Origin of the sequence: Paracerasibacillus soli, from assembly GCF_042432965.1 — a bacterium.
Taxonomy (GTDB): domain Bacteria; phylum Bacillota; class Bacilli; order Bacillales; family Amphibacillaceae; genus Paracerasibacillus; species Paracerasibacillus soli.
The window spans coordinates 242,904-300,574 of record NZ_JBHLWL010000022.1 but is presented as its reverse complement, the minus strand read 5'-3'; the positions used below and the strand labels follow the sequence as shown (position 1 = coordinate 300,574).

Annotated in this window: 69 protein-coding genes, 1 pseudogene and 2 other annotated features; all 70 genes and pseudogenes read right to left on the bottom strand. The window is 38.0% G+C overall.

All coding sequences use genetic code 11. The features are described from left to right. Nucleotides 1–482: 482 nt before the first annotated feature. Entirely contained in the window at nt 483–851 is a 369-nt protein-coding gene (locus ACFFIS_RS08130) for a hypothetical protein (protein WP_320380932.1), read from the bottom strand. Nucleotides 852–1,017: 166 nt separating this feature from the next. Then, the gene (locus tag ACFFIS_RS08125) at nt 1,018–1,530 is read right to left on the bottom strand and encodes a GNAT family N-acetyltransferase (protein WP_390186916.1); all 513 of its coding nucleotides are present in this window, start codon (nt 1,528–1,530) and stop codon (nt 1,018–1,020) included. A 412-nt stretch (nt 1,531–1,942) separates the two neighbouring features. Continuing rightward, nucleotides 1,943–2,740 (bottom strand): alpha/beta fold hydrolase, encoded by a 798-nt coding sequence (locus ACFFIS_RS08120; protein ID WP_320380931.1) that lies wholly within the window; start codon nt 2,738–2,740, stop codon nt 1,943–1,945. Between the two features lie 150 nt (nt 2,741–2,890). After that, entirely contained in the window at nt 2,891–3,163 is a 273-nt protein-coding gene (locus ACFFIS_RS08115) for a DUF6262 family protein (RefSeq protein ID WP_320381528.1), read from the bottom strand. Between the two features lie 410 nt (nt 3,164–3,573). Continuing rightward, on the bottom strand, nt 3,574–3,966 hold the full coding sequence (rpsI, locus tag ACFFIS_RS08110) for a 30S ribosomal protein S9 (protein ID WP_320380930.1): 393 nt from the start codon (nt 3,964–3,966) through the stop codon (nt 3,574–3,576). A gap of 22 nt (nt 3,967–3,988) precedes the next feature. Next, nucleotides 3,989–4,426, bottom strand: a complete 438-nt coding sequence (rplM, locus tag ACFFIS_RS08105) for a 50S ribosomal protein L13 (RefSeq protein ID WP_390186914.1) — start codon at nt 4,424–4,426, stop codon at nt 3,989–3,991. Nucleotides 4,427–4,729: 303 nt separating this feature from the next. After that, the gene (gene truA, locus ACFFIS_RS08100) at nt 4,730–5,476 is read right to left on the bottom strand and encodes a tRNA pseudouridine(38-40) synthase TruA (RefSeq protein WP_320380929.1); all 747 of its coding nucleotides are present in this window, start codon (nt 5,474–5,476) and stop codon (nt 4,730–4,732) included. A 21-nt stretch (nt 5,477–5,497) separates the two neighbouring features. Continuing rightward, nucleotides 5,498–6,292, bottom strand: a complete 795-nt coding sequence (locus ACFFIS_RS08095) for an energy-coupling factor transporter transmembrane component T family protein (protein WP_390186912.1) — start codon at nt 6,290–6,292, stop codon at nt 5,498–5,500. Further along, a complete protein-coding gene (locus ACFFIS_RS08090) occupies nt 6,289–7,158 on the bottom strand; it encodes an energy-coupling factor ABC transporter ATP-binding protein (RefSeq protein WP_390186911.1) in 870 nt (289 codons plus the stop codon). Before ACFFIS_RS08090 ends, ACFFIS_RS08095 begins: the two co-directional genes overlap by 4 nt. Then, on the bottom strand, nt 7,134–7,973 hold the full coding sequence (locus ACFFIS_RS08085) for an energy-coupling factor ABC transporter ATP-binding protein (protein WP_320380928.1): 840 nt from the start codon (nt 7,971–7,973) through the stop codon (nt 7,134–7,136). The genes ACFFIS_RS08090 and ACFFIS_RS08085 overlap by 25 nt, the downstream gene beginning before the upstream one ends. 304 nt (nt 7,974–8,277) lie before the next feature. Beyond that, the gene (gene rplQ, locus ACFFIS_RS08080; RefSeq protein WP_320380927.1) at nt 8,278–8,628 is read right to left on the bottom strand and encodes a 50S ribosomal protein L17; all 351 of its coding nucleotides are present in this window, start codon (nt 8,626–8,628) and stop codon (nt 8,278–8,280) included. A 44-nt stretch (nt 8,629–8,672) separates the two neighbouring features. Continuing rightward, nucleotides 8,673–9,617 (bottom strand): DNA-directed RNA polymerase subunit alpha, encoded by a 945-nt coding sequence (locus ACFFIS_RS08075; RefSeq protein WP_390186908.1) that lies wholly within the window; start codon nt 9,615–9,617, stop codon nt 8,673–8,675. 276 nt (nt 9,618–9,893) lie between these two features. Beyond that, nucleotides 9,894–10,286 carry a 30S ribosomal protein S11 gene (rpsK, locus tag ACFFIS_RS08070; protein ID WP_320380926.1) on the bottom strand — a complete coding sequence of 131 codons (393 nt, stop codon included), beginning with the start codon at nt 10,284–10,286 and terminating at the stop codon, nt 9,894–9,896. A gap of 25 nt (nt 10,287–10,311) precedes the next feature. Further along, the gene (gene rpsM, locus ACFFIS_RS08065; RefSeq protein ID WP_320380925.1) at nt 10,312–10,677 is read right to left on the bottom strand and encodes a 30S ribosomal protein S13; all 366 of its coding nucleotides are present in this window, start codon (nt 10,675–10,677) and stop codon (nt 10,312–10,314) included. A 23-nt stretch (nt 10,678–10,700) separates the two neighbouring features. Then, a complete protein-coding gene (rpmJ, locus tag ACFFIS_RS08060; protein ID WP_010095733.1) occupies nt 10,701–10,814 on the bottom strand; it encodes a 50S ribosomal protein L36 in 114 nt (37 codons plus the stop codon). A 35-nt stretch (nt 10,815–10,849) separates the two neighbouring features. Further along, nucleotides 10,850–11,068 (bottom strand): translation initiation factor IF-1, encoded by a 219-nt coding sequence (infA, locus tag ACFFIS_RS08055; RefSeq protein ID WP_320380924.1) that lies wholly within the window; start codon nt 11,066–11,068, stop codon nt 10,850–10,852. Next, a pseudogene (locus ACFFIS_RS08050) lies at nt 11,046–11,380 on the bottom strand (KOW domain-containing RNA-binding protein). The gene infA and the pseudogene ACFFIS_RS08050 overlap by 23 nt, the downstream one beginning before the upstream one ends. 198 nt (nt 11,381–11,578) lie before the next feature. After that, a complete protein-coding gene (locus ACFFIS_RS08045) occupies nt 11,579–12,223 on the bottom strand; it encodes an adenylate kinase (RefSeq protein ID WP_390186905.1) in 645 nt (214 codons plus the stop codon). 34 nt (nt 12,224–12,257) lie between these two features. Beyond that, nucleotides 12,258–13,547 carry a preprotein translocase subunit SecY gene (gene secY, locus ACFFIS_RS08040; protein WP_390186903.1) on the bottom strand — a complete coding sequence of 430 codons (1,290 nt, stop codon included), beginning with the start codon at nt 13,545–13,547 and terminating at the stop codon, nt 12,258–12,260. After that, nucleotides 13,547–13,987 (bottom strand): 50S ribosomal protein L15, encoded by a 441-nt coding sequence (gene rplO / locus ACFFIS_RS08035; protein ID WP_320380923.1) that lies wholly within the window; start codon nt 13,985–13,987, stop codon nt 13,547–13,549. The genes secY and rplO overlap by 1 nt, the downstream gene beginning before the upstream one ends. Before the next feature lie 31 nt (nt 13,988–14,018). Continuing rightward, entirely contained in the window at nt 14,019–14,201 is a 183-nt protein-coding gene (gene rpmD / locus ACFFIS_RS08030; protein ID WP_320380922.1) for a 50S ribosomal protein L30, read from the bottom strand. 13 nt (nt 14,202–14,214) lie between these two features. After that, on the bottom strand, nt 14,215–14,721 hold the full coding sequence (gene rpsE, locus ACFFIS_RS08025; protein WP_320380921.1) for a 30S ribosomal protein S5: 507 nt from the start codon (nt 14,719–14,721) through the stop codon (nt 14,215–14,217). Nucleotides 14,722–14,744: 23 nt separating this feature from the next. Then, the gene (gene rplR / locus ACFFIS_RS08020) at nt 14,745–15,107 is read right to left on the bottom strand and encodes a 50S ribosomal protein L18 (protein WP_320380920.1); all 363 of its coding nucleotides are present in this window, start codon (nt 15,105–15,107) and stop codon (nt 14,745–14,747) included. Nucleotides 15,108–15,138: 31 nt separating this feature from the next. After that, complete coding sequence (gene rplF / locus ACFFIS_RS08015) at nt 15,139–15,675, bottom strand: 50S ribosomal protein L6 (protein ID WP_390186900.1); 537 nt, start codon at nt 15,673–15,675, stop codon at nt 15,139–15,141. 30 nt (nt 15,676–15,705) lie between these two features. Continuing rightward, nucleotides 15,706–16,104, bottom strand: a complete 399-nt coding sequence (gene rpsH, locus ACFFIS_RS08010) for a 30S ribosomal protein S8 (protein WP_320380919.1) — start codon at nt 16,102–16,104, stop codon at nt 15,706–15,708. 28 nt (nt 16,105–16,132) lie between these two features. Further along, a complete protein-coding gene (locus tag ACFFIS_RS08005; RefSeq protein ID WP_019375521.1) occupies nt 16,133–16,318 on the bottom strand; it encodes a type Z 30S ribosomal protein S14 in 186 nt (61 codons plus the stop codon). Between the two features lie 28 nt (nt 16,319–16,346). Beyond that, nucleotides 16,347–16,886 carry a 50S ribosomal protein L5 gene (rplE, locus tag ACFFIS_RS08000; protein WP_320380917.1) on the bottom strand — a complete coding sequence of 180 codons (540 nt, stop codon included), beginning with the start codon at nt 16,884–16,886 and terminating at the stop codon, nt 16,347–16,349. Between the two features lie 26 nt (nt 16,887–16,912). Continuing rightward, entirely contained in the window at nt 16,913–17,224 is a 312-nt protein-coding gene (rplX, locus tag ACFFIS_RS07995) for a 50S ribosomal protein L24 (RefSeq protein WP_390186897.1), read from the bottom strand. A gap of 70 nt (nt 17,225–17,294) precedes the next feature. After that, the gene (gene rplN / locus ACFFIS_RS07990) at nt 17,295–17,663 is read right to left on the bottom strand and encodes a 50S ribosomal protein L14 (RefSeq protein WP_390186896.1); all 369 of its coding nucleotides are present in this window, start codon (nt 17,661–17,663) and stop codon (nt 17,295–17,297) included. Nucleotides 17,664–17,711: 48 nt separating this feature from the next. After that, entirely contained in the window at nt 17,712–17,975 is a 264-nt protein-coding gene (gene rpsQ, locus ACFFIS_RS07985; protein ID WP_320380916.1) for a 30S ribosomal protein S17, read from the bottom strand. Between the two features lie 23 nt (nt 17,976–17,998). Beyond that, nucleotides 17,999–18,199 carry a 50S ribosomal protein L29 gene (rpmC, locus tag ACFFIS_RS07980; RefSeq protein ID WP_320381526.1) on the bottom strand — a complete coding sequence of 67 codons (201 nt, stop codon included), beginning with the start codon at nt 18,197–18,199 and terminating at the stop codon, nt 17,999–18,001. Further along, nucleotides 18,189–18,623, bottom strand: coding sequence for a 50S ribosomal protein L16 (gene rplP / locus ACFFIS_RS07975; RefSeq protein ID WP_320380915.1), 435 nt, complete (start codon nt 18,621–18,623; stop codon nt 18,189–18,191). The genes rpmC and rplP overlap by 11 nt, the downstream gene beginning before the upstream one ends. A gap of 18 nt (nt 18,624–18,641) precedes the next feature. After that, the gene (rpsC, locus tag ACFFIS_RS07970) at nt 18,642–19,283 is read right to left on the bottom strand and encodes a 30S ribosomal protein S3 (RefSeq protein WP_320380914.1); all 642 of its coding nucleotides are present in this window, start codon (nt 19,281–19,283) and stop codon (nt 18,642–18,644) included. Between the two features lie 3 nt (nt 19,284–19,286). After that, a complete protein-coding gene (rplV, locus tag ACFFIS_RS07965; protein WP_320380912.1) occupies nt 19,287–19,628 on the bottom strand; it encodes a 50S ribosomal protein L22 in 342 nt (113 codons plus the stop codon). 18 nt (nt 19,629–19,646) lie between these two features. Continuing rightward, nucleotides 19,647–19,925 carry a 30S ribosomal protein S19 gene (gene rpsS / locus ACFFIS_RS07960; RefSeq protein ID WP_320380911.1) on the bottom strand — a complete coding sequence of 93 codons (279 nt, stop codon included), beginning with the start codon at nt 19,923–19,925 and terminating at the stop codon, nt 19,647–19,649. 60 nt (nt 19,926–19,985) lie between these two features. Beyond that, nucleotides 19,986–20,816, bottom strand: coding sequence for a 50S ribosomal protein L2 (gene rplB / locus ACFFIS_RS07955; RefSeq protein WP_320380910.1), 831 nt, complete (start codon nt 20,814–20,816; stop codon nt 19,986–19,988). A 30-nt stretch (nt 20,817–20,846) separates the two neighbouring features. Further along, on the bottom strand, nt 20,847–21,134 hold the full coding sequence (rplW, locus tag ACFFIS_RS07950; protein WP_320380908.1) for a 50S ribosomal protein L23: 288 nt from the start codon (nt 21,132–21,134) through the stop codon (nt 20,847–20,849). Further along, nucleotides 21,134–21,757, bottom strand: a complete 624-nt coding sequence (gene rplD / locus ACFFIS_RS07945) for a 50S ribosomal protein L4 (RefSeq protein WP_320380907.1) — start codon at nt 21,755–21,757, stop codon at nt 21,134–21,136. Before rplD ends, rplW begins: the two co-directional genes overlap by 1 nt. Nucleotides 21,758–21,783: 26 nt before the next feature. Then, a complete protein-coding gene (gene rplC / locus ACFFIS_RS07940) occupies nt 21,784–22,413 on the bottom strand; it encodes a 50S ribosomal protein L3 (RefSeq protein WP_320380906.1) in 630 nt (209 codons plus the stop codon). A gap of 25 nt (nt 22,414–22,438) precedes the next feature. After that, a complete protein-coding gene (gene rpsJ / locus ACFFIS_RS07935) occupies nt 22,439–22,747 on the bottom strand; it encodes a 30S ribosomal protein S10 (protein WP_390186892.1) in 309 nt (102 codons plus the stop codon). A gap of 470 nt (nt 22,748–23,217) precedes the next feature. Then, nucleotides 23,218–23,958, bottom strand: a complete 741-nt coding sequence (locus ACFFIS_RS07930) for an OmpA family protein (protein ID WP_320380905.1) — start codon at nt 23,956–23,958, stop codon at nt 23,218–23,220. Between the two features lie 18 nt (nt 23,959–23,976). After that, a complete protein-coding gene (locus ACFFIS_RS07925) occupies nt 23,977–24,657 on the bottom strand; it encodes a hypothetical protein (protein WP_390186891.1) in 681 nt (226 codons plus the stop codon). 302 nt (nt 24,658–24,959) lie between these two features. Continuing rightward, nucleotides 24,960–26,150 carry an elongation factor Tu gene (gene tuf, locus ACFFIS_RS07920; protein ID WP_390186889.1) on the bottom strand — a complete coding sequence of 397 codons (1,191 nt, stop codon included), beginning with the start codon at nt 26,148–26,150 and terminating at the stop codon, nt 24,960–24,962. 108 nt (nt 26,151–26,258) lie between these two features. Further along, nucleotides 26,259–28,337 (bottom strand): elongation factor G, encoded by a 2,079-nt coding sequence (fusA, locus tag ACFFIS_RS07915; RefSeq protein ID WP_390186887.1) that lies wholly within the window; start codon nt 28,335–28,337, stop codon nt 26,259–26,261. Between the two features lie 59 nt (nt 28,338–28,396). Continuing rightward, entirely contained in the window at nt 28,397–28,867 is a 471-nt protein-coding gene (rpsG, locus tag ACFFIS_RS07910) for a 30S ribosomal protein S7 (RefSeq protein ID WP_320380898.1), read from the bottom strand. 38 nt (nt 28,868–28,905) lie between these two features. Beyond that, on the bottom strand, nt 28,906–29,322 hold the full coding sequence (gene rpsL, locus ACFFIS_RS07905) for a 30S ribosomal protein S12 (protein WP_390186885.1): 417 nt from the start codon (nt 29,320–29,322) through the stop codon (nt 28,906–28,908). 137 nt (nt 29,323–29,459) lie between these two features. Continuing rightward, complete coding sequence (locus ACFFIS_RS07900) at nt 29,460–29,729, bottom strand: 50S ribosomal protein L7ae-like protein (RefSeq protein WP_320380897.1); 270 nt, start codon at nt 29,727–29,729, stop codon at nt 29,460–29,462. Between the two features lie 231 nt (nt 29,730–29,960). Further along, the gene (gene rpoC, locus ACFFIS_RS07895) at nt 29,961–33,566 is read right to left on the bottom strand and encodes a DNA-directed RNA polymerase subunit beta' (RefSeq protein ID WP_390186884.1); all 3,606 of its coding nucleotides are present in this window, start codon (nt 33,564–33,566) and stop codon (nt 29,961–29,963) included. A gap of 110 nt (nt 33,567–33,676) precedes the next feature. After that, nucleotides 33,677–37,213, bottom strand: a complete 3,537-nt coding sequence (gene rpoB / locus ACFFIS_RS07890; protein WP_390186883.1) for a DNA-directed RNA polymerase subunit beta — start codon at nt 37,211–37,213, stop codon at nt 33,677–33,679. Between the two features lie 486 nt (nt 37,214–37,699). Continuing rightward, on the bottom strand, nt 37,700–38,302 hold the full coding sequence (locus ACFFIS_RS07885) for a class I SAM-dependent methyltransferase (protein WP_320380896.1): 603 nt from the start codon (nt 38,300–38,302) through the stop codon (nt 37,700–37,702). 135 nt (nt 38,303–38,437) lie between these two features. Then, nucleotides 38,438–38,803, bottom strand: a complete 366-nt coding sequence (gene rplL / locus ACFFIS_RS07880) for a 50S ribosomal protein L7/L12 (RefSeq protein WP_390186882.1) — start codon at nt 38,801–38,803, stop codon at nt 38,438–38,440. A gap of 62 nt (nt 38,804–38,865) precedes the next feature. Next, nucleotides 38,866–39,363 carry a 50S ribosomal protein L10 gene (rplJ, locus tag ACFFIS_RS07875; protein ID WP_320380895.1) on the bottom strand — a complete coding sequence of 166 codons (498 nt, stop codon included), beginning with the start codon at nt 39,361–39,363 and terminating at the stop codon, nt 38,866–38,868. A gap of 53 nt (nt 39,364–39,416) precedes the next feature. Beyond that, nucleotides 39,417–39,550: a sequence feature (ribosomal protein L10 leader region), on the bottom strand. 52 nt (nt 39,551–39,602) lie between these two features. Then, entirely contained in the window at nt 39,603–40,295 is a 693-nt protein-coding gene (gene rplA / locus ACFFIS_RS07870) for a 50S ribosomal protein L1 (RefSeq protein ID WP_320380894.1), read from the bottom strand. Nucleotides 40,296–40,483: 188 nt separating this feature from the next. Beyond that, nucleotides 40,484–40,909, bottom strand: coding sequence for a 50S ribosomal protein L11 (rplK, locus tag ACFFIS_RS07865; RefSeq protein ID WP_320380893.1), 426 nt, complete (start codon nt 40,907–40,909; stop codon nt 40,484–40,486). A 307-nt stretch (nt 40,910–41,216) separates the two neighbouring features. Next, nucleotides 41,217–41,750, bottom strand: a complete 534-nt coding sequence (nusG, locus tag ACFFIS_RS07860; RefSeq protein WP_390186881.1) for a transcription termination/antitermination protein NusG — start codon at nt 41,748–41,750, stop codon at nt 41,217–41,219. Between the two features lie 395 nt (nt 41,751–42,145). Beyond that, nucleotides 42,146–42,319, bottom strand: coding sequence for a preprotein translocase subunit SecE (gene secE / locus ACFFIS_RS07855; RefSeq protein WP_320380892.1), 174 nt, complete (start codon nt 42,317–42,319; stop codon nt 42,146–42,148). A 26-nt stretch (nt 42,320–42,345) separates the two neighbouring features. After that, complete coding sequence (rpmG, locus tag ACFFIS_RS07850) at nt 42,346–42,495, bottom strand: 50S ribosomal protein L33 (RefSeq protein WP_320380891.1); 150 nt, start codon at nt 42,493–42,495, stop codon at nt 42,346–42,348. Between the two features lie 91 nt (nt 42,496–42,586). Further along, complete coding sequence (sigH, locus tag ACFFIS_RS07845) at nt 42,587–43,240, bottom strand: RNA polymerase sporulation sigma factor SigH (protein WP_390186880.1); 654 nt, start codon at nt 43,238–43,240, stop codon at nt 42,587–42,589. 126 nt (nt 43,241–43,366) lie between these two features. Beyond that, nucleotides 43,367–43,876, bottom strand: coding sequence for an NYN domain-containing protein (locus ACFFIS_RS07840; RefSeq protein ID WP_320380890.1), 510 nt, complete (start codon nt 43,874–43,876; stop codon nt 43,367–43,369). Then, the gene (gene rlmB / locus ACFFIS_RS07835; protein ID WP_320380889.1) at nt 43,873–44,622 is read right to left on the bottom strand and encodes a 23S rRNA (guanosine(2251)-2'-O)-methyltransferase RlmB; all 750 of its coding nucleotides are present in this window, start codon (nt 44,620–44,622) and stop codon (nt 43,873–43,875) included. Before rlmB ends, ACFFIS_RS07840 begins: the two co-directional genes overlap by 4 nt. Beyond that, nucleotides 44,615–45,043 carry a Mini-ribonuclease 3 gene (locus ACFFIS_RS07830; RefSeq protein WP_320380888.1) on the bottom strand — a complete coding sequence of 143 codons (429 nt, stop codon included), beginning with the start codon at nt 45,041–45,043 and terminating at the stop codon, nt 44,615–44,617. Before ACFFIS_RS07830 ends, rlmB begins: the two co-directional genes overlap by 8 nt. A gap of 2 nt (nt 45,044–45,045) precedes the next feature. After that, on the bottom strand, nt 45,046–46,446 hold the full coding sequence (gene cysS / locus ACFFIS_RS07825; protein ID WP_390186879.1) for a cysteine--tRNA ligase: 1,401 nt from the start codon (nt 46,444–46,446) through the stop codon (nt 45,046–45,048). After that, nucleotides 46,436–47,086, bottom strand: coding sequence for a serine O-acetyltransferase (cysE, locus tag ACFFIS_RS07820; protein ID WP_390186878.1), 651 nt, complete (start codon nt 47,084–47,086; stop codon nt 46,436–46,438). Before cysE ends, cysS begins: the two co-directional genes overlap by 11 nt. Nucleotides 47,087–47,295: 209 nt before the next feature. Continuing rightward, nucleotides 47,296–47,562, bottom strand: a binding site (T-box leader). Between the two features lie 65 nt (nt 47,563–47,627). Beyond that, nucleotides 47,628–49,097: a glutamate--tRNA ligase gene (gene gltX, locus ACFFIS_RS07815; RefSeq protein ID WP_390186877.1), complete on the bottom strand. Its 1,470-nt coding sequence runs from the start codon at nt 49,095–49,097 to the stop codon at nt 47,628–47,630. A 252-nt stretch (nt 49,098–49,349) separates the two neighbouring features. After that, nucleotides 49,350–50,447: a PIN/TRAM domain-containing protein gene (locus ACFFIS_RS07810; RefSeq protein ID WP_390186876.1), complete on the bottom strand. Its 1,098-nt coding sequence runs from the start codon at nt 50,445–50,447 to the stop codon at nt 49,350–49,352. A gap of 233 nt (nt 50,448–50,680) precedes the next feature. Continuing rightward, on the bottom strand, nt 50,681–52,054 hold the full coding sequence (gene radA / locus ACFFIS_RS07805; RefSeq protein WP_390186875.1) for a DNA repair protein RadA: 1,374 nt from the start codon (nt 52,052–52,054) through the stop codon (nt 50,681–50,683). Between the two features lie 284 nt (nt 52,055–52,338). Further along, a complete protein-coding gene (gene clpC, locus ACFFIS_RS07800) occupies nt 52,339–54,768 on the bottom strand; it encodes an ATP-dependent protease ATP-binding subunit ClpC (RefSeq protein ID WP_390186874.1) in 2,430 nt (809 codons plus the stop codon). Nucleotides 54,769–54,867: 99 nt separating this feature from the next. Beyond that, on the bottom strand, nt 54,868–55,932 hold the full coding sequence (gene mcsB / locus ACFFIS_RS07795; RefSeq protein WP_320380887.1) for a protein-arginine kinase McsB: 1,065 nt from the start codon (nt 55,930–55,932) through the stop codon (nt 54,868–54,870). Continuing rightward, nucleotides 55,929–56,480 carry a protein-arginine kinase activator protein McsA gene (gene mcsA, locus ACFFIS_RS07790; protein ID WP_390186873.1) on the bottom strand — a complete coding sequence of 184 codons (552 nt, stop codon included), beginning with the start codon at nt 56,478–56,480 and terminating at the stop codon, nt 55,929–55,931. The genes mcsB and mcsA overlap by 4 nt, the downstream gene beginning before the upstream one ends. Nucleotides 56,481–56,671: 191 nt before the next feature. After that, complete coding sequence (locus ACFFIS_RS07785) at nt 56,672–57,139, bottom strand: CtsR family transcriptional regulator (RefSeq protein WP_320380884.1); 468 nt, start codon at nt 57,137–57,139, stop codon at nt 56,672–56,674. Nucleotides 57,140–57,671: the final 532 nt, after the last annotated feature.

Sequence of the window (57,671 nt, the reverse complement as noted above, 5' to 3'; positions counted from 1 at the left end):
TTTACATTCACTAACTTTTCTTCGAACAAAAACAGGCTATCTCACCATAAATGAGATAGCCTGCAAACGTTGATATATCAATGTTTTTATTAAGATTAATGTTTTGAGAAATATACAGAAAATATACAGATGAATTCTAAGTTTATTGAATACATCGTAATCCATTTATATCAACGTTTTGGGAATTGTTATATGGATAAAAGTGTATGAAAAAGGATTGAAAGTGACATTACTTGAACCAATTTGAACCAAACGATAGATGTTAGTTGAATGCATGATTACGGCCAAGGAAATGTACCAATTGTGTCATCTTTTTTACCGGTGATTGCCACAGAACTTGCCACCTATTGCCACCGTATTTACCAATTAGGAGATTTAAAATAACGTAGGATATAAAAGCCTAATTCCTACATGTTTTTGGTGAGGAATTAGGCTTTTGATGTTCAACAATCGCACCCGTTTGTTTAATAAAGTCATCATAACTATTGTGAAAATACCTCTATTTTATCGGTAAACAATACAGGTGGATTTGAATCCCCAACAGCACTATAATAGCCAACAATTCGTTTGCCTATTTCTAAATCTAATTCTTCATATTCTTCTTGGTTGAGGTGGTAGAACACACCATCATTTTCTTGTGCAAGTTCAATTAGTTCCTCTCTTGTTTTACTCGATATATCAATGTCTTTAACACTTGGCAAAGATATTACGATGTACTTTATTTCATCAAAAGTATCCTTTTCAATGTCAACAATGATACCTTCGTGTCTTTCTCCAGAGGTACCATTCTCTTGCTGACTACAAGCTCCCAAAATCGCAACAAGTAAAATTAACATTAATACCCTTTTCAAAAAAGCACCCCCAAATCTTTTCTGCAAATAAACTCTTTGAACAAATAAATACTCCTTCTTCAAGGATTCCGCTTCTTTAGTTTAAGTGTAAAGTTTCACAATGCTAAATTGTTTCCTCAACAAATCTGGCCCTTTTCTAGAATAACAGCTAATGAATTCCTAATATTCATCGCGCTTTATTTTTGTATGTAACTTGAACGATTTGTTGTTCATCATTCTTTTCAAAAAACTTATAAGTTTCCATCCCGATTTTTTCCGCAACTTTTTGTGATGGAATATTTTTTAAAGTTGTATATGAAAATATTTCGGAATAGCCCAGAACATTAAATGCGTATTCCTTACAAGCAGACGCTGCTTCTGTGGCATATCCCTTATTCCAATACTCTTTAATAATGTGGAACCCGATTTCAGGTAGCCTCATACCATCAATATCCTGCATTGTTATTCCGCAATCACCAATAAATGTATCCTCTTCTTTTAAAACAACTGCCCATAGTCCGTGATTATATTGCTTATAATTTCTCACATTCCATTTGATCCAATCTTTAACTCCTTCTTGGTTAAAGGGATGAGGGTAATACTGCATAGACTCTGGGTCAGAAAGCACTTTCGATAATTCGTTTTGATCGTCCAAATTTAACTCCCTAAGGTATAATCGTTCCGTCTCGATTATCTTCAAAATGCCCACCCCTTACATTTAATTTTTTATGCGACAATCATACTATCAAATTTATTAAATGACAAATACAAACATATCATGAAGAAAAGAGGGAGTGATTTCTCCCTTTTAAATATAACTTTCCAGCATCTACTAATCTCTTTATAACGTTAATGTCTTCCATCGGCGGAGTCGGACTTTATCAAGAGTAAACTACTAAAAATCCATTAACATCAATACTTTTACTTTAAGGACATATGTTTAACGCATTAAATCAAGCGGAAAAATACAATGTAATTGTTAGATGACAATTGATTACAGTAAATAAGAATGTACCACAAAAAAACTAACTCCTCTCTACATTTTATCGAGGAATTAGGCTTTTGATCTGCAACAATCGCGCCCGATTGTATAAATGAAAATCAGTTACTTTTTACAAACGGTTTAAAAAGTCAGCTAATACATTATTGAATTCATTGTAATTATCAACATTCGAATTATGAGCAGCATCACTAATTATAACTAATTGATATCCACTCTGAGTTGCCCACTTATTATTATATTTTTTCACGTTTCCTGTATTATCTTTTTCCCCAATCACTAATAAAACTGGAAAGTTGAAATTAACTGTTTCTGTTCTCTTAAGTAACTCCTTATAGGCTAAGTTCATAATATTAATAATTTCATCTTTGCTTAGTTTAGAAACGGAAGAATACATATTATCAAAAGCATAATCAGTTCTTGTTGCACCTTTAGAAATACTTTTAATTAAAGTTTTATAAGGAAACATAGACGATAGCAAACCTATTTTGGATAGAATAAATCTTTCCCATTTCGGATAGTAATAATGTCCAAAAGGAGTTGTATCAATTCCAACAAAGCCTTTTACTTTTTCAGGATAACGGATTCCAAACTCTTGGCAAACATAGCCCCCTAGAGACTGACCTACTAATATAACTTTACTTACATCTTCTAGAACCAATATTTTTTTTAGTACTTCTACAATATTTGAAAATGTAAAATCCGTGTAATGACGGGACTTTCCATGAAGAGGAAGATCTAAAGTGATAATTTTAAATTCTTTACTAAAATGATCAACTTGTTTTTCAAACATAGTTTGATCAGCAGTCATACCATGTACAAAAACAACACATTTTGTATCAATACTTTTATTGCCACCAATCCTATAATATATATCCCCATTTTCTGTATGTATTATTTTTTCTTCCACAGCTACTTTTCACCCCACTTTCCTTAATCTGGGCAGTTTGTTGAAAATCGATCTCGTAAATTATACTTCATAAGTTTATTTTAACACATACCCATAGCGAAAGTTCACACTAATCCGAACGCCATATTAGTCCTGCGATATACAATAACGCTAAAATAGCTTGCCATGTAATCTTACCTTTAATTGTTCGTTCTCTTCTTCTAGTCCCTTTATACGGCTTTTTAAGGTCTTTATTAATACATCCTCTAAACGGGGACTCTTACTTGGTTTACGAGGGGCTATTTCACTTATTTGCAGCCCTCTTAAGGTCTCCACCCTAGTTCTGATGCCTTTTTGTTTATAAAGCCATGACTTTGAAACATTTGCCTTTTGTGCAACAGAATTAAAATTAAAACTCTCTTTTTTCAATGCTATCTCTGAAATTGTCTTTTCAACCCTAATTCTTGTGTTCTCCGACTTTTCTTTTGATAGTTGAATTTGTGGCAGTTGTGTTACTCTTTCTAGTCATCTTAATTCGTCTCCTTTAACGAATGAATAATCTGCTCTAATCTAATCTTAACACGTTCGTTAGTTTCAACCTGACGCTGCCATTGGTTCTGCTTATGTACATCCAGACTAACAAACCAACAGAGTAAATAAAAAATTAGCAACTTGTTAGACGCTTGCTATAATGGAAAGAGCTAAGAATACCATTGCAAAAAGATATGGAATTTTACTCCAATAAAAGGTTACATTCAATTTACATTCACTAACTTTTCTTCGAACAAAAACAGGCTATCTCACCATAAATGAGATAGCCTGCAAACGTTGATATATCAATGTTTTTATTAAGATTAACGTTTTGAGAACTGTGGTGCACGACGAGCGCCTTTAAGACCGTATTTCTTACGTTCTTTCATACGAGCGTCACGAGTTAAGAAGCCTTCGCTTTTCAACACAGCGCGATATTCTGGATTCACTTCAAGAAGTGCACGGGAAATACCGTGGCGGATTGCTCCAGCTTGACCAGTAAAACCTCCACCATGAACGTTTACTAATACATCATAAGTGCCTTCTGTTTCAGTAGCAGCTAATGGTTGGTTCATGATTAATAGTTGTGTTTCATATGGGAAATAATCTTTTGCTTCACGATCATTAATTACGATACGGCCAGTTCCTGGAACTAAACGTACACGTGCAGTTGATTTTTTACGACGACCAGTGCCGTAGTATTGTACTTGTGCCATTATAATTTAACCTCCCTTTTAATTAGCCACGAAGTTCTAAAACTTCTGGTTTTTGTGCTTGATGGTTATGTTCTGCTCCACGATAAACATGTAATTTTTTACCCATTTTGCGTCCTAGTGAGCCTTTTGGAAGCATGCCTTGTACAGCAAGTTCAATCATTTTTTCAGGGTATCTTGTACGCATTTCGTCAGCGTTACGTGATTTAATTCCACCTGGATGTCCTGAATGACGGTAATACATTTTATCATTGATTTTATTTCCAGTTAATTCAATTTTACTTGCATTTATAACGATAACATAATCGCCAGTATCTGCATGCGGTGTATATGTTGGTTTGTTTTTACCACGTAGGATTGCAGCTACTTCACTAGCTAGACGACCAAGTCGCTTGCCTTCTGCATCCACAACAAACCATTTGCGTTCTATATTATTTTCATTTGCCATGAAAGTTGTGCGCATTTTTAAATTTCCCTCCAATATCAAAGTTTCATTTCATTTCGTTTCAAATATCATTATTTCTATCTTCAACACAATTAGATTCCGGGGCTAATCGTGGGTTTAGAAATAAAAAGCCATAAATCATAATATACCAAAATGGGGGCAAAAGTCAAGGTATACCAGCACTTTTCTACAAAATATTTTATTCCTTCTTTTGCCAAGATTACTTTTCTACAATCACTACCGCTACGTTTGGTTCTACTTTATAAATTCAACACGCAACGATAACAGTCTTCACAAAAGGGAGTATCATATAAATCACTTTCACCTATCATCATACACCACTTCCCATAAATATAACCCTTGTGGCGGTGCTGTTTTCCCTGCCTTTCGGCGATCTTTCATTTCAAATAGTGTAGGAATGTCTTCTGCACGACGCTTTCCTTGACCAATCTCTAATAAGGTTCCAACAATGATCCGGACCATATTAAATAAAAATCCGCTACCACGGAATGTAAAAATAAGTTGGTTACCTTCCTGCTTACAACTTACTTCATAAAGTGTGCGCACTTTACTACCTTTTGCAGTCGACTTAGCAGATGAAAAGGTAGTAAAATCATGCTCGCCAACAAAATATGAGCATGCCTTTTGAATAGCAGCCACGTTTAAAGCATAAGGGAAATGATGAACGTACTGACGTTTAAATACATCAGGCTCTACGACGTTTTGGACAATATATTGATATTCCTTCTCCATCACATCATACCGCGCGTGAAACGCATCTGAAGCATGTTCTACAGCCTTTATATAAATATCATCTGGTAACATTGCGTTTAATGCGCGTTTCCAATCCGCTTCCTTTAGTGAGAAGGTTGTTGCAAAGTGTATCACTTGTCCTAGTGCGTGAACGCCTGCATCAGTTCGACCAGATGGATAAATGCGGATGGATTCACCTTTATGGATTTTACGTAATACCTTTTCTATTTCACCTTGAACTGTACGTCCCTTTTCTTGAATTTGAAAACCAGAAAAGCGGCTACCATCATAGCTTAATGTGCACTTTACTTTCATCTCGATAACCGCCTCCCCCTCTTACCATTGTCTCGTTGCGAATAAACCAGCAATAACAAGTGCATATAGTATAAATACGGTAATATCTAGCTTTGAAATCTTTAATTCCCTTAATCTCGTTCGGCCCTCGCCACCTTGATAGCCTCGAGCTTCCATGGCCATTGCTAATTCTTCTGCTCGCTTAAAAGCACTAACGAATAAAGGAACTAGTAATGGTACAATTGCCTTTATCCGCTCTTTAAAAGGGCCTGTCCGAAAGTCGATTCCTCTTGATGCTTGCGCTTTTGAAATTTTGTCTGTTTCTTGCATAAGCGTCGGAATAAATCGTAATGATATCGACATCATTAATGCCAATTCATGGACAGGAAACTTAATCTTTTTCAAAGGACCGAGCATATCTTCAATTGCATCTGTAATTTCAATTGGTGTCGTTGTTAACGTAAGTAAAGACGTAATCAAAATTAATAAGAAGAAGCGCATTGAAATAGCAAAGCCGCGAATAAGACCGCTAGTATATATTTTGAAGCCAAATAAATCTACAATGACGGTACCCTCTTTATTTAAAATCAAATGTAGGACAAATGTGAAAACAATCAAAAACCAAATGGGGGTCAGACCCCTCATAATAAATCGCACTGGTACTCTAGATGTAAACATGCTTATTAGTGCAAATACGGTAAGTAGCGCATAACTCCAAAATGAGTTTGCGAAAAACACAAAAATGACAAACAGAAAGATAATCGTAATTTTCGTTCGCGGATCCAAACGATGTACGATAGAATTTCCCGGGACATATTGTCCGATAACAATGTTCACTTTCGTTCAGCCCCTTCCAAATGAGACTGAATTTGTTTTGCTAATTGCTGTATGTTTTGCCGTGCAAAAGGAATTTCCTTGCCGAATCTCTGCTCAAACTTATGAATAAACTGTACCATTTCAGGTGTGTCCAAATGAACTTGGTTCAATTTATCAGCTTGAACAAATACCTCTTCTGGATTTCCTTCCATATACTTTTTACCTTTGTTTAGGATAATGACATGATCTGCATACTTTACTGCATCTTCCATACTATGAGTCACGAGTACGGTAGTTAACCCTTGTTCCTTATGCAGTTTGTAAAACATTTGCATGATTTCCTTTTGACCTCTTGGATCCAGCCCGGCTGTAGGTTCATCTAAAACTAATATTTCAGGCTTTACCGCAAGTACTCCTGCAATAGCTACTCGACGCATTTGCCCCCCACTTAAATCAAATGGAGATCGCTCTAATAGCTCTTCTGAAAGCCCAACTGTTGGGATAATGTCGTAGATACGTTTTTCTATTTCTTCCTTTGGTACCCCGAAGTTTTCCGGACCGAATGCAATGTCTTTCTTCACTGTTTCTTCAAACAATTGATGTTCCGGATATTGAAAGACAACCCCTACACGACTACGTAGATTCTTCATATTTTTAGGTTTATTATCATGTGTTAAATGGAAATCCCCAATCATAACTTCTCCACTTGTAGGTCTTACTAATCCATTTAAATGTTGGATTAATGTAGATTTCCCTGACCCAGTATGGCCGATAATTGCGACAAATGAACCTTCTGGAATATGAAACGATACCCGATCTAATGCTTTATGGGAGAATGGAGAATTCTCTTGATATATATAAGTTACATCTTTGAATGTAATGTCCATAGTTCCTCCAGTAGCTCTTCGTGATTTAAAGGTTCATTGTCAATTTGTATATGTTGTTCACGTAGTTCGTCCGTTAATAAGGCTACAAATGGTACATCTAAGCCAATTTTCCGTAATGCTGTCTTTTCTTTAAAGATGTCTCGTGGGGTAGCCTCATTCCATACTTCTCCCTCATTCATCACAATAACCCTTTCTGACTGCGTTACTTCATTTAAGTCATGTGTTATCGTAATTAAAGAAAGTGCATGTTGCTGTTGCACATCAGCAACCGTACTTAGAATTTCCTGTCGTCCTTTTGGATCTAACATCGATGTCGCCTCATCTAAAATGAGTATTTTCGGGGAGATTGCTAATACACTCGCAATAGCAACACGTTGCTTTTGGCCGCCTGATAAACGATGTGGTTCTGTTAAACGATAAGCCTCCATCCCCACTGCGTGAAGACATTGCTCAATCCTTTTTAACATGTCTTCTCGTGCAAAGCCACGATTTTCCATGCCAAATGCAACATCATCTTGAACCGTTGTACCTACAAATTGGTTGTCGGGGTTTTGAAAAACCATCCCGACGTCTTTCCTTATATTCCAAATACTTGTATCATTCACTAGCTGGCCATTAATATAGATTTCTCCCTCTTGTGGAAACAATAAGCCATTCATAAGCTTTGCAATTGTTGATTTACCTGAACCATTATGTCCAATGATTGCTACCCATTCATTTTCATAAATACAAAATGAACAATCTTTCAAAACCCATGGTTGGTCATCCCCATAACGAAAAGATACATGTTTGAATTCTACCAACTTATTTCTCATTAGCCTCGTTCCCCCTCTTCTCTGCTATGCTATACCAGACTAAACTCTGCTCATATCTATCATCCTGTGATTCTCCAAGCGGAAAGTATGACGTATTTTACAATACATATCCATAAGCAACATGAAAGACTGTGCCTTCATACGTCTGCAAATACATCAAGCTAAAAATCCATCAAGCTACCAACAAAGCAAAAGAGCCTGATGCTTATAAAACCGGTAAACACGCTAAAAAATTCTATAAAAAAAGGGCCTGGATTCACCTCGTGGAAGAGATTCAGTCCTGCCCTTTACGCGTACACATTCATTAAACAAGTTCAATGATTGCCATTGGCGCTCCATCACCTTGACGAGCATCCAACTTAAGAACACGTGTATATCCACCTTGCCGATCTTCATAACGCTTGGCGATATCATCAAATAATTTTTGAATTACATTATCTTCTTCAGTTTGTTTATTGTACAAAAATGCTGCAGCTTGTCGACGTGCATGAAGATCCCCACGTTTACCAAGTGTAATCATTTTCTCTACAGCTCTTTTAAGTTCCTTCGCTTTTGCTTCTGTTGTCTCGATTCGTTCATGAATAATAAGATCAGATGCAAGATTACGAAGTAGAGCCATACGATTATCTGTTGTACGTCCTAATTTTCTAGGCATGGACTATTCCCTCCCTTTCTTGAAAAACTCTCTAAAGGTGTCTATTAATCATCTTTTCGTAGGCCTAAGCCTAATTCGTCTAATTTCGCTTTTACTTCATCTAGGGATTTACGACCTAGGTTACGTACTTTCATCATATCTTCTTCAGATTTATTAGAAAGTTCTTGTACTGTATTAATGCCAGCACGTTTTAAGCAGTTGTATGAACGAACAGATAAGTCGAGTTCCTCAATGGTCATTTCCATAACCTTCTCTTTTTGGTCCTCTTCTTTTTCCACCATAATTTCAGCGTTTTGTGCCTCATCTGTCATACCTACAAATATGTTTAGATGTTCTGTTAAGATTTTAGCGCCTAAAGAAACAGCTTCCTCAGGACGAATACTTCCATCAGTCCAAACATCGAATGTAAGTTTATCATACTTTGCATTTTGACCGACACGTGTATTTTCTACTTGATAGTTTACACGAGATACCGGTGTGAAAATCGAATCAATCGGAATTACTCCAATTGGTTGATCGTCATGCTTGTTTTCCTCAGCTGGTCGATAACCTCGGCCACGCTCTGCAGTTATTTTCATTTGTAAACTGCCTTTTGAATTCAAAGTAGCAATATGAAGTTCAGGATTTAACACTTCTACATCACTATCAAATGTAAGATCTGCAGCAGTTACAACTCCCTCACCTTGCACATCTAGTTCTAATGTTTTTCCATCATCAGAGTAGATTTTTAAAGCTAGCTTTTTCAAATTCAAAATAATCGTTGTGACATCCTCTACTACACCGTCAATTGTTGAGAACTCATGAAGTGCTCCATCAATTTGAACTGATGTTACAGCAGCGCCTGGAAGTGAGGATAATAGGATACGACGCAAGGAGTTTCCAAGAGTAGCACCATACCCACGCTCAAGCGGTTCGATCACAAATTTTCCAAACGAAGCATCATCATTGATCTCTATCGTTTCGATTTTTGGTTTTTCAATTTCGATCATCCAATAAGCCCCTCCTTTAAAACGTCGAAACCCCGGTTAGACCATTGTCTAACCGAAATTCCCCAAATAGGCAGTTGGCGTTTCTGCACTATTAAAGGATGTTCAAAAAACAGATAAAAATAACATGTCTTTTGAACACGCACGATTTGTTAATTTAACACACTCTGCCTATGTTATAGACTCATACAGACTAATATATACCTATTTTCCCATTGTTATACTTTTAGTCATCATATCCCATTATAGACAGGTTGACAAATTATATACGCAAAAAGCTTATACACGACGACGTTTTGGTGGGCGACAACCGTTATGCGGTACTGGAGTTACGTCACGAATAGCAGTAACTTCAAGTCCAGCTGCTTGTAGTGAACGAATTGCTGCTTCACGACCAGCACCAGGGCCTTTAACTGTTACTTCTAATGTTTTCATTCCGTTTTCTACTGCTGTCTTTGCTGCAGTTTCAGCGGCCATTTGTGCAGCGAAAGGAGTAGATTTACGAGAACCTTTAAAACCTAGTGCACCTGCTGAGCTCCATGAAATAACATTACCGTGAGCGTCTGAGATGGTTACAATTGTGTTGTTGAACGTAGAACGAATATGTGCAATACCAGTTTCAATATTCTTTTTCACACGACGTTTACGAGATTGTGTTTTTTGACGTGCCATGAGTTAGTTTACCTCCTTTACTAAATTATTTTTTCTTTCCTGCGATTGCATGACGTGGGCCTTTACGTGTACGTGAGTTGTTCTTCGTGTTTTGTCCACGTACTGGTAAACCACGACGATGGCGGATACCTCTGTAAGAACCAATTTCTACTAAACGCTTCACGTTAAGTGAAACTTCACGGCGAAGATCACCTTCAATTGTATATGTGTTAACTGCAGCACGAATCTTACCTAATTCGTCTTCTGTTAAATCACGTACACGAGTGTCTTCTGAAACGCCTGCTTCTTTAAGAATCTTCTGTGCAGTATTATTACCGATACCATAGATATAAGTTAATGAAATTACTACACGTTTATCACGTGGAATATCAATACCTGCTATACGTGCCATTTATATAACGCACCTCCTTAGGTTTAACCTTGTTTTTGCTTATGTTTTGGATTTTCACAAATCACCATTACTTTACCTTTACGTTTAATAACTTTACATTTTTCACATATCGGTTTTACTGATGCTCTAACCTTCATTTTCATTACCTCCTTTTATATCGGAGCTCATTCGCTTATTTATAACGATACGTAATTCGTCCTTTTGTTAAATCATACGGGGATAATTCAACCGTAACTTTGTCTCCCGGTAAGATGCGAATGAAGTGCATACGGATTTTACCAGATACATGTGCCAATACCGTATGGCCATTTTCCAGTTCGACATTAAACATTGCATTTGGCAATGTTTCCGTTACGATACCCTCCACTTCAATAACATCGTCTTTTGCCATCGTGTTGGTCTCCCTTCTTTAATCAGTCACAAGCTCACTTACATATTTATCTATCGCAAAGCGTAATTTTCCATTTGTGACACGACCAGTTTCTAGAAGGCTGTTTTGGACTTCAGGAGAAATGAAATTAGTTAGCAAAATATGGTTCCGATTTTTCTTCTTCGGACGATCATATTTTCGCTTTTCTCCATCGGCAAGCAATACAAAGCGTTCATCAATTAATTTAATGACAATCGCATGCTGTCCTGCTTCACGTCCTCGCAAAATACGGACAACTTGACCTAACTGCGGAATTGCATCCTCTTCGCTCAACAACGATCACCTTCACTTAGGCTAATTTATAATCCTTTTGCGTGAATGATCATCAACCATTCAACGCTAAAAAGGAGTAAATTTTCACTGCTATAAATGTGTCACTAATATATTTACATTCGAACACTACGACAATTATTATATCTTTATTCAGCAAAATTTGCACACGAATGGTATTGTACCATGCATTCGCAACGCTTATTTTTCAATGATAGCTTGAATATCATCAAAAACAGTCTCGATCGGTTGATCCCCTTTAATATTCACGAGGCAACCTTTCTTGTCATAGAAATCTAAAAGTGGCTTTGTTTGTTCGATGTTGACTTTCAAACGATTTTTAACCGTTTCTTCCGTATCATCATCCCGTTGAATAAGTGGGGTTTCGTCTTTATCACAAACCCCGTCTTTTTCTGGTGGGTTAAAGATGACATGATATGTTGTTCCACAAGTTGGGCATACACGTCGGCCTGTTAGACGTTCTACCAACTTTTCTACAGGAACCTCAATATCAATCACGTGATGAATGGATTCATTCAACTCTTCTAATAATTGATCTAATGCCTCAGCTTGAGCAATTGTCCTTGGAAATCCGTCTAATAAAAATCCGTTTTTACAATCGTCTTTACTTAAACGTTCTTTCACAATTCCAATCGTCACCTCATCCGGCACTAATGCTCCTTGATCCATAAATGACTTTGCTTGCATACCAAGCGCTGTTCCTTCTTTTATTGATAAACGGAACATGTCACCCGTGGATATATGAGGAATATTATATTTATCACAAATTTTTTCTGCCTGTGTACCTTTTCCAGCACCAGGGAGACCCATTAGAATTAAATTCAACGCTTATTCCCCTCGCTTTCACTGGCAGCACACGTTATCTAATAAACCCTTTATAGTGTCGTTTCACTAATTGGCTTTCAAGTTGTTTCATTGTTTGTAACGCTACACCGACAACAATTAATAGACTTGTGCCACCGATTTGAATCCCTGACGGAAGTCCAGCAAGACCACCTAAAGCAATCGGCAAAACAGAAACGGCTGCTAAGAATAACGCTCCAACAAATGTTAAACGATTCATAACACGTGTAAGATAATTTTCTGTAGGTTTACCTGGCCGAATACCCGGTATATAACCACCTTGTTTTTGCAGATTCTCTGCCATTTGTTCCGGATTCACTTGAACAAATGTATAGAAATACGTAAATGCTATAATTAACGCAACATAAATGACCATACCAACTGGTGTTGTATAATCAAAAATACTCTCGATTGTAGTAGCTACTTTCCCTTCAAAGAAGCCCGCAACAGTACGTGGAGCGACGATAAAGGCAATTGCAAAAATGACTGGAATTACTCCCGCAGCATTAACCTTTAATGGTAAATGTGTGGAATGGCCACCAACAGGTGATCGGTTAACAAGTTTCTTTGCATACTGAATCGGGATTTTACGTAAGGCCTGTTGGATAAAAATAACCCCAACCGTAACTGCAACAACTACTAATGCGATTAATAGAACAATCACAATGTTTAAGAACAATTCGTCTCCAGGATTATCAAAATACTGGATATACAATTGTTTTACCCCTTCAGGTACTGCCGCAACAATACCTGCAAAGATAATAATGGAAATACCATTACCTACACCTTTTGCAGTAATTTGTTCTCCTAACCACATTAAGAAGGTTGTTCCACCAGTTAGCACAAGTGCAATGACTAGAAACTTAGAAACACTTGCATCGGAGATTAGTAAACCGCCTGCCATTGTGTTAAAACCAATAGACATGGCAGTTGCTTGGATAAATGCAAGCACAACTGTACTATATCGTGTAACTTGAGCTAATTTCTTACGACCTACTTCACCTTGATTTTTCCACTCAGTAAACTTGGGTACAACATCCATTTGCAGTAACTGCATGATGATGGATGCCGTAATATAAGGCATGATCCCCATTGCAAAAATAGAGAAGTTCTTTAATGCCCCACCACCAAAAGTGTTTAAGAACCCAAATACATTTTGCTGATTCATGAAATCAATTGATTCCTTGTTCGTAAAAGGAACAGGAATAAATGTACCAAGGCGGAATACAATTAACATAAGCAATGTGAAAATAATTTTTCTTCGTATGTCACCAACGCGCATAAAATTGGAGATTGTACGGAACATTACATCACCTCAGTTTTACCGCCCGCAGCTTCAATAGCCTCTTTTGCGGAAGCGGAGAATTTGTGAGCTCTTACTGTGTACTTTTTATCAACTGTTCCATTACCTAAAATCTTAATACCTGCATAGTTACCTTTCACAATACCTTCTTCGATTAGAAGTTCTGGCGTAATTTCTGTACCATCTTCAAAACGATTTAGTATATCCAAGTTAACAATCGCATATTCTTTTCGATTAATGTTTGTGAAGCCACGTTTTGGTAAACGTTGGAATAGTGGCATTTGACCACCTTCAAATCCAGGACGCACACCGCCACCTGAACGTGCCTTTTGTCCTTTATGTCCTCTTCCGGAAGTTTTACCGTTACCTGAAGACATACCGCGACCTACACGATTACGTTTTTTACGTGAACCTTCTGCTGGTTTTAACTCATGAAGTTTCATACGTGCACCTCCTCTTTACGCTAATTAAATCTTACGCTTCTTTAACTGCAACTAGATGTGAAACTTTGTTAATCATTCCGCGAACAGATGCAGTATCTTCTAGAACTACAGATTGACGGATTTTTTTCAACCCTAAAGCTTCAACCGTTCTTTTTTGAGCTTCTTTTGAACCTATAAGACTGCGCGTGAGGGTGATTTCTAATTTTTTAGACATAGTTTTTCCCTCCTTATCCTAACAACTCTTCTACAGACTTACCACGTAATTTTGCTACGTCTTCTGCGCGCTTTAAATTTGATAAACCAGTGATTGTTGCACGAACAACGTTGATTGGTGTATTTGATCCAAGAGATTTCGTTAAAATATCACCAATACCTGCAAGTTCAAGTACCGCACGAACTGGTCCACCAGAGATAACTCCTGTACCTTCTGCAGCTGGTTTCATTAACACGTTACCAGAGCCGAACTGACCATGAATTTCATGTGGAATCGTCGTTCCAACGATAGGTACTTTAACTAGGTTTTTCTTAGCACTTTCAACAGCTTTCTTAATTGCATCTGGTACTTCTTGTGCCTTTCCTGTACCAAATCCTACATGACCGTTTTTATCACCTACTACAACAAGAGCAGCAAAACGAAAACGACGTCCACCTTTTACTACCTTTGCTACACGGTTTACCGTAACAACACGTTCTTCAAGTTCTAATTTGTTCGGGTCAATGTTTGTTGTAAACATGTATAGGTCCCCTCCTTTTCCTATTAAAATTCAAGACCTGCCTCGCGGGCAGCTTCAGCCAAAGCTTGAATACGTCCATGATAGATGTAACCACCGCGGTCAAAAACAACAGCTTTTGTACCATTTTCTTGGGCGCGCTTTGCGATAAGCTCTCCAACTTGTTTTGCAGCTTCTACCGTACCTGTTGATTCAACAGAAATATCTTTATCAACAGTTGAGGCGCTAGCTAACGTCTTACCATTTATATCATCAATTAACTGAGCATAGATGTGTTTGTTTGAACGATACACGTTTAAACGAGGACGTTCTTGTGTACCTGCAAGGTTTTTGCGTACACGTGCATGTCTTCTTTTACGTGCAACATTTTTGTCAGCTTTTGTGATCATTCACGTCACTCCTTTCTGCTACTAACTAACCTTATTTAGCAGTTTTACCTTCTTTACGGCGTACATATTCACCACGATAACGAATACCTTTACCTTTATAAGGCTCTGGCGGTCTGATTGCACGGATATTAGCAGCTACAGCACCTACTGCTTCTTTATCAATACCTTTTACAATCAATTCCGTATTTTTTGGAACTTCAATTTCGATACCATCTTGTGGATCTATTTCAACAGGATGTGAATATCCTGCACTAATAACAATTTTATTTCCTTGTTTTGCGGCACGGTAACCAACACCAATGATTTCAAGTTGTTTTTCGAAGCCTTTAGAAACTCCTTCAACCATGTTTGCAATCACACTACGTGTTGTTCCGTGAAGGGAACGATATTCCTTTAAATCATTTGGACGTTCCACATGTACTTCTTTATCTTCTATTTTAACGATCATATCGCTATGAATTGTTTTCGTCAATTCCCCTTTAGGGCCTTTTACTGAAACTGTAGAGTTCTCTACTTTAACTTCTACACCTTCTGGAATTTCAATTGGTTTAAGTCCAATACGAGACATTACCTGCACCTCCTCATCAATAGATTGTAATTACCAAACGTATGCAAGTACTTCGCCACCAACAGCTTGTGCGCGTGCTTCTTTATCAGAAAGTACACCTTTAGATGTTGATACGATTGCGATTCCTAATCCGTTTAGTACGCGTGGTACTTCAGTTGCCTTTGCATAGACACGAAGACCTGGCTTACTAATACGTTTTAGGCCTGTAATAACACGTTCTTCATTTGGACCATACTTAAGAAAAATACGTAGAATACCTTGTTTGCTATCTTCAATATATTCATAATCACGAACAAAGCCTTCACGCTTAAGAATGTCAGCAATTTCTTTTTTCATAGAAGAAGCTGGAAGTTCCAACTTTTCATGTTTGATCATATTAGCATTACGAATACGAGTAAGCATATCTGCAATTGGGTCTGTCATAACCATTTATATTACCTCCTTCCCAAATCGGGGTTTACCAGCTTGCTTTTTTGACACCAGGAATTTGTCCTTTGTAGGCAAGTTCACGGAAACAAATACGGCATAGTTTAAATTTACGAATTACAGAATGTGGACGACCGCAACGTTCACAACGTGTATATTCACGTACTTGATATTTTTGTGGACGTTTCTGTTTCGCAATCATAGATTTTTTAGCCACAATTTTCCCTCCTTATGTTAGCTCTACATTATTTTTTAAACGGCATACCTAATTGAGCTAATAATTCACGAGCTTCTTCATCCGTGTTAGATGTTGTAACGATAACAATATCCATTCCACGAACTTTATTTACTTTATCGTACTCTATCTCTGGGAAAATCAATTGTTCTTTAACACCAAGTGTATAGTTACCACGGCCATCAAAAGCTTTATTTGATACACCACGGAAGTCACGTACACGTGGTAATGAAACAGCAACTAATTTTTGCATGAATTCGTACATACGTTCACCACGAAGTGTAACTTTCGCGCCAATTGGCATTCCTTCACGAAGACGGAAACCAGCGATAGACTTTTTCGCACGAGTAACAACAGGTTTTTGTCCTGTAAGTAGGGACAGTTCTTCAACAGCACTGTCTAACGCTTTTGCGTTTTGTACTGCATCACCAACACCCATATTCACAACAATCTTCTCTAATTTCGGAACTTCCATAACTGATTTATAATTGAATTTTTCCATTAAAGCAGGTACAAGTTCTTCTTGATATTTTTGTTTCAATTGATTCATCATGTCGCCCTCCTTTCGCAAACAACTTATTTATCTAATGGCTCACCGGATTTTTTAGCGATGCGAACTTTTTTCCCATCACGTACTTCATATCCTACACGAGTCGGTTCACCAGTTTTAGGATCAATCGGCATAACATTAGAAACATGAATTGGTGCTTCTATATTTAAGATTCCACCTTGTGGATTATCTTGAGAAGGTTTTGCGTGTTTTTTCACCATATTAATACCTTCAACTAGAACACGGTCTTTCTTTGGATATGCTTCTAGGATTGTACCTTCTTTACCACGGTCTTTACCGGAAATAACTTTAACTTTATCACCTTTTTTTACATGCATGCTTGACGCACCTCCTTAACAAGGTCAATTCTTGTGCTTATAGAGGTTCAAATAGATCTTTGAACGACTCTTATAAAACTTCTGGAGCAAGAGATACGATTTTCATGAATTGTGCATCACGTAATTCACGTGCAACTGGTCCAAAAATACGTGTTCCTCTTGGACTCTTATCGTCACGAATAATTACGGCAGCATTTTCATCAAAACGAATGTATGATCCATCTTTACGACGTACACCTGTTTTTGTACGTACAATTACTGCTTTTACAACGTCACCTTTTTTGACAACGCCACCTGGTGTTGCTTGTTTTACTGAACAAACAATTACATCACCGATATTAGCTGTTTTACGTCCAGATCCACCTAGCACTTTAATTGCTAAGACTTCACGTGCACCTGAGTTATCTGCAACTTTTAAACGAGTTTCTTGTTGAATCATATCGCTGTGACCTCCCTTCGGATATCTTTCATTCCGAGCGAACTTTAATTAGATAATTACTGCTTCTTCAACGATTTCAACCAGACGGAATCGTTTTGTTGCTGATAGTGGGCGAGTTTCCATTATTTTAACGATATCGCCGATTTTTGCCTGGTTTTGTTCATCATGAGTTTTTAATTTCTTAGAGTACTTTACGCGCTTTTTATATAGCGGGTGTACTTTATAAGTTTCTACTAATACTGTAATGGTTTTATCCATTTTATCTGATACAACACGACCTGTGTATACTTTACGATTATTACGTTCACTCATCCGAGGCTAACCTCCTCTCATAATCAGTTGTTAACGCTTAGTTCACGTTGACGCGCAATTGTTTTTAGACGCGCAATAGACTTTTTAACTTCACGAATACGTGCAGTGTTTTCTAATTGTCCAGTTGCAAGTTGAAAGCGCAAGTTAAATAATTCTTCTTTTAATGATTTTACATTTTGTTCAATTTCGGCAGTGGTTAGTTCTCTGATTTCTTTAGCCTTCATTGATTTCACCACCAATTTCTTCACGTTTTACAAACTTAGTTTTAATAGGCAATTTATGTGATGCAAGACGTAGTGCTTCACGAGCAACTTCTTCTGATACACCTGCAATTTCAAACATAATTTTACCAGGTTTTACAACTGCTACCCAGCCTTCTGGAGCCCCTTTACCGGAACCCATACGTACTTCCAATGGTTTTGCTGTATATGGCTTATCCGGGAAAATTTTAATCCAAACTTTACCGCCACGTTTCATATAACGGGTCATAGCAATACGCGCTGCTTCGATTTGACGTGCAGTGATCCAAGAAGCTTCTGTTGCTTGTAAACCATATTCACCAAATGATACGGTTGTGCCACCTTTTGCTTGGCCTTTCATTCTACCACGATGTTGTCTACGGTATTTTACACGTTTAGGCATTAACATAGATATGAGCCCCCTTCCTTATTTTTTCGGTCTTTCTGGAAGGACTTCACCACGATAAATCCACACTTTAACACCTAATTTACCATAAGTAGTGTCTGCTTCCGCATGTGCATAATCAATGTCAGCACGTAGTGTGTGAAGTGGTACAGTTCCTTCACTGTAATGTTCCGCACGAGCAATATCAGCTCCGCCAAGACGTCCAGATACTTGTGTTTTAATACCTTTTGCACCTGCACGCATTGCGCGTTGGATAGCTTGTTTTTGAGCGCGTCGGAATGAAATACGGTTTTCTAATTGACGAGCGATATTTTCTGCTACTAGTTGTGCATCAATATCAACTTTTTTAATTTCAACAATATTAATATGGACACGTTTGCCAGTCATATTATTTAATGTTTTACGTAATGCTTCTACTTCAGAACCGCCTTTACCAATAACCATACCTGGTTTACCAGTATGAATAGTGATGTTTACGCGATTTGCTGCACGTTCAATCTCGATGGAAGATACTGCGGCAGTACGTAAGCGGTTCTCAAGATATTCTCTAATTTTAATATCTTCGTGTAAAAGATCAGCATATTCTTTATCAGCATACCATCTAGATTCCCAATCTTTTATAATACCTACGCGAAGACCCGTTGGATTTACTTTTTGACCCACTAACTACCCCTCCTTCTTTTCAGTCACTACCACTGTAATGTGGCTTGTGCGTTTATTAATTTTACTTGCACGGCCTTGTGCACGTGGACGGAAACGTTTCATTGTCATACCTTCGTTTACGTATGCTTCTGAAATCACTAAGTTATCTGCGTCCATTTCGTAGTTGTGTTCAGCGTTAGCGATTGCTGACTTTAAAACTTTCTCTACGACTGGAGAAGCACCACGTTGAGTGTTGTTTAAAATCGCGATTGCTTCACCAACATTTTTTCCTCGAATCAAATCTACTACTAAACGAACTTTACGAGGAGCGATACGAACAGATTTTGCAACTGCTTTTGCTTGCATATGGAGTGCCTCCTCTCATTAACGTTTTGTTTTCTTATCGTCACCAGAGTGTCCTCGGAATGAACGAGTTGGTGCGAATTCTCCTAGTTTATGACCAACCATATCTTCTGTTACATAGACTGGTACATGTTTACGACCATCATAAACTGCGATTGTATGACCAACAAATGTTGGGAAGATTGTAGAACGACGTGACCAAGTTTTAATCACACGCTTTTTGTCTGCTCCAGACATTTCCTCAACTTTTTTTAATAGATGATCATCTGCGAAAGGTCCTTTTTTCAAGCTGCGACCCATAGTAAACCTCCTTTCAGAGTTAAGAGACGGGTTTCATTCCCGTCATATTAATCTGTTCTGTTATTTTTTACGACTACGAACAATATATTTATTAGACGGTTTATTACGTTTACGAGTCTTATAACCAAGTGTTGGTTTACCCCAAGGTGTAACAGGTGATTTAAGACCGATAGGTGAACGACCTTCACCACCACCGTGTGGGTGATCAACTGGGTTCATAACAGATCCACGTACAGTTGGGCGCTTACCTAACCAACGAGAACGTCCTGCTTTACCAACACGAATTAATTCATGTTCGATATTTCCAACTTGACCGATTGTTGCGCGGCAAGTAGCAAGAATTAAGCGAACTTCTCCTGAAGCTAAACGTACTAATACGTATTTATCTTCACGGCCTAAAATTTGTGCTTCAGCTCCAGCTGAACGCGCTAGCTGTCCACCGCGGCCCGGTTTAAGCTCTACATTATGAATGATTGTACCTACTGGAATATCAGCTAATGCTAAAGCGTTACCCACTTTAATGTCAGCTTCTTTTCCTGATTCAATTTGCTGTCCTACTTTCAAACCTTTAGGTGCTAGAATATAACGTTTTTCACCATCCGCATAATGAATTAAAGCAATATTTGCTGTACGGTTTGGATCATATTCAATCGTAGCAACGCGTCCTGGTATTCCGTCTTTATCACGTTTGAAATCGATAATACGATATTGACGTTTGTGACCGCCGCCTTGATGACGAGTCGTAATTCTACCTTGGTTATTACGTCCTGCACGTTTTGGCAATGGACTTAGTAGAGACTTTTCAGGTTTGTCTGTTGTGATTTCTGCAAAATCAGATATAGACATATTACGTCTACCATTTGAGGTAGGTCTGAACTTTTTAATCGCCATCTTTTTTCCCTCCTTCACTACATTTTAAACTTATGCTTCAAAGAAATCTAAATCTTTGCTGTCTGCTGAAAGCTGAACGATAGCTTTCTTACGATCTGAGCGATAACCACCGTAGCGGCCCATACGCTTGAATTTACCTTTTAAATTCATCGTGTTTACTTTTTCTACTTTCACACCAAATACAAGTTCAACAGCATCCTTGATTTCTGTTTTGTTTGCTTTTGGATTTACTTCAAAAGTATACTTTTTCTCTGCCATTAAGTCAGCAGAATGTTCAGTAATGACAGGGCGTTTAATAATATCACGTGGATCTTTCATTACGCGAACACCTCCCCTGCTTTTTCAGCTGCATCCTTTGTAAGGATTAGCTTGTCATGCGATAACAAGTCTAGTACGTTGACTTCTTCAACAGTCAAAACATTGACTTTTTGAAGGTTACTTGAAGAACGGATTAGGTTTTCATCTCTTTCCGTTGTAACAATTAACGCTTTGCCTTCAACTTTTAATGCATCTAGTAATGAAACAACTTGTTTTGTTTTTGGTGCTTCAAATGTTAAGCCTTCTAATACTACTAAGTTTTCTTCAATTACTTTAGAAGATAACGCAGATCTTAGAGCTAAACGGCGTACTTTTTTAGGTAATCTATAGCTGTAGCTACGTGGAGTTGGTCCAAATACTACACCACCGCCAACCCATTGAGGCGAACGAATAGACCCTTGACGAGCACGACCTGTTCCTTTTTGACGCCATGGTTTACGACCACCGCCGCTAACCGCCGCGCGATTTTTAACTTTGTGTGTACCTTGACGCATCGATGCTTGTTGCATGACTACTGCTTCGTGTAATACATGTGTATTTGGTTCGATACCGAATACGGAGTCGTTTAATTCAACTTCTCCAGCTTTTGATCCGTCTTGTTTAAAAAGTGCTACTTTAGGCATGACATATCCTCCCTTCATGTATGTGATTATTTAGCCTTTACTGCACTCGTGATTTTTACGTAAGATTTTCTTGCTCCTGGAACATTACCTTTAATTAATAGTAGGTTGCGTTCAACATCAACACTTGCAATTTCTAAGTTTTGAATGGTTACTTGCTCAGAACCCATATGTCCTGGGAGTTTTTTACCTTTAAATACACGAGCCGCATCAACTGCACCCATAGAACCTGAACCTCTATGATAACGTGAACCGTGACTCATTGGTCCGCGTGAATGATTATGACGTTTAATTGAGCCTTGGAAACCTTTACCCTTCGAAGTTCCAGTTACATCAACTTTATCGCCAGCTTGGAAAACTTCAACACTAATTGCTTGGCCTACTTCATACTCGCCAAGGTTAGCATCACGGATCTCACGAATGTAGCGCTTAGGGGTTGTGTTTGCTTTTTCAGCATGACCCTTTTTCGCTTTATTTGTACGAGATTCTTTTTCATCAGCAAAGCCTATTTGAATGGCTTCATAACCGTCATTTTCTAATGTGCGCTTTTGTAAAACGACATTCGGCTCAGCTTGCACTACTGTTACCGGAATAAGTTCACCGTCTTCCGTAAACAATTGAGTCATGCCGATTTTGCGACCTAAGATTCCTTTCGTCATCCGTTACACCTCCTATAAATATCTCTTATAATTTAATTTCTATATCAACACCAGATGGTAAGTCAAGACGCATTAACGAATCAACCGTTTGTGGTGTTGGATTAACAATATCGATTAGACGTTTATGTGTACGCATTTCGAATTGTTCACGTGAATCTTTGTACTTGTGTACCGCACGTAGAATTGTGTAGATTGACTTCTCAGTTGGTAATGGAATTGGACCTGACACATTTGCTCCCGAACGTTTTGCGGTGTTCACGATTTTTTCAGCTGATTGATCTAAAATACGGTGATCATAAGCTTTTAAACGAATTCTGATTTTCTCTTTTGCCATTACTTTCCCTCCTTTACGCCTATTTTATAAACAGACATACTCCGTGAAAATTTCTTGGTCACTCGCCATGGCAAAGGGGCCGGGTGTGCCAACAACCTTCCACATCATCGCGCTGTTTGGGATACCTTTGCGGCTATCCTCTTATATGGCCAACGTTCTTATTATATAGAAAAAACGCGACCAAAGCAACCTTTTTCTTAAACTCTATCGGTTTGCACATTTATGTATTATACAAACTATTACACTTGATTGCAAGGGAATCTATAAAATTCTTTTGTTATGTTTATCTACCTTTTTCTTTTTGCGCATATCGATTTAACTCTTCCATAAATATACATTCCCATCATGGCATGAAATAGCCACTTTTATTCATACAAATCATTTTTTCTTACCGCCATTAAAAAAGAGAGAAAGTATCAATATGTGGATACCTTTCTCTCTTCTTAAAAATTGTCCATACTGCACTATATTTAAAGTCCTTGCACGACTACTTCTACACGTCGATTTTGTTGTCTACCTTTTGGATTATCCTTTCCATTCGGATGTGCATTATTTGCAATTGGTTCGGTATCCCCCTTACCAATTGCCTCCATTTTGGATGACGCTATTCCCTTTTGTACAAGTGCGTCCTTTACTGCTTGGGCTCGTCTTTCTGATAACGCTTGGTTATATGTAGCAGTACCCTTACTATCCGTATGTCCCAATATTGTAACTGTACCTCCTGCAGTATCAATAACTTGGACAAGTTGTGCTAGTACTTTATTTGCCTCATTACGAAGTTGATCGGAATCAAAGTCAAATAAAATATGGTCTGGTAATGTAAGCATTGTGCCTCCGTCAGCTTTTACCGCATTAAAGTCATCTAATGTTTGCATTACTTCTTTTTCAATTTGTGATGGGGCTGCTTTACTCGTTGTGACCCTACTCCTTACCATCACTGATGTCATCACTTGTGATGCTTCATACCGCTCTCTTATTTCCGCATCTGACATATCCTCAATCGCAATTTCCTCTTCAATCGGCTTGTTTACTTTACCTTCCACCACTTCTGATTCAACATCAGCTTGCATTTCTGTTTCTTTCAGTTTTTGATTTTCTACCTGTTTAGAATCTGTTTGCTTCGCACATGCGGCTAACAACAAAAGTAAGAAGCACGCTATTAAAAAAAGATAAAATGGCCTTTTCGTTCGTAATTTACTTCCTCTTTTCATCTTCACTCCCTCCATTATTTATCGTTTAATCTCAATATCTTTAAAAATTAACTTGGGATCATAATCATGTTTACTATTATCTTGTGGATTCCCGGGGTTAAAAGTTAAATTTAAACTTTTCGCTTCATCCTGTAATCTTCCAATAAATACAAGGGAACCTGTTAACCTTTCACCACTTTCTATTCTTAAGTCACGATTATCCTCTGGCGCTAAATAATGATATTCAAAACCTGTGTCATCTACTAATTTTGCACCGTCCCAAATATTGTATGTCAATTTAATATAGGAATCCTTTCCGTTAATTGCTGTGATATGTACAATGACATACTCTTCATCAAAGCTTATGCTGTCAACTGTCACTACCGTACCGTTTTCATGGCTTTGTTGCACACCGACTTTCATTTCATCAGGTAAATTATCATCTTCTATCTCTGATGCCTCATTATCTGCTCCGTCTTCATCCTCTGTCTCATCGTCCGGTCCAGTTTCGTCTGTTTTTGAAGCGTCCTCTGATTGCTCATGTTGTTTGTTTTCACCATCATCTTGATTGCCGTTCTCCTTTTCCACTACTTGACTTTCACCTTTTGATTCATCTTCTTTTTTATTTGCCTTATTACTACAAGCAGTCACCATAATAAAAACTAGTAATATCGTGAAAATTGTAATGAACCTCTTCCATCCCTTTATTTGATTGTTCATGATTCTATCTCCTCTATTTTATAATTAATGACCTGTATTAACATTATTATCTGAAAGTCTACTTGTGTACATAGGGCTTAATATTTAAATTTATATTGAATAGGATGAAAGACCTAAGCTGATTCATGCAGTTTAAGTTATAAAATGTGGTATTCCTTACTTTGGCTTATATTCAACATGCGTATATCGTAGGAGGAGATTATTATCTTAGAAGAAGAGCCTAATACAATCGAATCTCGTTAAACAAAAAAACAGGTAGCTATATCCCGGGATAGCTACCTGTTTACTGTACAATTATTAAATTACTTTACAATTGAAGATACTACGCCAGATCCAACTGTACGTCCACCCTCACGGATAGAGAAACGTGTACCTTCTTCAATAGCGATTGGTGAAATTAATTCAACATTCATTTCAATGTTATCTCCAGGCATAACCATTTCTACGCCTTCTGGAAGATGAACAACACCAGTTACATCCGTTGTACGGAAGTAGAACTGTGGGCGATAGTTTGTGAAGAATGGAGTATGACGTCCACCTTCTTCTTTAGATAGAACATAAACTTCTGCTTTAAAATTTGTATGTGGTGTAATTGTACCTGGCTTTGCAAGTACTTGACCACGGTTGATTTCTTCACGAGTTACCCCACGAAGAAGTGCACCAATGTTGTCTCCAGCTTCAGCATAATCAAGAAGCTTACGGAACATTTCAACACCTGTTACAGTAGTTTTCTTAGCTTCTTCAGCAAGACCGATTACTTCAACTTCGTCACCGACTTTAACTTGACCACGTTCAACACGGCCTGTAGCAACTGTTCCACGACCAGTGATTGAGAATACGTCCTCAACTGGCATCATGAATGGTTTGTCAGTGTCACGTTCTGGAGTTGGAATATATTCGTCAACTGCATTCATCAATTCAACGATTTTCTCTTCGTATTCTTCAACGCCTTCTAGTGCTTTTAGTGCAGAACCTTTGATAACAGGAATATCATCACCAGGGAAGTCATATTCTGTTAATAGGTCACGTACTTCCATTTCAACTAATTCAAGTAGTTCTTCATCATCAACCATATCTACTTTGTTCATGAATACTACGAATGCAGGTACCCCTACGTTACGTGAAAGTAGAATGTGCTCACGTGTTTGTGGCATTGGGCCATCAGCAGCAGATACTACTAGAATAGCACCGTCCATTTGTGCAGCACCAGTGATCATGTTTTTAACATAGTCAGCGTGACCTGGGCAGTCTACGTGTGCATAGTGACGAGTTTCTGTTTCATACTCAACGTGAGAAGTTGCGATTGTAATACCACGCTCTTTCTCTTCTGGTGCACCGTCAATTTGGTCATAAGCCATTGCGTCACCAGAACCATTTCTTTTGTGCATTACAGTAGTAATTGCAGCAGTTAATGTAGTTTTACCGTGGTCAACGTGTCCTAACGTACCAACGTTTACGTGCGATTTGGAGCGATCGAATTTTTCTTTAGCCATTTATAGTTCCTCCTTTAATAAAATAAAAGTAGTTTATATTTTTATATTTAACTTAGAAATTTCTAAGTCTCTAAATAAAGTTATACGTGACATTGCTCAAAAAAGCAATTATTCACCAGCATTTTTCTTAATAATTTCTTCAGAAATGCTTTTTGGTACTTCTTCATAGTGGTCAAATACCATTGTATATGTTCCACGACCTTGTGTGTTTGAACGAAGTGCAGTTGCATAACCGAACATTTCAGCTAATGGTACATATGCGCGAACTAATTGTGCATTACCACGCGTTTCCATACCATCAACACGTCCACGACGAGATGTAACATCACCCATAATGTCTCCCATATATTCTTCTGGGATTACAATTTCAACACTCATCATAGGTTCAAGTAGAACAGGACTACATTTATCTTTAGCTGCTCTTAGAGACATAGATCCAGCAATTTTAAATGCCATCTCGTTAGAGTCAACATCATGATAACTACCATCAAATAATGATGCTTTCACATCGATTAATGGGTATCCTGCTAACACACCGTTTTCTAGTGCATCTTTAATTCCAGATTCAACAGCTGGAATGTATTCACGTGGTACAACACCACCGACAATTTTGTTTTCAAATTCAAAGCCAGCGCCTTCTTCAAGTGGTTCGTATTTAACCCATACGTGACCGTACTGTCCACGACCACCAGACTGACGAATGAATTTACCTTCAACTTCAGCAGATCCACGGAATGTTTCGCGATAAGCAACTTGTGGAGCACCAACATTTGCCTCAACTTTAAATTCACGTTTTAGACGGTCAACAATTACATCAAGGTGAAGCTCACCCATACCAGCGATGATCGTTTGACCAGTTTCTGCGTTCATTTCAGTTCTGAATGTTGGATCTTCTTCAGCTAGTTTACCTAAAGCAATACCCATTTTATCTTGGTCAGCTTTTGTTTTTGGCTCAATAGCGACTTCGATAACTGGTTCTGGGAATTCCATTGATTCAAGAATAACAAGATCCTTTTCATCACAAAGTGTGTCCCCAGTAGCTGTATCCTTCAAACCAACTGCAGCTGCAATTTCACCACTATGAATCTCAGAGATCTCTTCACGGTGGTTTGCGTGCATCTGTAGGATACGACCAATTCTTTCACGTTTATCTTTCGTCGAGTTCATAACATATGAACCTGAATGAAGTGTACCTGAGTAAACGCGGAAGAATGTAAGTTTACCAACGAATGGATCTGTCATAACTTTAAATGCTAGTGCTGAGAATGGTGCTTTATCATCAGCAGGACGTTCTACTTCATCATCTGTATCAGGAACAATCCCTTTAATTGCCTCAATATCTGTTGGTGCAGGAAGATAAGCAATAACACCATCTAATAATAGCTGTACACCTTTATTCTTAAACGCAGATCCACAGAATACTGGGTAAAATTCTACGTTTAGTGTAGCTTTACGGATAGCTTCGACTAATTCATCGTTGGAGATTTCCTCTCCTTCTAAGAATTTCATCATAAGATCTTCATCTAGCTCAGCTACTGCTTCTACTAATGAAGCTCGAAGCTCTTCTGCTTGTTCCTTGTATTCATCAGGAATTTCTTTTGATTCATCTTTCGTTCCTAAATCATCAAGGTAGAAGTGTGCCTCCATGTTAATGAGGTCGATAATACCATCGAACTGATCTTCAGCTCCGATTGGCATTTGGACAGGATGGGCATTAGCACCTAAACGATCTTTTAAAGTCTTTGTTGCGTATAGGAAATCTGCACCTATCTTATCCATTTTATTAATAAACACAACTCTTGGAACACCATATGTTGTTGCTTGGCGCCAAACTGTTTCTGTTTGTGGTTCTACACCTGATTGCGCATCAAGTACTGTTACTGCACCATCAAGTACTCGTAGGGAACGTTCAACTTCAACTGTGAAGTCTACGTGTCCAGGAGTGTCAATGATATTAATTCGATGTCCTTTCCACTGAGCAGTTGTAGCCGCAGAAGTAATTGTAATTCCGCGTTCTTGTTCTTGCTCCATCCAGTCCATCTGTGAAGCACCTTCGTGCGTTTCACCAATCTTATGAATGCGTCCTGTGTAGAAAAGAATACGTTCGGTTGTTGTTGTCTTTCCAGCATCAATGTGTGCCATAATACCGATATTACGTGTCTTTTCCAAGGAGAACTCTCTAGCCATGTATTCTTCTCCTTCCTATAAATAATTCTTTTATTTTATATTTTAATAGATAATTTAGCTTACCAACGATAGTGTGCAAAAGCTTTGTTTGCTTCTGCCATTTTATGCAATTCTTCGCGTTTCTTAACAGCAGCTCCTGTGTTGTTAGATGCATCAAGAATTTCATTTGCTAAGCGTTCTTCCATTGTTTTTTCACCGCGTAAACGTGAATAGTTTACAAGAAAACGAAGTCCTAGTGCTTGACGACGTTCAGGGCGAACTTCCATTGGTACTTGGTAGTTAGAACCCCCAACACGGCGAGCGCGTACTTCAAGGACTGGCATCACATTTTTCATTGCTTGCTCAAATACTTCCATCGGATTTTGACCGCTTCTTTGACCAACAATTTCAAATGCTTTATAAAGAATCTTTTGTGCCTTTCCTCGTTTTCCATCCACCATAATTTGGTTAATCAAACGAGTAACCAATTTTGAATTATAAAGTGGATCTGGCAATACATCGCGTTTAGGTACTGGTCCTTTACGTGGCATATGGCCTCCTCCTTTCCTATCTCCTAGTTGTGATTACATTATTTTTGTTTAGGTCTTTTTGCACCGTATTTAGAACGGCCTTGTTGACGTCCTTCAACTCCAGCAGTATCTAGTGCACCACGTACGATGTGGTAACGAACCCCTGGTAAGTCTTTTACACGTCCACCACGAAGTAATACAACACTGTGCTCCTGTAAGTTATGGCCAATACCAGGAATATATGCAGTTACTTCCATGTTATTAGATAAACGAACACGCGCATATTTACGAAGTGCTGAGTTTGGTTTTTTCGGTGTTAGTGTACCAACACGAGTACATACGCCACGTTTTTGTGGTGAGTTTACATTTGTAAATTTCTTTTTAAAGCTATTGTAACCTCTGTTTAGTGCTGGTGAGTCAGATTTCTTTGGTTTGCTTACACGACCTTTACGTATAAGTTGATTAATTGTAGGCATTATTTTTCCTCCTTTCGGTTGTTTGTATCATACAAAAATCACTGTTGAAACCAATTACTGTTTGTATGTTTTCTAAAGCCACACATCCAGGCGGTTCATCTTTGGGTAAAAAAACAAAGCAATACGTTTATTGTTATCTATGATGAAAGTGATACGGTCTTTTTAATCGCAACAGCCGATGCACCAACATCAATACCGCAAGCGCGACCTAGTTTTTTCTTGGAATCTACAGAATGACAGGTTACCCCTAATTCATTTGCAGTTTCTGCGACCTTTTGCGTCACCCTAGGATCTGCATCACTCGCAATAATAACTTCACTTATTTCGCCATTTTCCATTGCTTTTATGGTCTGCTTTGTTCCAATAATCAAATGTGATTTTGATTGCGTTACTTTTTCATAAGACATCCGTAAAATCCTCCAAAGCAACTTTTTTAAACGGAATCACCTTGAATATATTATCATTCTCGTTTTTTAATGTCAACTCGAAATGTAATAATCTTTCTCGATATTCCGTTTTTTTATTGTTCTCATAAATAATGATAAAAAATAATGCGGAAAGAGGTCAGCATTTTTAATAGCTGACTTCTTTCCTGTAGTGATGACCACCGCATACAGCGGCGCCTACACTTTTACAATTTATTGCACTGTTTCTTCTACTTCTTCCGTATTTTCTTCCGTTTCGAAGTTTGGTGCTTGAATACGACGGTATCGTTGCATTCCTGTACCTGCAGGAACAAGTTTTCCGATAATGACGTTTTCTTTTAGACCTAATAGTTCATCAGTCTTACCTTTAATTGCTGCATCTGTTAGAACACGTGTTGTTTCTTGGAACGATGCCGCTGATAAGAACGAGTCTGTCTCAAGTGATGCTTTCGTTATACCGAGTAATACCGGTTTTCCGACAGCTGGCTGTTTACCTTCTTGTAACGCTTTAAGGTTTGCTTCCTTAAATTGATGGATTTCAAGAAGTGATCCTGGTAACACATTCGTTTCACCCGCATCCATGACACGGACTTTACGAAGCATTTGTCGAACCATTACTTCTACGTGTTTATCACCAATTTCTACACCTTGTAAACGGTACACGCGTTGTACTTCGCGTAATAGATAGTCCTGTACGCCTTCTACACCTTGCACACGGATTAATTCTTTTGGATCGATAGAACCTTCCGTAAGTTCTTGACCGGCAATTACTTCATCGCCCACAACAACTTTCAAGCGTGCATTATACGGTGCAGTATATGATTTTTGTTCTACTTCACCTTGGATAATAATTTCCTTCTTATCCTTCTCTCCTTGAATATCAAGGACAGTTCCGTAGATTTCACTAATAAGCGCTTGCCCTTTTGGATTGCGCGCTTCAAATAGTTCCTGAATACGCGGTAAACCTTGGGTAATATCATCTCCAGCAACTCCACCTGTATGGAACGTACGCATTGTAAGCTGTGTTCCTGGTTCACCAATGGACTGTGCTGCAATAATACCAACCGCTTCTCCTACCTCTACCTCAGAACCAGTTGCTAGGTTTCTGCCATAACATTTCTTACAGACACCATGTTTCGTATTACAGTTAAATACTGTACGTATTGTTACCGTTTCAATACCGGCTTCTGTAATCTCTCTCGCTTGATCTTCTGTAATAACTTCATTTTTAGCAACAATTGTTTCGCCAGATTCAGGATGTTTCACATTTTCAAAGGCAGTTCTACCAATGAGTCGATCTGTTAGTGGTTCAATTAACTCGGCTCCATCCATAATAGCAGATACCGCTGAACCTCTGTCTGTTCCACAATCTGTTTCGCGAACGATAACATCCTGTGCAACATCAACAAGACGTCGTGTGAGGTAACCTGAGTCGGCTGTTTTAAGGGCCGTATCCGCAAGTCCTTTTCTCGCACCGTGTGTCGAAATAAAGTACTCTAATACGGTTAATCCTTCACGGAAACTTGATTTAATCGGTAACTCAATAATACGACCAGCCGGGTTCGCCATTAATCCGCGCATACCAGCTAATTGCGTAAAGTTCGATGGGTTACCCCTTGCACCGGAATCACTCATCATGAAGATTGGGTTACGATTATCCAAGGATTCCATTAGTTTATCTTGAATCGTATCTTTTGCTTGTGACCAAATTGCAATAACACGGTCATAGCGCTCTTCCTCTGTAATTAAACCACGACGGAACTGTTTTAAGACACGATCAACTTTATCTTGTGCTTCTTCAAGTATTTCTTCCTTATCAGGTAATACAAGAATGTCGGAAACCCCTACAGTCATACCTGCTTTAGTAGAAAACTTAAATCCAAGATCTTTTAGACGATCTAGCATTTTCGATGTTTCTGTTATCTTAAATCGCTTAAATACTTCCGCGATTATATCTCCTAAGAAACCTTTTTTAAATGGTTTAACCAAATCTCGAGACTGGATTTCTTCTACAAGATTTGTTCCGAGTTCAACGAAATATTTTTCTGGTGTACGCACCTCTAAATTAAACTTCGTTGGCTCGTTAATGTACGGGAATGTATCTGGTAAAATTTCATTAAAGATCAACTTCCCGACAGTTGTTAATAGCATTTGATTTTGCTGTTCTTCTGTAAACGTTTGGTTGTTTACACTAGAAGCCTTTACAGCGACTCTCGTATGCAAATGCACGTAGCCATTTTGATAGGCGATGAGTGCTTCTGCCACACTCTTAAATACCTTACCTTCTCCAACGGCATTTTCACGTTCTAATGTAAGATAGTAGTTTCCTAAAACCATATCTTGTGACGGTGTAACAACTGGTTTACCGTCTTTCGGGTTCAAGATGTTTTGTGCCGCCAACATTAAAATGCGTGCTTCTGCTTGCGCTTCGGCAGAAAGTGGTACGTGTACCGCCATTTGGTCACCATCAAAGTCAGCGTTATATGCTGTACAAACGAGTGGATGTAAACGAATTGCGCGCCCCTCTACAAGTGTTGGTTCAAATGCTTGAATACCTAACCTATGCAATGTAGGTGCACGGTTTAATAGTACTGGATGTTCTCTAATAACCTCTTCTAGCACATCCCAAACTTCCGGGTTCATACGCTCAATTTTACGCTTTGCTGATTTAATGTTATGCGCAACACCTTGTTCAACAAGCTCTTTCATTACAAATGGCTTGAAAAGTTCCAATGCCATTTCTTTTGGTAATCCACATTGGTACATTTTTAAATTCGGTCCAACAACAATAACAGAACGACCAGAATAGTCTACACGTTTACCAAGTAAGTTTTGACGGAAACGGCCTTGCTTCCCTTTTAACATATGGGAAAGAGATTTCAAAGGTCTATTTCCTGGTCCAGTAACCGGGCGACCGCGACGACCGTTATCAATTAGTGCATCAACCGCTTCTTGAAGCATGCGTTTTTCGTTTTGTACGATAATGCTAGGTGCTCCAAGATCTAATAAACGCTTAAGACGGTTATTACGGTTAATAACTCGACGATATAAATCGTTTAGATCAGATGTTGCAAATCTTCCTCCATCAAGCTGTACCATCGGTCTAATTTCAGGAGGGATAACTGGCAATACGTCTAATACCATCCAAGATGGCTCATTACCCGAATGACGAAATGCCTCCATTACTTCCAAACGACGAATCGCACGCGTTCTTCTTTGCCCTTGTGCTGTTTTTAACTCTTCTTTTAATGCTTCAGATTCTTTTTCTAAGTCGATGTCTTGTAATAGTTTACGGATTGCCTCTGCACCCATTTGTGCTTTGAATGAATTACCGTATTTACTGTAATACTCACGGTATTCTCTCTCAGATAATAGTTGTTTCTTCTCAAGTGGCGTATTACCTGATTCTGTTACAATATAGGCCGCAAAGTAAATTACTTCCTCAAGCGCACGTGGCGACATATCGAGGATTAACCCCATCCGACTAGGTATTCCTTTAAAATACCAAATATGTGAAACTGGTGCAGCTAATTCTATGTGTCCCATTCTTTCACGGCGAACTTTTGCTTTTGTCACTTCTACACCACAGCGGTCACAAACGACACCTTTGTAGCGTACACGTTTATATTTTCCGCAATGACATTCCCAGTCCTTTGTAGGACCAAAAATCCGCTCACAAAATAGACCATCCTTTTCAGGCTTTAATGTACGATAATTAATTGTTTCTGGTTTCTTTACTTCACCAAATGACCAAGAACGGATCTTTTCTGGTGACGCAAGGCCAATCTTCATATACTCAAAATTATTTACATCTAACAAGGGTCTACCTCCCTTTTTAATGTACGATTTTTAAATAGGATACTCCAAACACTTTATCTAAGGTGCGCTCTAACAAATCATGCGTTCTTTTTTGTTAGAGCACACAGCAATTAATTTTCTTCTACTTCTAAATTCAGCTTGCTTGCAGCTTGCGCGTCATCTTCTTCCAGTTCACGCATATCAACTTCTTCTTTGTCACTTGATAGGATTTTTACGTCCATACCTAGACTTTGCAATTCTTTAATAAGCACTTTAAACGATTCTGGTACGCCAGGTTCCGGTACGTTTTCACCTTTTACAATTGCTTCATACGTCTTCACACGTCCAACGACGTCATCTGATTTAACAGTAAGAAGTTCTTGTAATGTGTATGCAGCACCATAAGCCTCAAGAGCCCAAACCTCCATCTCACCAAATCGCTGTCCACCAAATTGTGCTTTACCACCTAGTGGTTGTTGCGTAACAAGTGAATATGGTCCAGTCGAACGCGCATGAAGTTTATCATCAACCATGTGTGCTAGTTTGATCATGTACATAATACCAACAGAAACACGGTTATCAAATGCTTCACCTGTACGTCCGTCATAAAGAATAGACTTCGCATCTCGCGGCATACCCGCTTCTTCTAGTGTTTCCCAAACATCTTCTTCTGTTGCTCCATCAAATACTGGTGTTGCAACATGAAGGCCTAATTTTCTAGCAGCCATTCCAAGATGTAATTCAAACACCTGTCCGATATTCATACGTGATGGTACACCTAGTGGGTTAAGCATAATATCTACCGGTGTCCCATCTGGTAAAAATGGCATATCTTCTTCAGGGAGAATCTTAGAGATAACCCCTTTATTTCCGTGTCTACCAGCCATCTTGTCCCCTTCGTGTATTTTACGTTTTTGAACGATGTATACACGGACAAGTTTATTTACGCCTGGTGGTAATTCATCACCATCTTCACGGTTAAAGATTTTCACATCTAGTACAATACCACCCGCACCATGTGGAACACGTAGTGATGTATCACGCACTTCACGAGCCTTTTCACCGAATATCGCATGAAGTAATCGTTCTTCAGCAGATAGCTCCGTAACTCCCTTAGGCGTTACTTTACCAACAAGGATATCTCCATCTTTTACTTCAGCACCAACGCGAATAATTCCTTGTTCATTTAGGTTTTTAAGCGCGTCTTCACCAACATTTGGAATATCTCTTGTAATTTCTTCCGGTCCAAGCTTTGTATCACGAGCTTCCGATTCATATTCTTCAATATGAATAGATGTGTACACATCATCTTTCACAAGACGTTCGCTCATAATAATAGCATCCTCGTAGTTGTAACCTTCCCACGTCATAAATGCAATTAGAATGTTACGACCTAAAGCAAGTTCACCTTTTTCCATAGAAGGTCCATCAGCAAGGATTTCACCTTTTGTAACACGGTCACCTTCTTGGACAATTGGACGTTGGTTATAACAAGTACCTTGGTTAGAGCGGATATATTTTAGTAAACGGTAGCGATCAACGTCACCTCTTACTTCTTTTCCATCTATCTCGGATACACGACGTACGATAATTTGCTTGGCTTCCACACTTTCAACAATTCCTTCGTGTTTACAAATTACCGCTGCACCAGAGTCTTTTCCAGAAACATATTCCATTCCTGTACCAACAATTGGCGCTTCAGGCTGGATTAATGGCACAGCTTGTCGTTGCATGTTTGCACCCATTAACGCACGGTTTGAGTCATCATTTTCCAAGAATGGAATACATGCAGTTGCAGCAGATACTACTTGCTTAGGTGAAACGTCCATGTAATCAATCTTTTCACGTGATACAACGATGTTTTCTCCACGAAAACGAGCAATAACTTCTTCGTTTTGGAAGTTACCATCTTCGTCTACAGGTGCATTTGCTTGTGCAACAATGTAATTATCTTCTTCATCGGCTGTTAAATAATCAATATGCACTGTTAATTTACCTGTATCAGGATCGACACGACGATACGGCGTTTCAATAAAGCCAAATTTATTTACCTTAGCGTAACTTGATAATGAGTTAATTAACCCAATGTTTGGTCCTTCCGGTGTTTCAATCGGACACATGCGTCCATAGTGGGAATAGTGTACGTCACGCACTTCCATTCCTGCACGTTCACGTGTTAGTCCACCTGGTCCTAATGCAGATAAACGACGCTTATGCGTAAGTTCTGCTAATGGGTTAGTTTGGTCCATAAATTGCGATAACTGTGAACTTCCGAAGAACTCCTTAATCGACGCAATTACCGGGCGTATATTGATTAAATGTTGTGGCGTAATGCTTGATGTATCTTGAATCGACATTCTTTCTCTGACAACACGTTCCATACGAGATAATCCAATACGGAACTGATTTTGTAATAATTCGCCAACAGAACGTAAACGACGATTTCCTAAATGGTCGATATCATCGGTATTTCCAACCTGATATAACAGATTAAAGAAATAGCTAATGGATGCTAGTATATCTGCTGGTGTAATATTTTTGGTTGTAGAGTCGATATTTGCATTTCCAATTACATTTAAAATACGTTCTCCAGTTGGATCTGTTGGGTCGAATATTTTAACAGATTGTAAACGAATTGGTTCATCCAATATACCATCTTCGGGATTTAACACTTTCTCGTTTACCATGTTTTCGGCATCTTCTAAATGCGGAATGATTTTGTTTAAAAGTTTACGTTCTAATTTGTCACCTTTTTGAGCAATTACTTCACCAGTTTCCGGATCAACAATTGGTTCTGCTAGCACTTGATTAAAAAGACGATTTTTCAAATGAAGCTTTTTATTCATTTTATAGCGTCCCACATGTGCTAAGTCATAACGTTTTGGATCAAAAAAGCGCGAAACAAGTAAACTCTTTGCGTTTTCAACAGTCGGTGGTTCACCTGGACGAAGACGCTCATATATTTCTAATAATGCCTTTTCGGTTGTTTCTGTATTATCTTTTTCTAATGTATTAAGGAGGTATTCATTATCACCAATCAAATCGATGATTTCCTCATTTGCACTAAAGCCTAACGCTCTTAATAAAACCGTAATCGGTAATTTTCTTGTACGATCGATTCTTACGTGTACAACATCTCTTGCATCTGTTTCAAACTCTAACCACGCACCGCGGTTTGGTATAACAGTAGCTGCGAGACCTCGTTTTCCGTTTTTATCAATTTTCTCATTGTAATACACACTAGGTGAACGAACGAGCTGAGATACAATAACACGTTCTGCACCGTTAATGATAAATGTTCCTGTATCTGTCATTAACGGGAAATCTCCCATAAATACTTCTTGTTCTTTTACTTCACCTGTTTCATTATTAATGAGGCGTACTTTAACACGAAGTGGAGCATTATACGTAACATCCCTATCTTTTGATTCCTCAACGGGATATTTAGGTTCTCCCATACTATAATCGACAAATTCTAATGATAGATTCCCTGCGAAATCCTCAATTGGCGAGATGTCTTGAAACATTTCTCGCAAACCTTCCTCCAAAAACCATTCGTAGGAAGCGGTTTGAATTTCAATCAAATTTGGTAGTTCCAACACTTCGCTGATTCGCGCATAACTTCTACGTTTGCGATGCCGCCCGTACTGAATTAGTTGACCTGCCAACTGCTTCACCTCTCAAATCTTGAGTTATTTGTATGTTTTAAAGCTAATCATACATACAAGTGTGGATTGCTAAATTTATTTTAGAGAAGCCCTATATATTAGGAACTTCTTATACACAACAAGATAATACAGCGAACTAGCTCTAGACTAGTTTAAAGGTAATTCAAAAATACTTTTTCTAAGTAGATAATCTTATTAAATATTTGTGAATGCTCTTGTCAAAATTATGATAATAGGTTATCATTTTTAAATAGAAATAAGGTTTTATGTTCTCTATATACAAAAAGTCAACACGAACAATAACAGAAAAAAGGCTTTTCATCAAAAAAACCTTCACATATATATCGCGACCATCAAAAAGACGATTTTACCATTGTCCCCTGTTTGTATTAAATTATACCTTCCCTATATTTTCTAATCGTTTTCTCTTGACAAAAGAATTCCCATGTTAGCATTTAATAATATTATCACATTAACAATGCTAGGTCAAACCTTAATTGACTTTAAAATAAAATACCCCTTATCCTTTGCTACAACCTCAACATTCCCAAATAAGTCGCTTAACTTATTTTTTGTTGAAGGTGCCCCTTGCTTTTTCTGAATGACAACCCATAATTCTCCGCCACTATGCAATGCATCTTTACTTTCCTCAAACATAGCGTATGTAACTTTTTTTCCAGCTCGAATTGGAGGATTTGTTACAATAGAAGCGAATGTGTAGTTTGTTAAATTGGAAAACCGATCACTTCTTACAAGTTCGGCGTTCAGGATTGCGTTTCTTTGTATATTTTCCTTCGCTAACGCTAGCGCTCTTTCATTTACATCTGCCATTAGAATTTTCCGATCCTCAAAACTTGCCGCTAAAGCAATACCAATCGGTCCATAACCACACCCTAAATCTAGAATATCGCCGGTTATACGTGGAGCTGCAAATGTTTCAACAAGTAATCTTGAGCCAAAATCTACTTCGTTTTTTGAGAATACACCGACATCACTTGTAAATGTAAATGTTTTTCTCCGCAATTCATAGGTCCATGTCTTTGGTGAACTTTGTGATTGAGGTTGATGTGAAAAGTAATGTTCAGACATTGATTGCACCCACTTTATATATAGTAAGAGAAGATTGTCATTGTATACATAGAGCCCGTCGGTTGCCGACGAGCTCTTTATTTTTTATAAAGTTGTTCAAAAACAAGTTTGAACGAATATATCTCTATAAATAAATTATTTAACTTCTACAGCTGCTCCAGCTTCTTCAAGTTTAGCTTTAACTTCTTCAGCTTCATCTTTAGAAACGCCTTCTTTGATTGCTTTAGGTGCGTTATCAACAAGGTCTTTTGCGTCTTTTAAGCCAAGGCCTGTAATTTCACGTACTGCTTTAACAACTTTAATTTTAGATGCGCCTGCATTTTCAAGCACAACATCAAATTCAGTTTGTTCTGCAGCTGCGTCTCCACCTGCTGCTCCACCTGCTACAGCTACAGGTGCTGCTGCTGTTACGCCAAATTCCTCTTCAATAGCTTTTACTAAATCATTTAATTCTAGTACGGACATTTCTTTAATAGCATCAATAATTTGTTCGTTAGTCATGATTTTTCCTCCTATTTTTCACGTTTATTTTATAGTTAATCGTACTTTAAAAACTCAGTTTATTATGCGCCTTGCTCTTCTTTTTGTTCAGCAATAGCTTTTGTAGCATAAGCAAAGTTGCGAATTGGAGCTTGTAATACGCTAAGCAACATGGATACCATACCTTCGTAGTTTGGTAATGTTGCAAGTTCTTCAATTTGATCAAGTGTAGCAATCTTACCTTCGATTACGCCACCCTTAATTTCCAATGCTTCATTTTCTTTTGCAAAGTTATTCAAAATTTTAGCAGGTGCAATTACATCATCATTACTGAATGCAATAGCTGTTGGGCCGACTAGAGAACCAGTTAATTCTCCCAATTCCGCTTCTTCAGCTGCACGACGTGATAATGTGTTTTTATAAACTTTGTATTCAACCCCAGCTTCACGTAATTGCTTACGTAATTCTGTAACTTGTGCAACATCTAATCCACGATAATCAACTAATACAGTTGATTGGCTGTTACGAAATTTTTCTGTAATTTCTTGAACAACTTGTTGTTTAGATTCGATACTTGGCATTGTTCCACCTCCTAGAAAGATTCATTATACCGTACCTTTTGCAAGGCTATTTATATACGAAATAAAAAGCCTCCCAGATAGACACAAGGAGGCTTTATAACAATTATTATGTTATATAATCAAACACCTCGGCAGGAAAATTAAGCCATGTGGCCCCTGCTGTCTACGGTACAACGTATGCAATTGTTTTATTAACGAGATTTAGTATATCTAATTGTAATCAAAAAGTCAACTACCAATTAACGGAAGCTAGAAACATCAATTTTAATTCCAGGTCCCATTGTAGATGAGATTACAACGTTACGTAAATACGTACCTTTAGAAGCTTGAGGTTTTGCTTTTACGATTGTATCTGTCATTGCATTGAAGTTCTCAACTAATTTTTCATCATCAAATGAAACTTTACCGATTGGAACATGAATGTTAGCAGATTTATCAACACGATATTCAACTTTACCAGCTTTAATATCTTTAACTGCTTTTTCAACTTCAAATGTTACTGTTCCAGTTTTAGGGTTTGGCATAAGGCCTTTTGGTCCTAAAACACGACCTAACTTTCCAACTTCCGCCATCATGTCAGGAGTTGCCACGATTACATCAAAATCGAACCAGCCTTGGTTAATTTTGTTGATCATGTCTTGATCTCCCACAAAGTCAGCTCCAGCCGCTTCAGCTTCTTTTACCTTAGCACCTTTTGCAAATACTAATACACGTTGGGTTTTACCTGTTCCGTGTGGTAATACGAATGCACCGCGGATTTGTTGGTCTGCTTTCTTAGGGTCTACACCTAGACGATAAGAAACTTCAATTGTTTCATCAAATTTTGCTTTTGGTACTTGATTTAAAAGTTCAATAGCTTCTGTAATGCTATATGATTTTGAACGATCAATTAGCTTCACAGCCTCTTGATACTTTTTACCTCTTTTTGCCATTTTATTTCCTCCTCTAATGTGGTTATAACGGTAATACCTCCCACTTATAAAAGCACAAATGCTTTTATAAAGCTTGCACATGATGTTGTTTTGCAACATCTAGCTTGCCGTTAGAACAAACTATATTTCATACGAAAAGGTTGCGAGGTGCAAATTTCGCATACCGCAACCCTGCAAGATTTCGGAGATTAGTCTTCAATCTTAATACCCATGCTTCGTGCTGTTCCTTCAACCATACGCATAGCAGCTTCTACATCTGCCGCGTTAAGATCTTGCATTTTAGTTTCTGCAATTTCTTTAACTTGATCGCGTTTTAAAGTTGCAACTTTATTTTTGTTTGGTTCACCAGAAGCTTTATCAATGCCAGCTGCTTTTTTAAGCAATACGGCAGCAGGCGGAGTTTTCGTAATAAAAGTAAATGAACGGTCTTCAAATACTGTAATTTCAACTGGAATAATCAAACCTGCTTGATCTTGCGTACGGGCGTTAAACTCTTTACAAAATCCCATAATGTTAATACCAGCTTGACCAAGCGCAGGTCCTACCGGTGGTGCTGGGTTTGCTTTACCAGCTGGAATTTGTAGTTTTACCAACTTAATAACTTTTTTAGCCACGAGACACACCTCCTTAAAGTCCGTGATGTGGTAATAGGGGTTTTCCCCCTCCCACTCATGTTATATAAATGCTCTTCATTAGAGCATGAATAACAAAAGAATTTTAGCATGAAATAGCGAATTTTGCAAGTGATTTTTAGAATGCAAGAATAGTCCCGCATTTCAGTTGTTTGATATACCTTTGATCGTTACGACCATTCCTACTGTAATCATACACAAACAAAAGCACCTTCACATGGTACTAATAGTTTCTTAACCTACCTGTGTGTAGAACTTTACATTGTTTGACATGCATTCAAAATCTTTATTAAGATTTTTCAATTTGATTAAAATCCAATTCAACCGGTGTATCCCTTCCAAACATGTTGACAAGTACTTTTACTTTTTGTTTATCCAAATCAATTTGTTCAATTGTACCTTCGAAATTCGCAAATGGTCCATCTGTTACACGTACATTTTCATCCACTTCGAAGTCGATTTGCACAATTGCGTCAGCCATACCCATTCGTTTCAGAATGACATCTACTTCATCCGGTAATAACGGCGTAGGTTTTGTCCCCCCACCACTTGAACCGATAAAGCCAGTTACACCTGGCGTGTTCCGAACAACATACCAAGAATCATCCGTCATAATCATTTCTGTCAAAACGTAACCTGGGAACACTTTCTTTTTCACTACTTTTTTCTTGCCATCTTTTATTTCTGTTTCTTCGTCTTCTGGTATAATGACGCGGAAAATTTTATCTTCCATTCCCATTGTTTCAACACGCTTTTCTAAGTTTGCTTTAACTTTGTTTTCATAACCAGAATACGTATGGACAACATACCAACTTTTTTCCATAATATGAGGACAACTTGCTGTCCTTCCCTCCCTTATTATCTAGCATTTACGCCCTTAACTAACAGCTTTTTTATAGAGGCGATTCAAAAAATCCAGTAAAAATGACACGCTGGTACGGGGATTCACTTACTAAGCCCACCACGTCTTGTAGCGAATGCCGAAGTCACCGTATCCCGTGAGAGCTTGCTTACTTTTTTGATACTTACGTATTATTTAATACGTTCTATCCCTTAAAGTTAGGCCACCTCGAAGTTTCAATCCTTTTACCTTCTGTTTAAAACACGCAATTATCGTCATTTCCCTATGAATTTTAGGCAATTTAAAAAACCCGTTAAATAACCGGGTTTTATACAATACGTCTCATTTATCATCATTATAGCATAGTTTACGATTATTTATTCAAAGAAAAGATTTAAGAATTGCGAAATACCTAAATCAATTAAAAAGAAAAAGATAGCTACAAACGCAACTGTTGCGATAACAGTAATGGTATAGCTCGTTAACTCCTTACCTTTTGGCCAGGTAACCTTCTTCATCTCTTTCGATACATTCTTTAGAAAATTAATCATCGCTGTACCCCCCCAAATCTAACACATTACTTTGTCTCGCGGTGTAGTGTATGTTTTCCGCAAACTTTACAATATTTTTGAACTTCTAAGCGTGTAGATTGTATGGATACATTTTTATTCGTGGAATAGTTTCTACTTGAACAGCTTGTACACGCTAAAGTTATTTTTTTACTCATCGTTCTTTTCACCCCGATTGGGTCTTATCTCAATTTAATGTAGCACGGAATTATCATGATTGTCAACGTCATATTAACATGCTGTTACGCATTAAAATAACTTTACTTCTTTATTTTCTATTAATTGCTCTAGCTTGCGCTTCACGCGCTGTAACGCATTATCAACCGATTTCACATGACGCTTTAAATCAACAGAAATCTCTTGATATGTTTTACCATCTAAATATAAATGCAACGCCCTTCTTTCTAAATCACTTAAAGATTCTGCTAATTTAATTTCGATATCCCCGTGCTTTTCTTGATTAATCAAGAGTTCCTGCGGATCAATTGATTTGGAACCTGCAATGACATCCAATAATGTTCGATCAGATTCCTCATCGTAAATGGGCTTGTCCAGCGAAATATAGGAATTTAAAGGCAGGTGTTTTTGTCGTGTTGCTGTTTTAATTGCTGTAATAATTTGTCTTGTAATACAGAGCTCTGCAAATCCTTTAAACGACGTAAGCTTGTCCCCATCAAAATCACGAATCGCCTTATATAACCCAATCATGCCTTCTTGAATTATATCTTCTCTGTCGGCCCCTATTAAAAAATATGTCCGGGATTTGGCGCGAACGAAATTTTTATATTTGTGAATTAAATAATCTAGTGCCTGATCGTTTCCTTCGTGAATTAAACTTATAATTTCTTCATCATCAAGCTTACGTATATGTTTAAAGTTCAGTTCCAACTGGTTGACATTCACCCAGAATGACCCCCGATCATAAGCGGTAAATATAAGGTCATTATACATGAAGCGGTTTAATAACTCAATCATCTTCTTATTATAATTTTCCGATTATTGATATTTACAGGTTCTCACGGGACTTTACTATTTTACACCACGTCGCCACTTTTCAAATACAGCTAATACATTACTGTCCAATGGTATCGTTGATTTTGGCTTTACTTGGCTATGTTTGCTAATATTTTCTTCTATCTCATGTTCAACGTTTGTCATTTCAATATACAGTTCTCTCGCGGATTTACGTAAAGCTCCACTGCCAAATATATGTCGCTGTTCATCATAATCAGATGTTGCAACATATATTTGGTTTTTTACATTTTTTAAATCCTTCACTAACTTTTCAATACATTCATCCGCTGTTTCCTTTTCTCTCGTGAAAATGACATCTATTTTAAATTGTTTATACCTAGATTCTGTTCCCGACACGTAGTATGCATCAAATACGACAATTACCTTGTATCCGGAATATGCTTGGTATTCCGCCATCATTTCAACTAGTCGGTCACGGGCTTGACCCATATCTTTGTTTTTTAATTGCTTTAATTCATCCCACGCACCAATAATATTATATCCGTCTACTACGAGAATGTTCATCTTTTTTCTCCGAGTGGATACCTTTTCCTATATACTTCGTACAACAGTAAACTACATGCTACAGAAGCATTTAAAGAAGAAACCTTTCCTTTCATAGGTAGATTAACCGTCCAATCACATTTTTCTCGCACAAGACGACTCATCCCTTTTCCTTCATTACCAATTACAATTGCAATCGGTAATGTTCCATCTATTTGCCGATAATCTTCCTTTGCCTCTGCTTCAGTTCCAACAATCCACACATTACGTTGTTTTAATTCCTCAATTGTTTGCGCAATATTGGTCACCCTCGCAACAGGTACATATTCCATCGCACCAGCTGCTGTTTTAGCAACGGTAGCCGTTAAACCGACAGATCGTCTCTTGGGAATAATGACGCCATGTGCTCCGCTTGCATCAGCAGTCCGTAAGATTGAACCTAAATTGTGCGGGTCTTCTAATTCATCTAGTATGATAAAAAAAGGAGCTTCATCTCGCCCTTCTGCACGAGCAAATAAATCATCAATTTCTGCATATTGATAAGCTGCTACATAAGCAATAATTCCTTGGTGATTACCTTCTGTCAACTGGTCTAGTCGACTTCTTGGCACTCGTTGTATCACGATACCGGACGCCTTACAAAGCCTTTCAATTTTCCCACGGAAATTCGGGTTTAATTGTTCAGAAATAAGTATTTTATTAACAGATCTTCCCGATTGCAACAATTCTAAAATAGGGTTTCTACCTATAATCAACTCTTCATTCATTGTTTGAAGACCTCCTTCCTTCGTTATCATTTTCTCGCTCAATGAATGCTACCGCTTCAGTTAATAACTCTGACAACCGCTCTTCTTCCTTTGCTAAAAATAAATAGCCGATTAATGTCTCAAAAGCTGTACTATATCGATACGCTTGTACACTTGCATTTTTTGGAATAGAACCAGACTTAGCATTTCTTCCCCGTTGGACAATTTGTGTCTCTTCATCTGATAGCTTGCCATTTTGGAGCCAGGCCTTAATTATTTTGGCCTGGGCATTGGCAGAAACAAATGTAACCGTCTTTCTGTGTAACTGGTTCGGCTTCACTTGTCCTGAATGAAGGACATGTTCTCGTACAAATACTTCATAAACAGCATCCCCCATATAGGCAAGTGCCAAGCTCTTCATCTGTCGTATATCTTCACTCATGATTACCCTCTTTTCCAACGAACGCCTTGAGGAGTATCTTCTAATAAGATATTTTTTTCTTTTAGAAGATCACGTATTTCGTCTGCACGAGCAAAATTACGTGCCTTACGCGCTTCATTTCTTTCCTCAATTAGGGATTCTACTTCATCATCCAAAAGTTGCTCTTCTTGCTCTAACGCGATTCCCAAGACGCCAAGTATCGTTTCAATCGCACCCAAGAAAGCATCAATTACTTTCGTAGTTGTTTGCTTTTCTTGCAAGTACATATTTGCTTCTCTCGTAACATCAAATAATACGGATATTGCATTTGCTGTATTAAAGTCATCATCCATTTCCGCCTCAAATGCCATTTTAAATTGTTCAATCTTCGCTAACCATTCTTGTTCATCTGCAACCAAATTCATACTTAAAGATTTACGGTGTGTTAAATTTTCATATGCAGTTTTAATTCGATCCAGACTATTCTTTGCACCCTCTAATAATTCATTTGAAAAGTTAATCGGGTGGCGATAATGAACACTTAACATGAAAAATCGCACAACTTGCGGATCGTGTTCCGCTAATATATCCCGCGCTAAAACAAAGTTACCAAGTGATTTGGACATCTTTTCATTGTCAATATTGATATAGCCATTATGCATCCAATAATTCGCAAATGTTTTGCCGTTTCCAGCCTCTGATTGCGCAATTTCATTTTCATGATGCGGGAAAGTTAAATCCTGCCCCCCTGCATGAATATCAATCGTTTCACCCAAATATCTTTTTGCCATAGCCGAGCATTCAATATGCCATCCTGGTCTACCTTTTCCCCAAGGTGAATCCCAAGCAATTTCGTTTGGTTTTGCCTGCTTCCACAGGGCAAAGTCCAATGGGTCTTGTTTCTTTTCTCCCACTTGGATTCTTGCACCAGATCGAAGCTCATCTATTGACTGTTGGGATAGTTTTCCGTATCCGTCAAAAGCACGCGGTTTAAAATAAACATCTCCATCTACTTCGTACGCAAAGCCCTTCTCCACTAATCCTTTAATAAATGAAATAATATCGTCCATTGACTCTGTTACGCGTGGATGATGTGTCGCTTGCTTCACATAGAGCGCATTTACATCCTCTTTGTATGCTTCGATATACTTGTTCGCTACTTCCATCACTTCTTTACCAGATTCATTTGCTGTTTGGATAATCTTATCATCTACATCTGTAAAGTTTAACACGTAATCTACTTCATAACCTTTATACTCTAAATATCGTCTTACCGTATCAAAGGCAATAGCCGGCCTCGCATTACCAATATGAATGTAATTATATACAGTCGGGCCACAAACATACATCTTCACTTTATTTTCCACAATCGGCTTAAAAACTTCCTTCTTACGGGAAAGTGTATTATAAATTTTAATTGACATGTTTCATCCCCTCTTTCAGCTGTTCAATTTCTGCTTGCAATTTATTAATTTCAGCTTGCAGCCTATCACAATGTTCTTCTATTGGATCTGGTAAACGATGGTCCAAATTTTGTCTGACCGATTTACCATTTTGCCTTACTACACGACCCGGAATACCTACAACAGTTGCATGATCTGGTACATCTTTCAACACAACAGATCCGGCCCCAACTTTAGCATATTTACCAATTGTAATGGAGCCGAGGACTTTTGCTCCTGTCGCAATTAACGCATTATCCTTAATGGTTGGATGACGTTTCCCCTTCTCCTTTCCTGTTCCACCTAAGGTCACACCTTGAAAAACTGTTACATCATGGCCAATTTCACATGTTTCTCCGATTACAACCCCCATGCCATGATCAATGAAAAAGCGTCTACCAATTTTGGCCCCGGGATGAATTTCAATTCCTGTAAAAAAGCGATTTATTTGCGATATAACTCTTGCGATAAACCCCATTTTCCGTTTATAGAACCAATGAGCTATACGATGCCACCAAATTGCATGTAAACCAGAATATGTGAGAAATACTTCCATATAAGAACGTGCCGCTGGATCCTGTTCAAAGACAATATCCATATCCTCTTTCATACGTTTAAACATCTTTCCACCACCTATTATGAAAGCTATTTTTCCTCGATATACATCATGAAGAGCGCAACCAGCTGTTTACTTCGCACAAACCGGTCGACTCCATTCACCTATGTCCTATGCGTAGTGTTGCGCATATTTACTTCAGAAATCCATGCAAAACGAGGACAACTTCGATTCTTTCCTTACAAAATATAAAAAGCGCCCCCGTGCATAACTTGCACAGAGACGCCTTCGCGCGGTTCCACTCTGTTTGGAGCAATTAACTCCCAACTTTGGTGCTCTTTTAACGGTAGAGTACCGCCGTCATGTACTTATGTGTGTTTGTTCCCAAGCCTTGCAATCAATCTCTCTTTGAACAAGCACCATCATTTCCATAACGGGCTCCAAGGGGCACTTCAAAAAGGATACTTAAAATCACTTCCAGCCAAGGTGATTCTCTCTGTGTAAGTTCATTCTTTTTTACTTTCCCTTTTCAACGCTCATTTATTGTATTAATACTATATTACAGATTGAACCAAATGTGAACTATATCGTTACTTTTTCAATAGATTTATGCATTTAATTTCTTTAACACTTCGTCTAACCGCGCAATCACGACATCTTTACCAAGAAGTTCGATTGCAAGCGGTAATTCTGGTCCGTGTGTTTGCCCTGTTGTTGCAACACGGATTGGCATAAATAACTTTTTACCACGATGACCAGTTTCTTTTTGTGTTCCTTTTATTTGTTGTTTAATCTGGTCTTGTGTAAAGTCATCTAATTGAATTAACTTATCTGTAAAGACTTGCAACACTTCTGGCACTTGTTCCTCTTTTAATACTTCCATCGCCGCTTCATCATAATGAATAGATTCTTTAAAGAATAGATCCGTTAATTCAACGATTTCCTGGCCATAATGGAGTTGTTCTTGATATAGCCCAATAAGCCGTTTGGCCCATTCCTTTGTTTGCTCATCCATATCTTCAGATAGTTTGCCCGCAGCAACGAGGTGCGGTAAAGCCAAGTCTATAACAAATGCAGGATCTGCCTTTTTAATGTATTCACCATTCATCCATTTTAATTTATGCTTATCAAATATTGCTGCAGATGTGGATAGACGCGCTGGGTCAAATATCTCAACCAAAGTTTTTTGGTCAAAAATTTCTTCTTCGCCAACTGGTGACCATCCAAGTAGTGTAATAAAGTTAAATAGCGCCTCTGGTAAATATCCCATATCATGGTATTGCTCAATGAATTGGACAATATGCTGGTCCCTTTTACTCAACTTTTTCCGTTCTTCATTCAGAATGAGTGTCATATGACCAAATTTTGGCGCCTCCCAACCAAACGCTTCATAAATCATCATTTGCCTTGGTGTATTTGAAATATGCTCTTCTCCACGTAGTACATGGGTAATTTCCATCATATGATCATCAATCGCAACTGCAAAGTTATACGTCGGAATACCATTTTGTTTTACAATTACCCAATCACCAATATCGCCTGACTCAAACTTAATTTCTCCCCGGACAATATCTTGGAATGTATAAGTGACATGATCAGGTACACGGAAACGGATACTTGGTTTACGACCTTCCGCTTCAAACTGCGCAATCTGTTCTGCTGTTAAATCACGATGAGCACCAGAATATTTAGGAACTTGTCCGTTTGCACGTTGTTCCTCACGTTCTTGTTCCAATTCTTCTGCCGTCATGTAACATTTATATGCTAGACCACGATCAAGCAGGTCCTGCACATACTGCTGATAAATATCTAAGCGCTCCATTTGACGATACGGACCATATTCACCACCAACATCCGCACCTTCATCCCATTCAATACCTAACCATTTTAAATAATTAAGTTGACTTTCCTCTCCACCAACTACATTTCGCTTTTCATCAGTATCTTCAATCCGAATAATAAACTTCCCATTAAAATGCTTTGCATATAAATAATTAAATAGTGCAGTTCGTGCATTTCCAATATGTAAATGTCCTGTTGGACTCGGTGCATAACGAACCCTTACATCTTTAGTCATGGTGTTACCCCTTCCTTATTTTCAACTATAATCATTATAATTGCGTTAAACATCGTCTATAGTTATTAAATTATATCTCATTAAGTATATCAAAAAACAGTACCATCTATACAGAATAAAGCCCTTTGTATACAACTACAATGTTTATTATGTTACATCTAGCAGAAAATAGCACAAAAAGTGATAACGTTGACGCAGTTATCACTTTTTGTGAAGATAAAATACTAGTTTTTTATAAATAATTACGATAGATTACAATGCTCTTTCTCTTTCCAACAATTTCGGCTTTGCAAAGATCATGCGACCTGCAGATGTTTGCAATACACTCGTTATAATGACCTCAATCGTTTTTCCGATAAAATGGGCACCTTCCTCGACTACAATCATCGTACCATCATCAAGATAAGCAATTCCTTGATTTTGCTCTTTCCCGTCCTTGATGACTTGAACCATTAATTCCTCACCAGGTAACACAACTGGTTTTACCGCATTTGCTAGATCGTTAATGTTTAACACACGGACGCCTTGTAAATCGCAAACTTTATTCAAATTAAAGTCATTTGTTACTAACACACCGTCCATTACCTTTGCCAATTTAATTAGTTTACTATCTACTTCTTGAACATCTTCAAAGTCACCTTCGTAAATTTCAACTTTTATCGGCAATTCTTTCTGTATGCGATTTAACACATCCAAACCACGTCTACCCCGATTCCGTTTCAACACATCTGACGAATCGGCGATATGTTGTAATTCACCTAACACAAACTGCGGGATAACAATCGTTCCTTCCAAAAAACTTGTCTGACAAATATCAGCAATGCGCCCATCAATAATTACACTTGTATCTAATATTTTGGGCTTTGGGACCACGGTTTGGGCTTGCTCTTCATCGACCGAACGCTTTTTATCACGATCTTTTTTAGCTAATAAATGGACAAATTCCTCACGTCTTCTAAAACCAACTTGAAAGCCAAGGTAGCCTAATAGTATCATGAGAAAAAGTGGAATGATTTGTGAAATAATCTTAATATTAATATCTTGTAATGTTATATTAATCAAGTACGCGATGACTAGACCGATAATTAATCCGATACTTCCAAAAAACAAATCTCCAACTGGTACTCTTATTAAGGCATCTTCAATCCATTTTAAAAGGTTCACAATATAACCAGCAATCCCATACGAAATAGAAAATAAAATAAGTGCGCCTAATACAGAGCCAAAATACGGTGACTGTGCCCAACCTGCCTCCGTAACGCCAAGTAGACGAACTATATCAGGCATATACAGAAAACCTACTGTAGCACCTGTTATAACAAAAAACAGATGTACGATCTTTTTTAACATACCACTATCACCTCCTACACATTATTATTACCTTATACCTTAAAAAAATAACCATTAAATTCAAAATGAATGTATAAACCCCTCTAAATCATAACATAGGTCAAAAAAACAATCAATTTAGTAAAACTATAAATTTTATCACACTTAAATACCAAAGTCAATTAAACACATAGTATAATAGTAACAAAAAGTACATAATGATACTCAATATGGCAAATTTTACCTATGAGTACTTACCTAGCTAAGCCGAAATCCATTGCTTCTTGAACAGAATCTACACCAATTACTTGGATAGTTTGTGGTACTTTCCATCCATCTAAATTTCTGCGAGGACATATTACTCGTTTAAAACCGAGTTTTGCTGCTTCTTGTACACGTTGTTCAATTCTCGACACGCGACGAACTTCTCCAGTAAGCCCAACTTCCCCTATGAATATATCTTCGGGTCTAGTCGGTTGGTTACGAAAACTAGAAGCAATACTTATTGAAACAGCCAAATCAATAGCGGGCTCGTCTAACTTTACACCTCCAGCTACTTTCACATAAGCATCTTGGTTTTGTAACATAAGACCCACACGTTTTTCCAAAACTGCCATTAAAAGCGGAATACGATTATGATCAATCCCCGTTCCCATTCTACGCGGGTTTCCAAAACTAGATGGCGAAATAAGGGCTTGAATTTCAACTAAAACAGGCCTTGTACCTTCCATTGAAGCAACAACCGTTGAGCCGGCCGCTCCTTCAGAACGTTCTTCTAAAAAGATTTCTGAAGGATTCATTACCTCTTTCAATCCTTCTTCTTTCATTTCAAATATACCCATTTCATTTGTACTTCCAAAGCGGTTTTTAACACTACGTAAAATACGATACGTATGATGCCGTTCACCCTCAAAATAAAGTACTGTATCAACCATATGCTCCAACATACGCGGACCGGCAATGGCACCTTCCTTCGTTACATGGCCAACAATAAATATCGGGATATTATATGTCTTTGCAACTCTCATCAGTTCTCCCGTACATTCGCGCACCTGTGAAACACTACCTGGTGCACTCGTTACTTCTTCGCGAAAGATAGTTTGAATTGAATCCACCACTACGAGCGAAGGCTTTAACGTCTCAATTTGTTTCACAATATCAAATAAGTTCGTTTCCGATAAAACAAATAACAAATCCGATTTAATACTTAGGCGATCCGCACGTAACTTCGTTTGACGTGTGGATTCCTCCCCTGATATATACAACACAGGTAATTGCTTATCTGCTAATAGAGAAGAAATTTGTAGTAATAATGTCGACTTTCCAATACCAGGATCTCCACCAATTAACACAAGCGATCCAGGTACAACTCCTCCGCCTAAAACACGATTAAACTCTTTCATTTTCGTCGTAATTCGTGGCTCTTTTTCTGATTCAATTGCCGTTATTTTCTCTGGTTTTCGAACCGTTGTTCCCGTAGAGAAAGTATGACGATGTTTAGATTTCCCCGTCATTTCGACTTCTTCTACGAGTGAATTCCAATTATTACAGCCTGGACATTTCCCCATCCAACGAGGGGTTTCATAACCACACTCTTGACAAACAAATTTTGTTTTTCTTTTTGACACTTTACTCTATCCTCTCCCATTGTTCAAATATCTAATTGAACAGGTCTACTATATATTGTATACGAATTAAATAACTAGAAAGTTACAGAAACCTATCATTTGTATGAAATTCAACCATATTTTTGCCACATTTAAAAAAGAAAGCAGCTGCATAGCTCACATAAAAACTGCGTCCTACCATATATGTCGGGTTCAGCATTGTTACAAAAAGGCAAGTGTAAAGCCAATATCATACATATTGAAGGGAAAAGCTGGAGTTATCCCTCCAGCTTTTCATCATTTAGTTAAGAAAGAATAATAAATTCTCCCTTATTATTAAGGCCAATTTTTACCTTTTCTCCCTTTTTAACATTTCCTTGCAGTAATTGTTCAGAAAGGAGATCTTCAACATGCTTTTGAATCGAACGACGTAATGGCCGTGCACCATATTCTGGTTCAAATCCTTCCTCCGCAATTTTTTCCAATGCCTTATCTGTTAAGCTAAAGTCAACTTCTTGTTCTTTTAATCGGTCATGTAAGTCTTTTACCATTAATGTCACAATCTTCTTCATATGCTTTTTCTCTAAGGAATGGAATACAATCGTTTCATCAATTCGGTTTAAAAATTCTGGCCTAAAGGATTTCTTTAATTCATCCATTACTTTTGACTTCATATCCTTATATTGCTGATTTTCATCTTCAAGTGTAAAGCCAACATATTTATTACGCCTTAATTCACTTGCACCTACGTTAGACGTCATAATAAGCACTGTATTGCGGAAATCAACAAGTCTACCTTTAGAATCAGTTAAACGACCATCTTCAAGTACTTGTAATAATATATTAAACACTTCCGGATGTGCCTTTTCAATTTCATCTAATAAGACAACAGAATATGGCTTTCTTCTAACCTTTTCTGTTAACTGACCACCCTCTTCATATCCAACATATCCTGGAGGTGAACCAACTAGTCTTGAAGTTGCGTGTTTTTCCATATACTCGGACATATCAATTCGAATCATTGCATCCTCGTCTTCAAACATCGTTTCAGCTAACGCCCTAGCTAGTTCTGTTTTACCAACTCCTGTTGGGCCAAGGAAGATAAACGAACCGATTGGTCGCTTCGGATCTTTTAATCCCGCACGCGCCCGACGGATTGCAGCCGAGATAGCTTTGACTGCCTCTTCTTGGCCAATAATTCGGTGATGTAATTCCTTTTCTAAGTTTAGGAGTCGATCTGATTCACTTTTCGTCATCTTCGCTACTGGAACACCCGTCCAGGCAGATACGACACCCGCAATATCTTCAACGGTAACTTTAGAATCTTGTCTTCCTTGTTTTTCTTTCCACTTATTCTTTGTCGTTTCTAATTCTTCACGTAAACGTTGCTCCGAGTCACGCAAAGATGCGGCCTTTTCAAATTCTTGACTTTGCACCGCAGCATCCTTTTCTTTCCGTACTTCTTCTAGCTTTTGTTCCAATTCCTTTAAACTCGGTGGAATTGTATACGAACGCAAACGTACTTTTGATCCCGCCTCATCAATTAAGTCAATCGCCTTATCAGGTAGAAATCGATCGGTAATATAGCGTTCAGATAATTTTGCTGATGCCTCAATTGCTTCATCCGTGATCGTGACGCGGTGATGTGCCTCATAGCGATCTCTTAAACCTTTTAAAATTTGAATCGATTCTTCTACAGTAGGTTCATCCACTTGAATAGGCTGGAATCTTCGCTCAAGTGCTGCATCTTTTTCAATATATTTTCGGTATTCATCTAATGTCGTAGCACCAATACATTGCAGTTCACCACGAGCTAACGATGGTTTTAAAATATTCGACGCATCAATTGCACCTTCTGCACCACCCGCTCCAATTAATGTGTGTAATTCATCAATAAATAAAATAACATTTCCAGCTTGGCGAATTTCCTCCATGACCTTTTTCAAGCGGTCCTCAAATTCACCACGATATTTCGTACCAGCAACAACTGTACCCATATCAAGTGTCATGACACGTTTATCACGCAATGTTTCAGGTACCTCGTTATGAACAATTTGCTGTGCTAAACCTTCTGCAACCGCTGTTTTCCCTACACCAGGTTCCCCAATTAATACTGGGTTATTTTTCGTTCGGCGACTTAAAACTTGAATAACACGCTCGATTTCCTTACTTCTACCTATTACAGGATCTACTTTACCTTCCTTCGCACTCTCCGTTAGATCACGTGCAAGCGAGTCAAGTGTCGGCGTATTTGCACTTGTACTTTGTGCACGCCCCTGACGTCCAGCTTGTGACTCATTACTGCCCAATAATTGTAATACTTGTTGTCTCGCCTTATTGAGGCTGACACCCAAATTATTAAGTACACGTGCGGCAACACCTTCGCCTTCGCGAATCAGACCTAACAATATATGTTCTGTTCCAACATATGAGTGGCCAAGCTTTCTCGCTTCATCTTGCGATAGCTCCACAACCTTTTTCGCACGCGGTGTATAATGATGCATCGCTTGTACTGGTTGGTTTCCTTTACCAATTAGTTTTTCAACTTCTTCTTGAATTTTAGAGATTTCCAGACCAAGAGATTCCAAAGCTTTTGCCGCAATCCCTTCACCCTCACGAATAAGTCCTAATAAAATATGTTCTGTTCCAATATTATTATGTCCAAGTCGTGCGGCTTCCTCTTGTGAAAGTGCCAGCACCTTTTGAGCGCGTTCCGTGAATCGTCCAAACATCATATTTATTACCTCCTCTAAATTAAAACTACTGCGGTAAATATTTGTTTCTACTACACTATTTACATCCTATGTATACCGAATAAAAATGAAACATGGTTTTTATGCCTCTATTCGTAGACGTTCACGAATTAATGAAGCACGTAAAATATCACGTTCATTCGCAGTTAATGTCTTTTTCGCATAATGTTGTAAAAACCCCGGTTGCGTCACAACCATTAATTCATTCAAGATGCTATGTGATTCATCCTGTATTAAATCTAAGTCAATACCAAGTCGAACATCAGACAAACGATTAGCTGCCTCTTTTGACTCAATGATTCTGCTATGCTTTAAAATACCGTATGAACGAAAAATACGATCCTCCAACTGAACACCTGATTGCTCCATTAATCGCTTTCTTGCATTTCGTTCATGCGTAATTAATTGCTGGACAACACCTTGTAGATCTTCAATAATATCTTCTTCAGATTTCCCCAGTGTTGTTTGGTTGGATATTTGAAATACTTTACCTAAAGATTCGCTACCCTCACCATATATCCCTCTCACTACAAGTCCTAGCTGATTAATGGCTGGTATCATTCGATTTAATTGCTTCGTTAACGTTAAAGCAGGTAAATGCATCATGACTGAAGCACGCATTCCTGTCCCTACATTAGTTGGACAACTCGTTAAATAACCACGTTTTTCATCAAATGCAAAATTCACCTTTTCCTCTAACCAATCATCTAATTCCAATGCTTCGTTTAATGCATTATTCAATTGAAACCCCGGATAGTAGAGTTGCATACGGATATGATCTTCTTCATTAACCATGATGGATACTTGTTCATTTTTAGAAATAAGCGCAGCTGACGTCTGTGCATTCTTCGTAAGTAGGGGACTAACTAAATGCTTTTCTACTAGAACCATCTTTTCGATTGTAGATAAATTTCGAATTGATATAAACTCAAAATCTTGATAGTCTTTAAAAGATGTATGTTCATATTCCTTCTTAAAGAACTGATGAATTCCTTCTAAATCTTGCAACTCCGCAACAATCGGAAATGGCTTATCTGCGAAGTTTCGCGCTAACCGTATACGACTACTTAATACAATGTCACCATCAGGACCTTGTTCTCGCATCCACGGACTAATTGCTTCATTCATAAAATGTCGCAATGTCATACTTCATCACCCGCTTCTTTATTTCGTATTTGGCTTTCCAAGTCTCTTATTTGGTCTCTTACAACTGCGGCATCTTCAAAAGCTTCATTTTCTATTAGTTGGCGTAGCTTTTCCTTATAAGTATCCAACTGCTTTTTTAAATGGAGATGTCCACCTCGACGTTTCGGTATCTTTCCAGCATGTTTAATGTTGCCATTATGCACCCGACGGAAGATAGGATCTAATTTGTCGGAAAACGTATGATAACATTCTGCACAACCAAATTTGCTAATCCGCTTAAACTGCGTAAGTGTCATTCCACATGACGGACACTGTATTTCCTTCGTTGTTTGAAAGGGTGACTTTGAAGTATGGTTCACTTTAGGGTTTTCAAAATTGAACAAGCCCTTCAATAAGTCATGTAGAGAGTAACCTTCTTCAGAATTTGGTAGAATATATCCCTTTTCCTTCGCGCAAACTTCGCAAACATGGACTTCATGTTTATTACCATTGCTAACCTGGGTATAATGCAATGTTGCAGGCCGTTGATGACATTCTTGGCATTCCATTTTCAACTCCCCCTTTTAATTGTTTAATTTTTTTATTCCGTAGGCTGAAATTCTTATCATAATAATGAAGTACAATTAAATTCAAGTTGGATAACTTTATTTCGACTTTTATTAAAACAAAGGCCATCTTGAATTCCATACCTATTGCTACACATCTTACTCTTTTACCCGAATTCATACGATAGTAAAACCTATTTTTCAAAATATTTTAATGTCTGCAAAATACTTGTAAATATCCGTGCACGAATTTCGTCTCTAAGCGGCAATTTAAATGCCAAGGTCTCCCGATCTAAAGCACTAAGAATAATACGCGCCTCACGCTCTGTTACAATTTCTTCCTCCATAAGACGGTCCAATACATCAATTGTTGTTTGTAAAGATACAGAAGGATTAATTAACGCTATAATTTCATCAATCATTTCCGACTTATCATGATGCTGAATGCGGATGATTCGAATGTATCCACCACCACCACGCTTACTCTCTACAATATAACCTCTTTCCATCGTAAAACGCGTATTAATGACATAGTTAATTTGTGATGGAACACATTGGAACTGGTCAGCAATTTCACTTCTTTTTATCTCTATTACGTTCTTACCTTTTGCCTTTAATATTTCTTTTAAGTATTGTTCAATGACATCTGATATATTACGCATAAAGCCCACCTCCTAACCTCACATGAGCTCTAAAGATAGCAGCTTTTTGACTTTGACTATCTTTGACTTTATTATCATTATACGTCAAAATGTCCCAGATGCCAACCACCTTCTATTCATTTATTGTAGTCAAATTATAGTTATAAAAAACATATATTTTATATATATTTATATTTCATACAAAATAACACAATCTTATTATCCTTTTAATGTGATACGAACAGATGACCCGATAAAAGAGCAGAGAAAATTCAATAGAAGTAATGATTATTTTTCATGCGATTTCATTACGTTGTGCATCTTGATGTAAAGATACTATTCATTTATTCACTGTTGCAGTCAACATATGACGTTACGAAAAATACTGTCCTCAAAAATTACTTACTGTCGAATGATGAAATTAATTAATTTGTATAAACAAGAAAACGACGCTGGAGAGATTTGACCACCAACGTCATATATTGTACAACCACCAAAATGCAATACCAACGTCATTTGACGTAGGGTCTTTATTTACATCAAAAAACCCATG

Coding starts and splice junctions, on each gene's coding strand:
- rpsI (WP_320380930.1), bottom strand. CDS start 3,966: ATGGCACAAGTACAATACTACGGCACTGGTCGTCGTAAAAAATCAACT.
- rplM (WP_390186914.1), bottom strand. CDS start 4,426: ATGCGCACAACTTTCATGGCAAATGAAAATAATATAGAACGCAAATGG.
- truA (WP_320380929.1), bottom strand. CDS start 5,476: ATGAAAGTAAAGTGCACATTAAGCTATGATGGTAGCCGCTTTTCTGGT.
- ACFFIS_RS08090 (WP_390186911.1), bottom strand. CDS start 7,158: ATGGACATTACATTCAAAGATGTAACTTATATATATCAAGAGAATTCT.
- ACFFIS_RS08085 (WP_320380928.1), bottom strand. CDS start 7,973: ATGAGAAATAAGTTGGTAGAATTCAAACATGTATCTTTTCGTTATGGG.
- rplQ (WP_320380927.1), bottom strand. CDS start 8,628: ATGCCTAGAAAATTAGGACGTACAACAGATAATCGTATGGCTCTACTT.
- ACFFIS_RS08075 (WP_390186908.1), bottom strand. CDS start 9,617: ATGATCGAAATTGAAAAACCAAAAATCGAAACGATAGAGATCAATGAT.
- rpsK (WP_320380926.1), bottom strand. CDS start 10,286: ATGGCACGTCAAAAAACACAATCTCGTAAACGTCGTGTGAAAAAGAAT.
- rpsM (WP_320380925.1), bottom strand. CDS start 10,677: ATGGCACGTATAGCAGGTATTGATATTCCACGTGATAAACGTGTAGTA.
- rpmJ (WP_010095733.1), bottom strand. CDS start 10,814: ATGAAGGTTAGAGCATCAGTAAAACCGATATGTGAAAAATGTAAAGTT.
- infA (WP_320380924.1), bottom strand. CDS start 11,068: ATGGCAAAAGACGATGTTATTGAAGTGGAGGGTATCGTAACGGAAACA.
- secY (WP_390186903.1), bottom strand. CDS start 13,547: ATGTTCCGTACAATCTCCAATTTTATGCGCGTTGGTGACATACGAAGA.
- rplO (WP_320380923.1), bottom strand. CDS start 13,987: ATGAAACTTCATGAGTTAAAACCAGCAGAAGGTTCACGTAAAAAACGT.
- rpmD (WP_320380922.1), bottom strand. CDS start 14,201: ATGTCTAAAAAATTAGAAATCACCCTCACGCGCAGTCTTATAGGTTCA.
- rpsE (WP_320380921.1), bottom strand. CDS start 14,721: ATGTTTACAACAAACATTGACCCGAACAAATTAGAACTTGAAGAACGT.
- rplR (WP_320380920.1), bottom strand. CDS start 15,107: ATGATCACAAAAGCTGACAAAAATGTTGCACGTAAAAGAAGACATGCA.
- rplF (WP_390186900.1), bottom strand. CDS start 15,675: ATGTCTCGTATTGGACTTAAACCAATTGAAATTCCAGAAGGTGTAGAA.
- rpsH (WP_320380919.1), bottom strand. CDS start 16,104: ATGGTTATGACAGACCCAATTGCAGATATGCTTACTCGTATTCGTAAT.
- rplE (WP_320380917.1), bottom strand. CDS start 16,886: ATGAATCAATTGAAACAAAAATATCAAGAAGAACTTGTACCTGCTTTA.
- rplX (WP_390186897.1), bottom strand. CDS start 17,224: ATGCATGTAAAAAAAGGTGATAAAGTTAAAGTTATTTCCGGTAAAGAC.
- rplN (WP_390186896.1), bottom strand. CDS start 17,663: ATGATTCAACAAGAAACTCGTTTAAAAGTTGCAGATAACTCAGGTGCA.
- rpsQ (WP_320380916.1), bottom strand. CDS start 17,975: ATGAGTGAACGTAATAATCGTAAAGTATACACAGGTCGTGTTGTATCA.
- rpmC (WP_320381526.1), bottom strand. CDS start 18,199: ATGAAGGCTAAAGAAATCAGAGAACTAACCACTGCCGAAATTGAACAA.
- rplP (WP_320380915.1), bottom strand. CDS start 18,623: ATGTTAATGCCTAAACGTGTAAAATACCGTAGACAACATCGTGGTAGA.
- rplV (WP_320380912.1), bottom strand. CDS start 19,628: ATGCAAGCAAAAGCAGTTGCAAAATCTGTTCGTATCGCTCCTCGTAAA.
- rpsS (WP_320380911.1), bottom strand. CDS start 19,925: ATGGGTCGCAGCTTGAAAAAAGGACCTTTCGCAGATGATCATCTATTA.
- rplB (WP_320380910.1), bottom strand. CDS start 20,816: ATGGCGATTAAAAAGTTCAGACCTACCTCAAATGGTAGACGTAATATG.
- rplW (WP_320380908.1), bottom strand. CDS start 21,134: ATGAAAGATCCACGTGATATTATTAAACGCCCTGTCATTACTGAACAT.
- rplD (WP_320380907.1), bottom strand. CDS start 21,757: ATGCCTAAAGTAGCACTTTTTAAACAAGACGGATCAAAAGCTGGAGAA.
- rplC (WP_320380906.1), bottom strand. CDS start 22,413: ATGACGAAAGGAATCTTAGGTCGCAAAATCGGCATGACTCAATTGTTT.
- rpsJ (WP_390186892.1), bottom strand. CDS start 22,747: ATGGCAAAAGAGAAAATCAGAATTCGTTTAAAAGCTTATGATCACCGT.
- ACFFIS_RS07930 (WP_320380905.1), bottom strand. CDS start 23,958: ATGAAAAGAGGAAGTAAATTACGAACGAAAAGGCCATTTTATCTTTTT.
- ACFFIS_RS07925 (WP_390186891.1), bottom strand. CDS start 24,657: ATGAACAATCAAATAAAGGGATGGAAGAGGTTCATTACAATTTTCACG.
- tuf (WP_390186889.1), bottom strand. CDS start 26,150: ATGGCTAAAGAAAAATTCGATCGCTCCAAATCGCACGTAAACGTTGGT.
- fusA (WP_390186887.1), bottom strand. CDS start 28,337: ATGGCTAGAGAGTTCTCCTTGGAAAAGACACGTAATATCGGTATTATG.
- rpsG (WP_320380898.1), bottom strand. CDS start 28,867: ATGCCACGTAAAGGACCAGTACCTAAACGCGATGTATTGCCAGATCCA.
- rpsL (WP_390186885.1), bottom strand. CDS start 29,322: ATGCCTACAATTAATCAACTTATACGTAAAGGTCGTGTAAGCAAACCA.
- ACFFIS_RS07900 (WP_320380897.1), bottom strand. CDS start 29,729: ATGTCTTATGAAAAAGTAACGCAATCAAAATCACATTTGATTATTGGA.
- ACFFIS_RS07885 (WP_320380896.1), bottom strand. CDS start 38,302: ATGTCTGAACATTACTTTTCACATCAACCTCAATCACAAAGTTCACCA.
- rplL (WP_390186882.1), bottom strand. CDS start 38,803: ATGACTAACGAACAAATTATTGATGCTATTAAAGAAATGTCCGTACTA.
- rplJ (WP_320380895.1), bottom strand. CDS start 39,363: ATGCCAAGTATCGAATCTAAACAACAAGTTGTTCAAGAAATTACAGAA.
- rplA (WP_320380894.1), bottom strand. CDS start 40,295: ATGGCAAAAAGAGGTAAAAAGTATCAAGAGGCTGTGAAGCTAATTGAT.
- nusG (WP_390186881.1), bottom strand. CDS start 41,750: ATGGAAAAAAGTTGGTATGTTGTCCATACGTATTCTGGTTATGAAAAC.
- secE (WP_320380892.1), bottom strand. CDS start 42,319: ATGATTAATTTTCTAAAGAATGTATCGAAAGAGATGAAGAAGGTTACC.
- rpmG (WP_320380891.1), bottom strand. CDS start 42,495: ATGAGTAAAAAAATAACTTTAGCGTGTACAAGCTGTTCAAGTAGAAAC.
- ACFFIS_RS07840 (WP_320380890.1), bottom strand. CDS start 43,876: ATGAACATTCTCGTAGTAGACGGATATAATATTATTGGTGCGTGGGAT.
- rlmB (WP_320380889.1), bottom strand. CDS start 44,622: ATGAATGAAGAGTTGATTATAGGTAGAAACCCTATTTTAGAATTGTTG.
- ACFFIS_RS07830 (WP_320380888.1), bottom strand. CDS start 45,043: ATGAGTGAAGATATACGACAGATGAAGAGCTTGGCACTTGCCTATATG.
- cysS (WP_390186879.1), bottom strand. CDS start 46,446: ATGTCAATTAAAATTTATAATACACTTTCCCGTAAGAAGGAAGTTTTT.
- cysE (WP_390186878.1), bottom strand. CDS start 47,086: ATGTTTAAACGTATGAAAGAGGATATGGATATTGTCTTTGAACAGGAT.
- gltX (WP_390186877.1), bottom strand. CDS start 49,097: ATGACTAAAGATGTAAGGGTTCGTTATGCACCGAGTCCAACAGGACAT.
- ACFFIS_RS07810 (WP_390186876.1), bottom strand. CDS start 50,447: ATGTTAAAAAAGATCGTACATCTGTTTTTTGTTATAACAGGTGCTACA.
- clpC (WP_390186874.1), bottom strand. CDS start 54,768: ATGATGTTTGGACGATTCACGGAACGCGCTCAAAAGGTGCTGGCACTT.
- mcsB (WP_320380887.1), bottom strand. CDS start 55,932: ATGACATTGCGACATTTTATGAATGAAGCAATTAGTCCGTGGATGCGA.
- mcsA (WP_390186873.1), bottom strand. CDS start 56,480: ATGGAATGCCAAGAATGTCATCAACGGCCTGCAACATTGCATTATACC.
- ACFFIS_RS07785 (WP_320380884.1), bottom strand. CDS start 57,139: ATGCGTAATATATCAGATGTCATTGAACAATACTTAAAAGAAATATTA.